The following is a 57,671-nucleotide window of genomic DNA, read 5'->3' on the forward strand; positions in this document are numbered from 1 at the left end:
CAACGCTGCAGGTGCATGTGGCAGATCTCGCGCATGCGCCGCTCCAGCGGGCTGTCACCCGGCAGGTGCTCGACGCTGTCCATGGCCTGGTGATAGCAGCTGTCCTGATAGCCGGCAAAGTCGCAGGTACGGTTGAACTCCGGGTTGATCAGCCCAGGCTGCAGCAGTTGCATGCGCGACAACCAAGGGAAGCGCGCTGCCGCCACGGCCTGCGGATCGCGGAACCAGGCATAGCCGCCAAATACCTCGTCTGCCGCCTCACCGGATATTGCCACCGTAGAGTGCGCGCGGATGGCCTTGAACAGCAGGTACAGCGAGGTATCCACGTCGCCGAAGGTTGCCGCGCTGTCATTGGCGCGGTACACCGCCAGACGCGCTGCGTCCGCTACCAGCTCGCGGTTGTCGATCAGGATGGTCTGGTGCTGGCTGCCGATGTACTGCGCGGCAGCCAGGGCGTAAGGTTGATCGCGCTCCGGGCGAAACGCGTCGCTCTGAAACTGTTCGGCCTGGCCGACGAAATCCACCGAGAACGAGTTCACCGCCCCGCCCTGCTCCGCCTGAAGCCGTTGTTGCGCCATGGCGGTGAGCAGGGTCGAGTCCAGGCCACCGGACAGCAGCGAGCAGACCGGCACATCGGCGTGCAGCTGCTCGCCCAGCGCGTTGTCGAGCAGCTCGCGGGTGCGCTCGACCGTGGTCGCCAGGTCGTCCTCGTGCGCTCGGCGTTGCAGTTGCCAATAGCGGCTGATTCTGACCTGCCCCTGGGGCCGCAAGGACAACCGATGCCCGGGCGGCAGTTCGCTGACCCCGCGCAACGCCGTGCGGGTGGTACCCCGGCTCAGGCTCAGGGCATCCACCAGGCCGACCGCGTCCAGGGCACTGGCGAAGTCGGGGTGCGCCAGCACCGCCTTGATCTCCGAGCCGAACAGCAGCCCCTGCTGGTGGCGGGCGTAGTACAGCGGCTTGACCCCCAGGCGATCACGTACCAGCAGGAAATGGCCATCGCGCCCGTCGAACACGGCAAAGGCGAACATGCCATTGAGGTAGTCGCAGCACTGCTCGCCCCACTCCAGGTAAGCGTGCAGCACCACTTCGGTGTCGCTGCGCGTCTGAAAGGTGTGCCCGGCCTGGCGCAGGCGCTCGCGCAGGGCATTGTGGTTATAGACCTCGCCGGTATACACCAGCGCCACTTCCTCACCACTGGCGAAGCGGTAGGTCATCGGCTGCACGCCACCGCTCAGGTCGATGATCGCCAGGCGCCGGTGGCCCAGCAAGGCATGCCGGTGCTGCCAGCTGCCGCTGGCATCTGGCCCGCGCAGGGCCAGGGTGTCGGTCATGGCGCCGAGCATCTGGCGCTGTTGACTCAGGTCGCGGGTGTAGTCCACCCAGCCGGTAATTCCGCACATGGCTCGCTCCTTACACCTGAAGACGGCGGGTAGGCAGCAGGCCGATCAACGCCTGCAGCCGTTTGGCGATGTCCAGCAACTGCTGCTCGCTGTCGCGTCGGCCCATGATCTGGATGGCCAACGGCGCCTTGCCGTCGGCACTGAGGGCAACCGGCACGGTGATGGCTGGCAGGCCGCTGAAACTGGCCAGTGGGGTGAAGCCGATCTTCTGCGGGTAATCGTGATCGTGGGGTGACGGAATGGTCGAGTCACCCGGTTGCGGGTTGCGCCGGTCGAATGGCCGGTTCGGGTCCATCGGAAAGACCACGAAGTCCACCTGGGCGCTGTCGAACCAGGCATCGATGCCCGCGCGCACGGCGTCCATGCGCCCATGAATGCGCTGATAATCGCTGTCGCTCACCCCTTCACCGACCTTGAGCGCACTGAGGGTCGACCAGTGCAGTTCGCTGTCGAAGCGGCGTGCCCAGGCGGCCGAGGCCAGCCAGGCGTCACGCGCACACAGCTGCCAGGCATCGCCACGGCAGGCCCACAGTTCCGGCATGGCGACGTCGCGCGGCGTCATGCCCAGGTCGGCAAAGGCGGTTCGGGCCTGGCCCAGCATGTCGAGCATGGGCGCGCTGGTCAGTGCCGGGTCCAGGGCGTGCGCCAACAGGCCAACTCGGTAGTGCGGCTTGAGCGGTTGCTGATCCCCCAGCAGCGGTGCCAGGCCCAGCCATGGCAGTAGCAAGTCGAGGTCGTCGGCACTGCGGGTGACCCAACCGAGGGCGTCCATGCGTGGCGACAGTGGGAGTACCCCGGCTAGGCTGGCGGCCTTCTGGGTCATGCGCAAGCCGACCATGCCGCAGTGCGATGCCGGCCAGCGCACCGAACCGAGTACATCGGTACCCAACGAAATATCGCACAGGCCCGCCGCCACGGAGACCGCAGACCCTGTACTGGACCCTGACGGATCGATGCTCGGGTAGTGCGGGTTGCGGCAGCCTGCGCCGAACGCAATGTTCAACTCGGTGGTCGCCACCTTGCTGGTCAGCACGATGCGCGAATCGAGGCAGGTCAGCGCCTTGGCGCTGCGCTGCGGGTAGTGACGGTAGCTGCGCAGCCCCAGACGGGTCGGCAGGCCGGCGACATCCACGGTGTCCTTGACCCCCAGCCGAAACCACGGTGCCTCGGCTGGGCGGGTGCTGGTCAGGCACCGATAGTGGCTGTCGGCATGGTCGCGCCAGGCGTCGTACTGCGCGGCCCAGTCAGCCGCCAGCGCGGGGCTGCGCTGCAGCAGTTCGAGGCGCTTGCGCAGGCTGAGGCCAAGGTATTCGGGTTGCTCGCGGCCACTGTCCAGCGGCGCACCGCAGTGGTTCAGGTAATGGGCGATGGTGTTCTGGGTATCAGCGTGGCTCATGGGTGTATTCCTTGACAGAAGTTGCGGCCGCCCACGGCTGGGGCTTGCCGGTGGCAGACAGAGGCAGATGGGCGACCCGGCGCACGGCGACCGGTCGCGGGTGGTGCGCTGGCCAGTGTGTGAACGCTTCACGCACTGCCCGCTCGGTCAACGTTGCCGAGCTGAACAGCACTTCAAACGCCTCGGCGCGCAGCGCATCGCGCACCGCCACGCAGGCCAGGGTCGGGCAGTGCAGTTGCTGGCTCAGCTCGCTGGCCACACGTGCCAGGTCGAGCCGTACCCCGTTGACCTTGATCAGGCTGCTGGCACGGCCCAGCCATTGAAAGCGTCGGGCGTCCAACGCCAGCACCAAGTCATCGCAACGGTGACGGCTGGCCGGTGCCGCAGCCCCCTGCTCCCGGGCGATACGCGGGCTGCTGACTTCCAGCGGGCTCGGCGCGCCGATCGGGCTGAGCAACGTGACGTCGCCCAACAGCGTCCAGGGTTGCTCCGCGTTGCTTTGCGCATCCAGCTCGCGAACGGCCATGGCGCCGGTTTCGGTGGCGCCCAGCAGTTCGATGAAGCGCACCTGCGGCCCGGCAAGGCGCTGGACGATGGCCAAGGCGTCGGGGGGCAGCAGCGAAGCGCTGTGCACCACCAGCACCGAGCGCCGTGCCGACAGGCGCGCCAACAGGGTGGGCAACAGCCGCCAGGTACTGGCAATGGCGAGGATCACACAAGGCCCGTCGCCATCGAGTTGCGGCAATACCTGCTGCTCCAGGGAGCAGGCTTGCAGCCGCGCGTTCAGCCATTGCGCGCCGACCTCGCCCAGGATCATGCCGTAGCTGTGCGTGCTCGGCGCAAATGACAGGACCTCGGTCGCGCCAGCCGCCCAGTGGCCGAGTATCAAGGCCGCCTCCTGGGTCATCTGCGCGTGGCTGCGCAGCCACTGGCGGGGCACACCGGTAGAGCCCGATGTGGTGAACAAATGGTCGCTGCTCATTCAGCGGCCTGCAGGGTCAATTGATCTTCAAGCTTCTGGGCGACGAACGTTTCCATCTTCTCCAAGGTTTCAAACCAGTAGCGGACATCGTCACTCAGGTAATCCACTTCGATTTCAAAACAGCCTTCAATGGCGGTAATGACTTCGACGGCCATCAGGCTGTCGAAACGCTCGCCAATGAAGTCGCGAAAACTATCCTGTTTCTCGATGGCAAGGACTTCGTCGCCCAGTAACTGCGCCAATGCCTGACGAATACGCTGTTCAATAGATAAGTTGCTCACGGGCCTGTTGTTCCTTGTGGGTTGCCGGCATTGATAAGTTCCGCTCCCGTGCTGTAGAACACCTGTTCCGGCAGGATCGGGTCGAACTGCAGATAGACAAAAGCATCCGGGTAGTGCGTGGCTAGGCAGCGGTGCAGGCCCTCAGCCAATACCGCGTGGGCTATTGCATCGCGCGCCACCGACAAGGTGATGCGCAGGTAGAACTGCAAGGCGGCGCCGTCACCGTCCACGGTAGGCAACGGCATGCCCGCGCCGAACACGCAGCCAGGCGTCAGCGGGTTGAAAAACACCATGCAGTGCGCAGGCTCGGCACCCAGCGCCTTGAGCTGGCGCGTGAAGGCCAGGGCCAGGCGCTTGCGTTCAATGGCCTGCAGCGGCGCGCAGGTAACAGTGATGGTCGGCATGCCTGCTCCTCACGACAGCTGCAAGTTGGGCAGGTGCAGACACTTGCCGTCGGCAAACGCCTGCAACAGGCGCCCCAGGCAGCCCGACAACGCGTCGTGCCCCTGCAGGTAGAGCGGCGACCAGGCATACCCCGGGCCGCTGCGCACCTTGTCGAGGAAGAAGCGCAGGTGCGCCAGGTCGACCGGCAACCCCAGCGCTGCGGCCAACGCCACGGCCTGGTAGGTGCTGAGCAGATCAGGGATGCGCTGCCCCTGGTTGGCGAAGCCGCCCCGGCGCACCTTGTGCGCGGCCAGCAGGTCGCTTGCCTGCGCGCGAACATCCCGGCCAACATGGCGCAGGCAGATCAATGCCTGCAGGCTGGCGCGCAAAGAGACCTGCCCACGCGGGTACGCGGCATGGCGGCCCTGCTGGCAGCAGCTGGCGACAAAGGCTTCGAGCTCGACAAGGTCGACACCGGCGTTGTTACCCAGTTGCTGCAGAATCGCCACCGCCGATGCAGTGGACACCAGGTCAGAACCACGCCCCTCCCAGAAACCGAAGCCACCGTCGGGGTTCTGCAGCGAGGCCAGCCAGTGTCCGACTGCCTTGCGTGCGTCGGGGCGGTCAGCGAAGGCACCGGCGGCCAGGCCCCAATTGGTGCAACGCACTTCGGCCCCACGCCCCGGCATGTACATGATCCCGGGCTCGTTCGGCATCTGGCAGCCCTCGATCCAGCGCAGCGCATCCGCCCGCTGTGCATCCGTCATCTGTCCACCGATCACTGCGGCCGCCGTGGTCAGCACATCAGCCGCAGCGTCGACCTGCCGATAGGTGTAACCACCCTGAGGCAACGCCAGGGTCGCGATGAAGCTTGCGATGGCATCTGCCAGGTGTGCGACCGGCTCACCCAGCGCCTTGAGCGAGCCCACCGCACAAAAGGCGGCCCAGACATCTTCGACGTCATAGCCCTGCCAGCGCACGAAGGCGCCGCTCGGGCCACGCAGCGCCTCGATCCAGGCGACGCACTCGCCGGGCCCCAGCGGCTGCGCCTGTAATGCTGCGAGGCTGGCCGTGGCGCGGTAGGTCGCCCACAGGCAAGGCCGTTCGGCGGCTTCGCTGAAGCGAAAGCCACCGTCGTCCATCTGTTGCGCCTGCAACCAGCCTATCAACCGCGGCACGTCCCAGGCCGGCGCTGGCAGCCCTTGCCGAGCCAGCGCGCGCGCAGCCATCACGCCATAGAAGCAGGCACGGGTATCGGCCAGGTTGCGCCGGGCAAAGTCCGCCGACCAGCTCAGGCCGCCATTGCTGCACTGCAGCCCTTCCAGCCAGGCATACAAGGCATCGGGGTCGGCCACGCGGCCATCGCAAACCTCGACCAAGGTGCGCACCGCATAGTGGGTGGCCCAGACGTCTGCGGTCTGCCCCGGGCACATGGCGTAGGCGTCACCGTCGAACAGGGTATGCAGCCATTCGGCGGTCTGGGTGCCTTGCTCGATGGCAATGCCCAAGTCTTTGAGCGTTTCGCAGCAATAGAACGTGGCCCAGGCGTCGGACGGCATGCCTTTGCTCCAGGCGAAGCCAGCGTCACGGTTGCGGCGGGACTGAATGTAGGTGTGCAGGCTGGCCGTATCGACGCTGTCGAGGCGCTCGACCCAGGCCAGGCTGCGCACGGCGGCGTAGGTGCACCACAGGTCAGGCTGGCCATTGCCCAGGCCGCGCCCTTGCGCAAAGCGTGGTGCGGTCATTGCTTGCCCCCCACGAAGCGCAGGTTGGTCTTCTTCCAGCTTTTTTGCGAGCCACCACTTTTGTTGATGGCCGACAGGTTGTTGACGAACAGCACGCGGCTCCAGCGCAGGCCCATCAGCTGTTGGGAGCGCTCCAGCAGTTGCGCTTGCAGTTGGCTTTCCTGCGCGTTGTCCCAGTGCACGTCGCGCTCCAGGATCAGGGCGGCGCTGTCGTTCTGGCGGTCGATCTCGATCACGTAGCCGGTGGCGTCACAGGTGCCGTAGACCACCTCTTCGACCGCGCGAATCTCAAGGCTGACACCCGCAATCATGATGCTGTCACTGTCGCGGCCATTGATCAGCAAGCTGGGGCTGAGCTGCCCGGGCTGCCACGGCGCGGTGATGGTCACGCTGTCGCCGGTGTCCAGCCGCAGCAACGGGCGGGCATACAGGTTCAGTGGGGTGACCACGAGGCGCCCGGTAAGGCCCTCGGCGGGCGTCACCAGCCTGCCGTCGGGCAACAGCAGTTCGAAGTAGTGGGTGGCTGTGGCCAGGCGCATCTGCTGGTCTTCGCCCACGGCGGCCAAGGTGCCGGTTTCGGTGCTGCCATAGCTGGCGTCGAACACCTCGCACTGCCAGCCACGGGCCAGACGTTCACGAAACGGCTGAGTGTTGACCTCGCCCAGCAGCATGATCGAGCGCACCGACTGGGCGAAGGTGTGCAACAGGTCCCGCTGCTTGAGGTAGCGGGTCAGCTGTACCAGCACGCCGGGGGCGATGAACAGCACCGTTGGCCGGTAGGTGTCGAAGGTGTTGCACACCCGCTCCCAGTCGGTGATGCCGGTGGTGAACGGATACAGCCGCACATGGGAAACATCCAGGTATTCGCAGACATTGGCGATCAGGTCGCCGACCGGGACGATGTCCGATGGCATCAGGTTGGCCACCCGTGCTCCCGGGCGCAGCACCGAGCGCCAGTGGGCGGCGACGCTGACAGCATTCCAGATGATGTCTTGTTTCAGGCGCGGGGTCGGGGTCGGCTCGCCCGTGGTGCCGGTAGTGGCGTAGTACTTGGCCGCATCGCCCAGGGCCACGGTACAGAACGCCAATGGTTGACGTTTAAGCAAGGCCTTGGCCGTCAGCGGTAATTGCTGAAACGCCGAAAAACGGTAGGGGCCTATCTCTGCGTAGTGGGCGCTGTGCTGTGCTCGCATCCAGGCTGCTTGCAACTTTCGCTCATAAAACCCGGCATCGGGGATATGCCCGACCTGCTGTTGAAGTTCGCGCTCGGCGTTCTTCAATACTTCGAAATCCTTATCGCCATGAACCAACATCGACTCGCCCTCTCAAATGTGCAGCGCAGAGAATTGGCGAGCGACAGGGGGTTAGTAAAATACTTATTTCTCGGCGACGGTGAGAGTTGCCAGGTATTAATCGGCCTAAATAGGGGCTTTTACGCTCGCTGTATGTAGTACTTTTCTGGCAAAAGCACCCGATTCGGCTTGTGTTTTGGGCGAGGTATCAGACTAAGATGTTTTTAATATTTCACATGCGTTTTGGGGGCTGCAGGAGCGCAGCGCCACAGCCGGGCGATATCACCCGCGCGCGCCTGCAGTAGCGTTGGCGCGTTGGCGCATGCCTGCTCCAGGCTCATCGGCCCGTTGACCAAGGCAAAAGCGGCGTCAATCCCATGGGCATACAGCTGCTGGTAGCCCTCCCCCAGCGTGCCGGCCAGTACAACCACCGGCACACCGTGGCGCTTGGCGACCCGGGCCACGCCCAACGGCGTCTTGCCACGCAGGGTCTGGGCGTCGAAGCGTCCTTCGCCGGTCACCACCAGGTCAGCACCCTGCACCAGCGCATCGAGCCCGGCCAGCTCCGCCACCACCTCCACCCCAGGGCGAAATTGCGCGCCCATGAACGCCTTGGCCGCGAACCCCATGCCGCCTGCGGCGCCACAGCCAGGGAAGTCGCGCACATCCTCACCGCGCAACCGCGCACAGTGATCGGCAAAATGCCCCAGCGCCTGGTCCAGCGCCTGCACCTGTTGCGGGCTTGCGCCTTTCTGCGGGCCGAAGATCGCCGAGGCGCCATTGGGCCCACACAGCGGGTTGTCAACGTCAGCAGCCACTTCGACCTGCACTTCGGCCAGCCGTGGGTCCAGGTCGCTGGCATCGATGTGCGCCAGCCTTGCCAGGGCCAGGCCCCCTTCTTCCAGCGCTTTGCCATCGGTATCCAGGAGGCGCAAGCCCAGGGCGCGCAACATGCCGCTGCCACCGTCATTGGTAGCGCTGCCGCCAATTGCCAGCACGATACGCCTGGCACCAGCGGCCAACGCGGCAGCGATCAGCTCGCCAGTACCCCAGGTGCTGCTGCGGCACGCATCACGCTGCTCGGTCGGCACCCATTGCAGGCCACTGGCCTGGGCCATCTCGATGATTGCGGTGCGGCTCGGCGCCAGCCACCCCCAACCGGCCTCGACGGTTTGCCCCAAAGGCCCACGCACGGCCAGGCGGCGAAGTTCGCCCTGGCTGGCGGCAAGAATGGCCTCCATGGTGCCTTCACCGCCATCGGCCATGGGGCATTCGACCAGCTCGGCATCCGGCCACACCTCGGCCAGGCCCAGGGCAATGGCGCGGGTGACACCGGCAGCGTCGAGGCTGTCCTTGAACGAGTCGGGGGCGATGACGATCTTCATGGGGATTCTCCTGTCCAGATGAGCGGCATGCTGACAGTTGCCTGGCAAGCTGGCCTCGGTCAAATGCACAAAACAGCAGAGGCGTTGTTTGGGCAAATGCCTTCGCCCCCCCCCCTCAACCGGCCGGCAGCAGTTGCAACCCCAGGTACAAACTGAGCATGCCTTCCATCCGCAGCGGGTCGACTTCGCCCAGCTCGGCGACCCGTTCCAGCCGGTAGCGCAGGCTGTTGCGGTGAATGCCCAAGGCATCGGCACAGGCCTGGCTCTGGCCATCATGGGCGCACCAGGCCCGCAAGGTCGCAATCAGCTGACCACTCGCGTCCTTGGCCCGGATGCGTTGCAGCGGTTCGAGCAGTTCATCCAGGGCATCGTCATTGCGATGGCGCCACAGCAATGCCGGTAACCGATAGCGCTCAAGGCTGAGCAGGCGTTCGGCGGGCAGCACCTCCTGCCCATAGGCCAGCAAGTCGCGCACCCGGCGATAGCCTCGGCGCAACTGCTCCAGGCTCTGCGCCACGCAACCAAGGGCCAGGCGCTCGACCTGCCAGCCGTGGCGCTGCAGGCGCTCGAGCAGCCGCGCTTCGTCCAGCACCAAGGCTGCCGGGCGGCACCACAATAGCGACTGGCGTGCGGGGCTGACGCACCAGCTGTCCGGGTAGCGGCTGGTCAGCCAGGCCGACAAGGCTTCGGCGGTTGGCCCCGACTCCAGCTCGAACAGGCAGGGCACCCTGGGCAGCTGGGGTTTCAGGCCCAACTGCCGGGCTTCGTCGAGCAACCTGGGTGAATCGCCGCTGCCACCCAGCAACAAGGCCAGCAAATCGTCACAACGCTGCCGCCGCCATTGCTGCTCGACCTGCAGATGGCGCTGGGCCAGGAGCATCTCGGCGGTCATGCGCACCAGCTCGCCATAGGTGCGCAACTGCTGTGGGTCGCCGGTCAGGCCCAGCACCCCCATCAGCCGCCCATCGAGCATCAGCGGCAGGTTCACCCCTGGCTGTACGCCCTTGAGGCACTTTGCCGCGTCCACATCCAGCTCGACGATGCGGCCGTTGGCCAGCACCAGTTGCGCGCCTTCGTGACGGGTGTTGATACGCTCCGGCTCGCCACTGCCAAGGATCAGCCCCTGGCTGTCCATGACATTGACGTTGCAGGGCAGGATGGCCATCGCCCGATCAACGATATCCTGCGCCAGGTCATGGTCGAGTTCGAACATTCAACGGTCCTTGGGGTGGTAGGCTTTGGTCGCGGGCACAGCAGCCTTGGCCAAGCGCTGTGCAAAAGCACAAAGACAGGCACGCCGCAGTCCCGCCAGACTCGTCAGGGCGAGCGCCGGAACAGGCGACGCGGTGACAACCATAACAACAGAGAACCCGATCATGGCACACAGCCCCGCCCCTGACCAAGGCACGGACACCACCCGTAACGCGCTGTACCGGCGCATCACCCTGCGGCTGATTCCGTTCATTTTCATCTGCTACCTGTTCAACTACCTGGACCGCGTCAACGTCGGCTTCGCTAAGCTGCAGATGCTCGACGCCCTGAACTTCAGCGAAACCGTTTACGGCCTCGGCGCCGGTATCTTTTTCATCGGCTACGTGCTCTGCGGCCTGCCGAGCAACCTGGCACTCAACCGCTTCGGCCCACGGCGCTGGATCGCGTTGATGATGATCGCCTGGGGCAGCCTCTCGACCTGCCTGCTGTTCGTCACCACACCCACCGAGTTCTACACGTTGCGCCTGCTGACTGGCGCCGCCGAAGCCGGCTTCTTCCCAGGCGTGGTGCTGTACCTCTCGCGCTGGTTCCCGGCCGCCCGCCGTGGCCGCATCATGGCCCTGTTCATGTCGGCGATCCCGGTGTCGGGGCTGCTGGGCGGGCCGTTCTCCGGCTGGATCCTCGAACATTTCGCCGCCGGCCAGCATGGCCTTGCCGGCTGGCAATGGATGTTCCTGATCCAGGGCGTGCCCACCGTCATCCTGGGTTTCCTGGCCATCCGCCTGCTCAGCGACGGCTACCAGAAAGCCACGTGGCTGAACCCGACCGAGCGCCAACTGATCGAGGCCGACCTTAAAGCCGATGCCGCCAGCAAGCCCGCCACCAGCGGTGACAGCGTGCTCGCAGTGCTGACCAACCCGCTGATCTGGACGTTCGGTTTCGTTTACTTCTGTATCCAGAGCGGTGTGTACGCGATCAACTTCTGGCTGCCGTCGATCATCAAGAGCATGGGCTTCGACAACCCCTTGCTGATTGGCTGGCTGAGCGCCATTCCGTACTTGCTGGCTGGGGTGTTCATGATCGTCTGCGGGCGCTCGGCCGACCTGCGCAACGAGCGCCGCTGGCACCTTGTAGTGCCAATGCTGATGGGCGCCATCGGCTTGCTGATCGCCGTGAACTTCGCCGGCAACCCGCCGATTGCCATCCTCGGCCTGTCGATCGCCACCATGGGCGCGCTCACCGGCCTGCCAATGTTCTGGCCAATGCCCACCGCGCTGCTCAGCGCCGGTGCGGCCGTGGCCGGGCTGGCGGTGATCAACTCGGTGGGGCAGATGGCGGGCTTCCTCAGCCCGTATCTGGTCGGTTTCATCAAGGACCAGACCGGGTCGACCGATGCCGCGCTGTATTCGTTGGCGGCATTGATCGTGGTGGGTAGCCTGGTGGCCTTGCGGGTAACGCGCGCTGGCGCGCTGGCCACGGTAAAGTCCACCTAAAACACCTGCAATGCGCCACAGCCCGTGTGGGAGCCGGCATACCCGCCCCCACACGGTGCTTCAGAATAATGCCCCGATCGTCGGCTCGGGTCAGCATCTCAACGGCACAGGCGTCAAATGGTTCCAAAGGCCCCCTTTGGAGAAGCCTCATGACCCAGCACACCGTGGCCCGCCTCGATCAGCTCGACCCCCACCGCCCTCTGCGTGTGCAGGCCGGCAACGAAGAACTCATCCTCATCCGCCAGGGCGACCTGGTGCAGGCCTACCAGGCCAACTGCCCCCATGCCGGCGCCCCGCTGGAAGAAGGCGTGATCTGCGCAGGCTTGCTGGTCTGCCCGTGGCACAAGGCGGCGTTTGCCGTGGACGAAGGCGCGGTGTGCGAACCGCCGGCACTGGCCGACCTGCGCCGCTACCGGGCGTGGGTCAAGGACGGTGAAGTCTGGGTCGATGACCAGCCGCTGCCAAAGGCCGAGCCACCACGCCACAGTGACGCGCGCTGCTTCGTCGTCATCGGTGCCGGGGCCGCAGGCTCGGCGGCGGTGGCCACGCTGCTGGCCCATGGCTTCGGCGGGCGTCTGGTCTGGCTTGACCATGAACGCCAGCCCGCCTACGACCGCACTGCGCTGAGCAAATTCGTCATCGCCGGGGAGATGCCGCCCGATGAAGTCCCGGCGCTGCTGGAGGCTGGCCAGTTGCGCGCGGGCCAGTTGGAGCGGTGCTTGGGCAAGGTGCGCACACTGGACGTGAAAAAGCGCCAAATCACCCTCAGCGACGGCCACCGCATCGACTATGACGCCGCCTTGCTGGCCACTGGCGGCAAACCGCAACGCCCCGATCTGCCCGGTGTCGACCTGGCAGGGGTCATGACCCTGCGCTCACGCGAAGATGCAGCACGCCTGCTGGATGCCGCCGAGCCGGGGCAGCCTGTGGTGATCGTCGGCGACGGGTTCATCGGCCTGGAGGCGGCCTCGGCCTTGCGCAAGTATGGCGCGCAGGTGCATGTGGTCAGCCGCCACGCGGTGCCCTTGAGCAAACAGTTAGGTGAGCGTATCGGGCGCAGCATACGCGCGCTGCATGAGCGCAAGGGCGTGGTGTTCCACGGCCCGACCGAGGTCGAGCGCTTCCTCGGTGAAGAACGGGTCGACGCCGTGCTGCTGGCCAATGGCGAGAAGCTGACGACGTCGTTGGTGTTGCTGGGTACCGGTGTCGCACCGGCCACTGCGTTCGTGCAGGGCGTGGAACTGGCCGAGGATCGTTCGTTGCGGGTCGACGCCGAACTGCATGCCGCCGACCGCCTATGGGCCGCCGGCGACATCGCCACCTTCCCCCTCGCTGGCCGCCCGGTGCGCATCGAACACTGGCGCCTGGCCCAGCAGCATGGCGTAATCGCCGCGGCCAACATGCTGGGCGAGCAGCGTCGTTACGCGGATGTGCCGTTTTTCTGGACCTATCAGCATGGGCGCACCTATGAAGTGCTGGGGCATGCCCGGGACTGGGACCGAATCGAGTTCGTCGGCGAGCCGGAGAAAGGTGACTTCATTGCCTTGCAGTGTGTCGCGGAGCAGGTTGAAGCGGTGGTGGCCAAGGGGTATTCGGATGCCATGGCGCAGCTGTCGCAGCGGATGAAGCGGCCGCTGGGTCTGGATGAGGCACTCAAGCTGATCGGCTGAAACACGCCTGCTTTTTTGCTTGGGTTCTTCGGGGGGGCGGATATCGAGCGCCGCGCGGGCGGCGCTCGATATCCGCCCCCCTGCAAAGCTAAAGACAAGCAACTCCCAAACCCAAAATCAGCTATGGTTTCCCCAACTCAAATAACAAGAACTTGGTAGAGCGCCCATGGCCAAACCCCGCGCCAGTGAACTGGCCGCCTTCGTCGACTGCCACTTTGCCGAACGTGGCCTGACGCCAGAACCGGTGGTCGCTGAATCCTGGTACCGCAGCATCAATCAGCACCACCTGGACCCCACCCTGCGCCACGTCGACAACATCCTCAGCGCCGCTGAAATCCGCCAGCACCAAGCCCAGCACGAGGCCTACCTGGCCATCGCCAGCCAGGGCGTCAGTGGCCTGGCCAAGCGCGTGGTGGACGCCGGTTTCGCCGTGCTGCTCAGTGACGCCGACGGCATCACGCTGGCTGCCCGCCTGCCCGCCGACCCACAGAGCTACACCCGTTCCGGGCTGATCGTCGGCGCGCGGTGGGACGAGTCGATTGCCGGCACCAACGGCATCGGCACCGCCTTGGCCTCTCAGCAGGCACTGACCATCCATCGTCAGGAGCACTTCCTTGCGGCCAATGCTCGGCTCAGTTGCTCGGTATCACCGATCTTCGATGCCCACAACCAACTGCTCGGCTGCCTCAACGCGACCTGCCTGTACAACGACGGCCCCAAGCAAGCCCAGCACCTGACCTTGCAGCTGGTGACCCTGTACGCCCGGTTGATCGAGAACAGCCATTTCCGCCAGCGCTACCGCGACCGCCTGACCTTGGCCATCAAACCACGCGACGACTTCTGCGACCTGGCCGCTGAGCAACTGCTGGCACTGGACGAAAGCGGCCGGGTGATCGGCGCCAATCGGGCAGCGTTCCTGGCGCATACCGGCAAGCTGTTGGGCGTGGCCATCGAGCAACTGCTGCCTGCCACCATCGACCAGTTGCTGGACCTGACGCGCGGCGGTGCACGTGGCACTCAACTGCGCGGTCATGAACAAGCGCACCTGCTGGATGTGGGCCTGCGCGTACCGGCCGGTTACCGCCAAGCGCCTTCTGCGCGGCCCGCGCCCACCCGCACTGCACACCCCACGCTTGAGCAACTGGCAGGCCAGGACACACAGCTGCAACAAGGCGTGAAACGCCTGCGCAAGGTGCTGGACCGAGACATCGCGATTCTTCTGAACGGCGAAACCGGCACCGGCAAAGAGGCATTCGCCCGTGCCTTGCACCAGGCTAGCCAGCGCCATGCCAAACCGTTTGTGGCGCTCAACTGTGCGGCGATACCCGAATCACTGATCGAAAGCGAACTGTTCGGCTACCGTGCCGGCAGCTTCACCGGGGCCAACCGCAAGGGCATGAAAGGCAAGCTGGAGCAGGCTAATGGCGGCACGCTGTTCCTCGACGAGATCGGCGACATGCCGGCGCACCTGCAAACGCGCCTGCTGCGGGTGCTTGCCGAGCGCGAGCTGGTGCCGCTGGGTGCCGAAGCGCCGGTAGCACTGGACCTCCAGGTGATTTCGGCAACTCACCAGGACCTGCAGGCAATGATCGGCGACAGGCGCTTTCGCGAAGACCTCTACTACCGGTTGTGCGGGATGCGCATGACGTTGCCGGCACTGCGTGAACGCAGTGACCGGCGCGCATTGATCGAAGGGTTGTTGGCAGGGCTGCCGGGAGGCGCTGGTATGCGCCTGAGCGATGAAGCGTGGCGCTGCTTGCTCGGGCACGCCTGGCCGGGGAACGTGCGGCAGTTGCTCAATGCGTTGCGTCAGGCCGTCGCGCTGGCCGAAGGTGGGCTGATCGAAGTGGCTGACCTGCCGGAGGTAGTGGCCGACCCTGCAGCGCCTGCGCGGCCAAAGGTGCTAGAGCAGCAAGTCGAGGCTGCCGAGGCGCGGCATTTGCTGGAGGTGTTGAAGCGAGAGCGCTGGAACATGAGCGCAGCGGCAGAGGCCGCGGGGGTTTCGCGGTCAACGCTGTATCGCAAGATGAAGCGGTACGGCATCGTCCAGCCCAACCAGTTGGGCTGACTGTAGCTGCCCCTTCGCGGGTGCAGCCGCGAAGAGGCCAGCAAGATCAGTGCAACCGGTTCTTGGCTAACTCGATATCGTCCATCAGCGCCTTGGCCAGGACACTCAGATAGTCAGCCGCGCCGAGCAACTTGTGGTCATCGTCCATATCGCCTTCACGCACCAGGTGCTTGATGTAGCCCAGCAGCACCGACACCTGCTCGTATGCAACATCAATCGGGATGCCAGGCTGCACACGCAGCAAGTTCAACGATGGGTTGCCCACATCAAGGAAGGTTGCCAGGCCAGCGGTGGTGAGGGGCTTGGGTTCGTCGGCCATGGGCTCACTCCTCGGCCTGTTGGCCATAGAGACGGTTGTGTACATGCTCTACCAGCGAACGGGCGATTTCGCTGGCATGCAAGGCGTTGCTCAGCATGTTCAGGCCAGGTTCGCCGACGTGGCCGCGGCAATGGTCGTCGATGGTTTCGATGACGCCGCGGAGCAACTCGCTGACGTGCGCGAGGGCATGGGGTGGGTACATGTCAGATTGGACGGTGAAGAATGGGGAGGTGATCGGTTTGCGGCGAGGTGGGTCAGGAACAATTTTTTTCATAGCTAATTCCCGGATTCAGATTTTCAGGAAACCGCCACCTTCTAGCTTTCTCACGGATAGTGGGTGGCAGCGGTACGCGGGGTGAGAAACCGAGCGAATCCAGGAAGACTCGGCCAGGCCAAAGCCTGCCCGCGCACAGCTGCCATAACGCTGCTGACGTCTGAATTCATGATCGGGTTCTCACACCCGGCCACCCGGTTAGGCGGCCCGAAAACGTTATCCCTGAGAGGTTTCCCCGACAACAGCGATACTTCAGCAGCCCGCGTAGGATAATTCCCAAGCAGGCCATTCCTGAAGTATTTAGTTTCAAGTTCAGAAATGTCGTACAGCCATGGCTTTGGCCAATGGCGGCCAAGCCTTTTTGGGGAGGTGTGGATGCCTGTAGATTGTTTTCGGGGCCACCAGGTGCCTGGCTTGGGTTTTTCAGGGGGGCGAAGATCGAGCGCCGCCCGGGCGGCGCTCGATCTTCGCCCCACCTCCAAACCCGAGACATGCACCTAGCCGCCCTGCTTCCCCAACATTCAGTGGGAGCGGGCTTGCCCCGCGAAGAGGCCAGCAGAGCCACCCTCTACCCTTGGATGTACACCACCTGCGTGCGCATGTACTCATACAAACCATGCTTGCCATCCGCCCCGCCGACCCCGGACTTGCGCGCCCCGGCGTGGAAGCCCTGCATGGCCTCGAAGTTCTCGCGGTTGATGTAGGTCTCGCCAAAGTCGATCTCGCGGCAGGCCTTCAGCGCTGCATTCAGGTCGCGGGTGTAAAGCGAAGACGTCAGCCCATACTCGCTGTCGTTGGCCAAGGCAATCGCCTCGTCCAGGCCATCGACCACCTGGATCGGCAACACCGGCCCGAAGATTTCCTTGCGCATGATCTCCATGTCCGACGCACAGCCCGCAAGCACAGTCGGCTGGTAATGGAACCCGGCCCCCAGGTCGGCCACCTGCCCGCCGGTCACCAGTTGGGCGCCCTGCCCGACCGCCGTTCGCACCATCTGCGCCACCTTGTCGAGCCCGGCCTGGTTGATCAGCGGCCCCATGTCCAGGTCGGCACGGCTCGACGGGTCGCCATAACGGGTGGCCGCCATGGCCTGGGCCACCTTGTCGACGAAGGCGTCGGCCACCTGGCGTTCCACGTACACCCGCTCGGCGCAGTTGCACACTTGGCCAGTATTGATCACCCGCGAGGCGACGATGGCGTTCACCGCCAGGTCCAGGTCGGCGTCCGCCAGCACGATCGCCGGGGCCTTGCCGCCCAGTTCAAGGTTGAGCTTGGTAATGTTCGGCGCCGCAGCAGCCATGATCCGTGCGCCGGTGGCGACGCTACCGGTAAAGCTCACAAGGTCGATGCCGGCATGGCTGGACAGCCCATGGCCGACGCTCGCCCCCTTGCCGCCGACTACGTTGAACACACCCGCCGGCAGGTCGGTCTCGGCCACCAACTTCGCGAACTCATAGCAATTGATCGGCGTTTCCTCACTGGGTTTGATCACGATGGTGTTCCCCGCCAACAACGCCGGGGCCATCTTGCGGGCGATCAAAAAGAACGGGAAGTTCCACGGCAAGATCCCAGCCACCACACCCAAGGGTTTGCGCATCAGGAAGATGTGCTCATTGGCGCGGTCGCTGGTCAGCACCTCGCCTTCCAGGCGTCGCGCCCATTCAGCCATGTAGTCGAGGTAGTCGGCCGTGAAGTTGACCTCGACCTGCGCCAGCCCCGGCACCTTGCCGCCTTCCAGGGTGATGATGCGCGCCAGGCGTTCGGCATTGGCGCGTACCTTTGTCGCGATCTGGCGCAGATACCCGGCGCGCTCGATGGCAGGCTTGGCCGCCCAGCCTTTTTGCGCTTGACGCGCTGCGGCAATGGCCCGCTCCACGTGCTCCACCGGCGACTCCGGGACACGCCCCAGCAGCTGTGCGTTGGCCGGGTTGTACACCTCAATCAGTTGCTCGCTGGGCATGAAGGCATTGTCGATGTAGTTCTGGTAGATCGTTGCAGTCATGGTCATTCACTCCTGTGGGTGGTTGTCGGCCAGTGGCGACTGGGCAGCCGGCTTGGCGCTGAACTGCTGCCAGGTACTGCCCTCGCGCTTGAGGTCATGGGCACGCTTGATGAGGTACTGGTGCACCTGTTCCACCTGCTCGGGCTTGAGGTTGTCGGCAAACGACGGCATGCCATCGGGCACGCGGCCGCCATAGAGGATGCCGAGGAACATCTGGTGTTTTTCCGCGCTGAGCTTGCGCAGGTCAGGCAGTACGCCGCCGCTGACGGCATGAATACCATGGCACTGCGAACAGTTGCCGTCGTACAGGGCAGCACCGGCGGCCACTGCGTTGGCATCAGCGGTCAGGGGTGGTGGTTCGGGCGCGTTGGCGGGCGGTGCCGGCTCACGCAACGTGGCATTACCGCCAAGCTTGTAGGTCAGCACCTGGGAGAAAGGCTGTACCCCGGCGCGCAGCGACAGTGCCCCGGCAAACGTCGAGAATGCCCCGCCCCAACCGGCCATGAAGGTGACGTACTGCTCGCCATCGACCGAGTAGCTGATCGGTGCCGCCATCACGCCACTGGCGGCCGGTGACTCCCAGAGTTTCTTGCCGGTGTCGGCGGCGTAGGCGATCACCCGGCCATCGGCGCTGCCTTCGAACACCAGGTTGCCGGCGGTGCTCAAGGTGCCACCGTTGAAGATAGTGATGTAGGGCACTTCCCAGGCTGGCGCCTGTTTAACCGGGTCCCAGGCGATCAGCTTGCCGGACCAGGTCTTGGCCATCTCCAGCAGGCCTTCGGCACCCTCGGGCATCATGCCGGTGCGTAGGCCGAGCTGGTACACGCTTTTGAACGGGTTGCGCTTGGGTGCGTCGGGAATGTGCTCGTAGTAGGCCGACATGATATGCGCCGGGATGTACACCAGCCCCGTGTTCGGGTTGTACGACATCGGGTGCCAATCATGAGCGCCCCAGAATGCCGGGGTCACCAACTTGCGCTTGCCGTCCTTCCAGTAGGCCGCCGCCTCGTCGTCGAGGATGGGCCGCCCGGTCTTCATGTCGATGCCCTTGGCCCAGTTCACCGGCACGATGTTCTTGGCCGACAGCAGCTCGCCAGTGGCGCGGTCCAGCACATAGAAAAAGCCATTCTTGGGTGCCTGCATCAGCACCTTGCGTTGCTTGCCGTCGATCGGTAGTTCGGCAAGGATCATGTGCTGGGTGGCGGTGAAGTCCCAGGCATCGCCCGGGGTGGTCTGGTAGTGCCAGGCGTATTCGCCCGTGTCGGCATTGACCGCGACGATCGACGACAGGAACAGGTTGTCGCCTTTGGCCTGGCTGCGCCATTTCGGGTCCCACATCGAGCCATTGCCGACGCCGATGTACAGCAGGTTCAACTCCGGGTCGTAGGCGAACGAGTCCCAGGCCGTGCCGCCACCGCCCCACTCGACGAAGGCATCGCCGTGCCAGGTCTTGCTGGCGATTTCCATGGCCTTGTCTTCCGGCGGCAGCTTGGGGTCACCTGGCACGGTGAAGAAGCGCCAGGCCTGCTTGCCGGTTTCGGCGTCATAGGCCGTTACATAGCCGCGCACGCCATACTCCGCCCCACCATTGCCGATGATGACCTTGCCGTTGACCACCCGCGGCGCGCCGGTGATGGTGTAGCTGCGTTTATGGTCGCTGCGGGTGTCCACCGACCAGACCCGCTTGCCGGTCTTGGCATCGATCGCCTCCAGGCGCCCGTCCAATACGCCGACGTAGACCTTGCCCTGCCACACCGCCACGCCTCGGTTTACCGCATCGCAGCAGGCCTCACCGGCACGGTTGCGATCCGACTGCGGGTCGTATTTCCAGAGCAGCTTGCCGTTGCGGGCATCCAGCGCGTACACCACCGAAAACGGCCCCGTGGTGTACATCACCCCATCTACCACAATGGGCGTGGCCTCCACCCCACGGTCCAGGTCGAGTTTGTAGCTCCAGGCCAGGCCTAGCTGATTGACGTTGTCCTGGTTGATGGCTTTGAGGGGGCTGAAGCGTTGCTCATCGTAGGTGCGGCCGTGGCTCATCCAGTTGCCGGGTTCCTGGTCGGCGGCGATGATGCGTTTGCCATCGACGTCGGCGGCATAGGCAGGTGCGCAGCAGGCCAAGGCTAGGGCCAGGCAGCCCAGGGCGTGCGGGAGGGGCCGGCGGTGCGGGCCTGTTCGGTTCATGGTGGCTTCTCCGTTCTTGTTATGGCGACGCCATGGCAGGCGCCTGCAACAGACAGAGCAACGGTTGTGCCAGCGTCGCCCAGCCCCGTCGAAACAGCCATGCCAGAGCGGTTCGAGCGCAAACGGCCTGCGCTTGTCTGCAGGCTGTGGCTGCAGCAGCCATGGCACAGCTGATGCGGCCGTGACACAGGTGTGTCAGCCCTTGCTGCAGGCTTTCAATGCCGCTTGGTTCTGTGTAAAACAGGCACATCAGCCCACTGCAAAGGACTCACCCGCATGATCTACCGTCCCCTCGGCCAAAGTGGCCTGCAGGTTTCCGCCCTTACCTTGGGCAGCATGATGTTCGGCGAGCAGACCAGCACCGAAGACGCCCTGCGGATCATCGAAAAAGCCTGGGATCAGGGCATCAACTTCATCGACACCGCCGATGTCTACAACGCTGGGCGCTCGGAAGAAATTGTCGGCGAAGCCGTGGCACGTCATCGCCAGGACTGGATCGTCGCCTCCAAGGTTGGTTTTGGCCCCGCCGACGGCCTGCCCAACCGCAGCGGGTTGTCGCGTAAACATGTGTTCAATGCCATCGATGCCACGTTGACGCGCATGGACCTGGACTACCTGGACATCTACTACCTGCACCGCGAGGACCACAAGGTGCCGCTGGAGGAGACCGTGCAGGCGATCGGCGACCTGCTGCGCCAGGGCAAGATCCGTTACTGGGGCGTGTCCAACTTCCGCGGCTGGCGTATTGCCGATATCTGCAACCTGGCCGAGCGCCTGGGCGTGGCCAAGCCGGTAGTGAGCCAGCCGCTGTACAACATCGTCAACCGCCAGGCAGAACCCGAGCAATTGACCGCAGCGGCCTACCATGGCCTGGGCGTGGTACCGTTCAGCCCCTTGGCCCGCGGCGTGCTAAGCGGCAAGTACGCACCTGGCTCGGTACCGGATGCCGGCAGCCGTGCCGGGCGCCAGGACAAGCGCATCATGGAAGTGGAGTGGCGCCAGGAGTCACTGGCCATCGCTCGCCAGATCCAGGCATACGTCGAGGCCAAGGGCGTGGGTATCGTGGAATTTGCGATTGCCTGGGTGCTCAACAACCAACAGGTCAGTTCGGCGATTGTCGGGCCCCGCACCGAAGCGCAATGGGACACCTATGCCGGGGCACTGGAGGTGAAGATCACGGCAGAGGATGAAGCGTTCATCGATTCGCTGGTGACGCCGGGGCATGCATCTACCCCAGGTTTCAATGATGTGGCGCACTTTGTCAGCGGACGACTGGCGCGCGGTTGAAGGCAGATCGGCAAGGGGCTATGAAGCCCCCTGGCCAGCCATCGAGCAGTTAATCTAGTTCAAGGGTGGCTCATCTTCGATGACGATGTTCACCGCATAGAACAGCCCATCTTCCCGCTGCTCGATTTCATAACTTACGTGCTGACCCTCGCGGATGATTGGGGCACCTTGGCCGCCGTCCCCCATCAGAAACACCACCTCGCCAACCCCCGGTGCTACAAACTGGGGATCAACCTGTGCTAACGACATTGCGGTCAGCGACTGCGCTTTTTTGGGCATGAGCAGCACCTCCTGTTGTGTTTGACTGGTCACTGTTATCAGTAGCCTGGAGCAAACTATTCACGGATCACTGTAAATAATCGCCCATCGGCAAGCAGACGGCTACTAGCACTATTACCAGGTAATCCCTGTTGATCGGGCGACCACGGCTACTGTCCAGCCAAAACGAAAAAAGCCCCATATCTTTCGATACGGAGCTTTTTTTACACGTTACACAATTGCCTGGCTTCACATCGTTCGATCAAGTACCTCGGTCAACCCGCAAGGTTGCGGGTGCCTGTTCGAACGTTGAGCCGGCTGGTACGTGTCTTACTCAGGACGCACTTGGGCGGCCTGCATGCCTTTTTGCCCTTTTTCGGCAACGAAGCTGACAGTCTGGCCTTCTTTCAGCGACTTGAAGCCGTCCGATTCAATGGCTTTGAAATGAACGAAGAGATCGTCGCCACCGCCCTGTGGGGTGATGAAGCCGAAGCCTTTTTCATCGTTGAACCATTTAACTGTACCGGTTTGTCTGTTGGACATGCTCTGAGCCCTCGATGGCTGTTTTGATGCGTTTTCCGTGAAATTTACAACGAGGGCCATGTCAAACAACAAGCCCCTGCAAGCCACATATTGAGCGCTTTGTCGGCGAGAAGCTACTAACAATTTTACCAGTATCGAAAATAGCTGAATCCTGTACCCGAATTCACCGGCAAAATGCCCCTGTACCCCTTCAAATAAGCGCATTGATCACCAGCAAATGCACCGGGTAGAACAGGTACCCCCAGCGCCCCACCGCTGGCACGCGCCACTCATCACGACGTAATAGCAAACAGCCGAACGGCACCGCCAGGGCAGCGGCGGCCAAAGTCAGCAGGGTGAACGGCGCGAGCGGATGTTCGCGCAACCAGCCGTTGGTCAGGTTGCCCGCCATTGCCAGCAGGCACGGCAGCAGCCACGTCAGCGCGCCCAGGCGGCGGGCCATGAGCCAGGCGGCCGGCAACAGCACGCCGGCCAGGCCGTACATCAGGCGTTCACTGAACAGGGCCGCAGCCGCCAGGGCTACCAGGCCAAGTACCCGTGCTGCCACCTGATGCTGCTGCACGCCCAAAGCTACCAGGAGCCCAAGGGCCAGCGTCGGCATCACACTGAACGTTTGCGAACCGCTGTCCAGCCAACGGTAGGGCCATTCGGACACTACTGAAAACACCAGCATCGCGCCCAGATAGCGCAGGTTGACGCCGGTTGACAGCGCCCCCCCGTGCCGGCGCCCGACATTGACGGCGATAGCCAGGCAAAACAGCGGGAAGGCCAACCTGCCAAGGATGAACAAACCTTCGGCACGCGGCCATATGAAGCGCAGGTGGTCGGCGACCATGGTCACGATCGCCACCCACTTGACCAGGTCCAGCCCTGCCGAGCGCATCCCCTAGTGCTCGCGCTGTGCCGCCGTCGGCGCCAGGTAGCGGGAGGTCCAGGCAGCCAGCGGCAGCGGCGGTTGCTGGTCGACGATGCGCCGCCAGATCAAGGCCAGGTCATGGCTGTTGAACATCGACGCTACCCCTGCCCCCTGCCATGCCGTGGGGGTATCGGCAACCCAGTGCCCCTGGCTGTCGCGGTGGGCCATGTTGAAACGGAAGGTGTAGTTGCCTGGAATCCCCATGCGCAGGTCGGTCACCACCAGCGCGCCGTCGACCTCGTCGTAACGCAGCCAGTCACCGGTGAACCAGCGCAGGCGTTGATGCAGTGGCGCAACGGCAAGCGCCGAAGCCAGTTCAAGGTTGCGGGGCAGGCGCTGCATTTCCGGCGGATGTTGATCGAGCCAACTGCTGACACCTTCGTAGTACGCCCCGTCCGGGGTCTTGGCCAGCACGCGCCAGATCAGGCTGTTGAAGGCGATAGGCACGGCGCGTACGTCACTGGCCGGGATGCCTTGGTGGTCCAGGGCTGCCTGAAAACGCTGCTCCGCCTGCATGCGCCCGGCCAGGCCAAAGCCCAGGTAGGCGGTACTGAAGACCAGTGCCAGGGTCATCAGCCTCACGGCCTTGCCCGTCACCCCCTTGGCAAGGGTGTAGACCACTGCGGCCAGCAGCGGCACGGTATAGACCGGGTCGATGATGAATACCGCCGCCCAGCTTTGCGGGGTAACCAACAGCGGCCAGAACAGTTGCGTGCCATACACGGTAAAGGCATCGAGCACCGGGTGGGTGACCAGCACCAGCCAGAACGCCAGGAACAGCCGCGGCAAGGTGTAGCCTTTGCCCGGCCAGTACCTGTTGACACACCAGGCCAGCAACAGCGCCAGCCCGGTGAGGACGAACAGGGAATGGGAGAAACCCCGGTGGTAGGTCATCTGCGAGACCGGGTCGGCGTAGCGGATGATCACGTCCAGGTCAGGCAGGGTGCCCAGCGCGGCGCCATACAGCAGCGAACGGCGGCCCTGGATGCGGCCGAGCACAGTGCCCTGCAGGGCGGCGCCGAGTACGGCTTGGGTCAATGAGTCCAAGGGGGAGTTCCTGTGTGGATGACCCAGGAAAACTACCCCTCTCCAGCCCTGCGGTGCAAATGCGGTTCAGTGACAAAAGGTGGCAACAGCCGGGCGATGGGTATTCACAGCAACTGCCAGGTGTACACCAGGATCAGGCGGTTCTCATCGATATCACTGCGGTAGTTGGAGCGGGCCATGGCATTGCGCAGCCGGATCCCCAACCCTTTCAGCAGCCCGCTCTGCACCGCGTAGCCGATATCCAGGTCCCGCTCGCGGTCACGGCCCTCATAGCCCAGCCCGGTATCGACATTGTTGCCGGTGATATAACGCACCCCTGCCGTCAACCCGGGTACGCCCATGGCGGCGAAATTGTAGTCGTAGCGCAGCTGATAGGAGCGCTCGTCGGTATACGCGAACTCGTAGGTGGGGACCTCGTTACCCAACGGTGAGATGTTGGCGAATACCCGGGGGAACGGGCTGTCGCCGTAGATGCCCTGGTACCCCACATGCACGCTGTGCCCACCCTGCCGGGCGGTGAACAGCGAGAAGAAGGCCTGGTTGTCGATGGTGCCGAGCAGTGCGTCGCCGTCTTCGCGGGCGGTGAAGTACCCCAGGTTGGCACTCAGCACCCAGTCCCCCACGGGTTTGCTGTGCTTGAAGCCGACAAAACCTTGTTCGTAGATGTCTTCCAGTTGCCCGTACCACAGGCTGACACTGCTCTGGTTCGCATTGAACGCGTAGTCGCCGCCGACATAGTTGAACGCATCGCTTTGTGCCTGGCGCATCGGCACATGGCCGAGCATGGCGTTCATCTTGCCGTCGCCGCCTTCGTTGCGCAGGTGCGTGGACCGCAAATGCCCGCCCTGCAGGCTCAGGCCTTGCAGCTCGGACGTGCTTAGGCTCACCCCCTGGTAAGTCGGAGGTAACAGGCGGATATCGCTGAAGGTCAGCACCGGCAAGTTGGGTTGCAGCTCGCCAACACGCAGCTCGGTCTTCGACACCCTGGCCTTGAACGTCGGTGCCAGGCGGCTGTAGTCGTCTGCGGCGCGGCCATCGCCATGCACCGGCAGCAGGCCGGTATTGACCCGGTCAGGGCTGCTGTCGAGCTTGATGCCCAACAGGCCCAGGGCATCCACGCCAAAGCCGACCGTGCCGGGGGTGTACCCCGACTTGAAGTCGAGAATGAAGCCCTGGGCCCACTCCTCGGCCTTGGACTGCTGATTGGCCCCGACGATGTCCGAAAAGTCACGGCTGAAGTAGTAATTACGGGCGCTGAGGCTGGCTTTCGAATCCTCGAAGAAGCCGCCATCAGCGGCCAGCGCAGGTTGGCTGAGCAAGGTCAGGCCGATGGCAACGCAAGGGGTGTGGTTCATTCCGAAGCTCTCTTGATCTTGTTGTTATGGGTAAAGCGCTGGGAACACGGGGCTCATGGGGTACGGCGCAATACCTCGCTCGCTTGCGGCCGACGCAGCCTGAGCAGCGCATGCGCCAACAGGCCGAACAACAGCCCCCAGAACGCCGCCGACAGGCCAAGGAAAGACACCCCCGAGGCGGTGACCAGGAAGGTGAACAGGCCGGCATCGCGCTCCGTAGGCTCGGCCAGGCTGCGCGCCAGGGCTTCGCTGATCGCCCCGTACAGGGCAAGCCCGGCAAGGGCCGCGATCAATGCCGCAGGGAAGGCAGCAAACAGCGACATCAACGTGGCACCGGCAACCCCCAACAGCAGGTACAACACGCTGCCGGCGACGGCCGCGACATACCGCCGGCGCGGGTTTTCATGGGCCTCATGGCCGGTGCACAGGCTGGCGGTGACGGCTGCCAGGTTCAGGCCGTGGCAACCGAAAGGTGCCAGCAAGGCGCCGCCGATGGCGCTGGCACCGATCAAAGGGCTGGCCGGTGTGGCGTACCCGGCGTTACGCAGCACCGCCATCCCTGGCATGAACTGCCCGGTCAGGGCCACCAGCACCAGTGGCAGCGCCAGGCTGAACACCGCCGCCAGGCTGAACTGCGGGGTAACCCACTGTGGCGAGGCCAGTTGCAGCACCAGGGCCTCACTGCGGAACGCGCCGCTGGCCACGGTGACGACGGCCCCTATGCACAATACGGCGGCCACCGCATAACGCGGCTGAACCCTGCGCATCAGCACATAGGTAACGAACATCGCCAGTACCAGCAGCGGTTGCACGGGCAAGGCGCGGAACACCTCGGTGCCGAAACTGAACAGGATGCCCGCCTGCATGCCAGCAGCGATGGACCCGGGCAGGCGTGTGATGATGCGGTCGAAGGCCCCGCTGATGCCGATCAGCAGCAGGATCAGGTTCGCCACCAGGTAGGCCCCCACGGCCTGCTCCAGCCCTAGTGCCGGCAAGGCAGTCACCAACAGGGCCGAACCCGGGATCGACCAGGCGATCACCACCGGCACCCGATAGCGCAGGCTCAGCAATGCGCCGAGCACACCGCTGCCCATGGAAACGGCCCACACCCAGGACGACAGCTGGCCGTGAGGCATGTGCGCGGCCTCGGCGGCGTGGAAGATGATCACCAGCGGGCCGGCGTAGGAAATCATCGTCGCCAGGCAACCGGCGACGATGGCGGACAGCGAGCTGTCCTTGAACAGGGTTTTCATGGCACCTCTCGCAAGGCTTGGGGCGGGTGTGTGGATCAGGCCTCTTGCAAGGCCTGTGGTCTTGCTAGGCCTGCGCAGCCGTAGCCAGGCCATGCCGCCGGCCACTGACCAGGTGCACGGCCATGGCCAGCGCAGCAATTGCGCCAGGGATGGCGAACGCGATGAAATTGAGTTGCAACGGCAGGTTGATGCCCATCAGTGCGCCCCCCAGCAGCGGGCCGACGATGGCCCCGTTGCGGCCGATCCCCGAGGCCCAGCCAAGGCCGGTGGAGCGTACCGACAGGCCGTACATCTGCGCCGCGCCGGCGTACAGCAGTATTTGCGTGCCGATGGTGGTGGCGCCGGCGATGAAGATCAGCAGGTACAGCACCGGCATCGGGCTGTTCACGCCCAGCAAGCTGATCGACAGTGCCGCAGCGATGAAGAAGCCGACCTTGACCTTCACCAGGTTGTAGCGGTCGCCCAACCAGCCCCCCAGAATAGCCCCGGCCATGCCGCCAAAGTTCAGCACCAGCAGGAACGACAGGCTCGAACCCAGGCTGTAACCTGCGTTAGCCATCAGTTTTGGCAGCCACGAGCTGAGTGCGTAGACCATCAGCAGGCAGCAGAAAAACGCCAGCCACAGGGCCAGGGTGCGCACGGCAAGGCCGTTGCGAAACAGCTCCACGACAGCGTTGCCGCCGCCCTTGCGGTCCGTTGCCTGCAGCGTGTCGCCAGGCTGTATGTCGCAAGCGGGGTCGAGCTTCTTGAGCAGTGCGCGGGCTTCATCGGTGCGCCCTTGGCGTACCAGAAAACCAATGGATTCTGGCAGGTAGTAGAGAATCACCGGCAACAGCAACAGGGGTACGGCTGCGGCGAAGAACATCGACTCCCAACCGAAACGCGGCAACATGAAGATACCGACGCCTGCCGAAAGCATGCCGCCCATCGAGTAGCCACTGAACATGATCGCCACCAGCGTGCTGCGCAGGCGTTTTGGCGCATATTCGTTCATCAGTGCCACGGCGTTGGGCATCAACCCACCGCAGCCCAGGCCGGCGATAAAGCGGTAGATGCCAAACTCGCTGGGGCTGCTGGCGAAGCCGTTGAGGATGGTTGCCGTGGAAAACAGGGCAAAGCACAGGGCGATGCCCTTCTTGCGCCCGATCCGGTCGGCCAGGCTGCCGAATACCAGGGCGCCGAACATCATCCCGAACAACGCGTAGCTGCCCAAGGCGCCGGCCTGCAGTGGCGTCAGCCCCCACTCCTTCATGATCACCGGCAACACCACGCCGTAGATGAACAAGTCATAACCGTCGAAGATCAGCAACAGGCCGCACCAGGCCATGACCATCCAGTGGAAGGGTGTGAAGCGCGCGTTATCGATGATCGGGTGTACGTCAAGGGTTCGCATGGCAGCTGTCTCTATTGTTTTTGTTGTTGAAGAAAACCTTTGCCTTAGGGGGTGGCTCAGCCGAGGTCGCCGCCCCCTACCGGCAGGGTCACACCGGTGATGTAGGAGGCCTCGTCGGAGGCCAGGAAGAGGATTGCGCCAACCTGCTCGTCGATGCTGCCGTAGCGGTGCATCAGGCTGCTGTCGAGGGTCTGGTCGACGATTTGCTGGTACCAGGCCTTTTCCTGCTCGCTCTGCTCGGCGCTGTTGCGTGGCACCCGCCGCGGCGGCGCCTCGGTGCCGCCAGGGGCGGTGGCATTGACGCGGATACCGCGGCCGGCGGTTTCGAAGGCCAGGCAGGCGGTCAGTGCGTTCACGCCGCCTTTGGCCGCGCCGTAGGGCACGCGGTTGACGCCACGGGTGGCGATGGACGAAACGTTGACGATGGCCCCTGCCCCCCGTTCCAGCATGTAGGGCAAGGCGGCGTGGCAGCACCATAAGGTCGGGAACAGTGAGCGGCGCACTTCGGCCTCGATCTGTTCCACTTCATAGTGTTCGAAGGGCTTGGCCCAAATGGTCCCGCCGACGTTGTTGACCAGGATGTCGAGGCGCCCGAAGGCCTCGACTGCAGCGGCCATGACCCGGGCACAATCGCTGTGCTGCTCGAGGTCGGCGGTGAGGGTCAGCATGCCCTCCCCGGCCAGTTCGTGCACCAGCTCGGAACGGTCCACCGCCACCACTTGCGCGCCTTCGGCCTTCAGCCGCCAGCACACCCCTCGGCCAATGCCCTGGGCAGCACCGGTGACCAGGGCGACTTTATCGTGAAATCTTGTCGTCATCTGAAACGCTCCATATTGATGCTGTCTGTGTGGGAGCGGCAGCCCCCACGAACGCTCAGGCCGCAGCCGCCGCGAACTTCTCGTAGTAGAAGTTCACCGGCGTAATCCCCTGCTCACGCACGTACTGGCTGACCGCCTCGACCATCGGCGGCGGCCCGCACAGGTACACATCCACATCGCCGTCGTTGAGGTGGCGCGGCTCGATGTGCTGGGTGACGTAACCCTTCTGCGGATGCTGGCTGTCAGGGTTGGCCACGCAGGCACTGAAGGTGAAGTTGGGGATGCGCGCCGCCAAGGCCTGCAGGCGGTCCAGTTCGACCAGGTCGAAGTCGTTGGTCACCCCGTAGATCAAGTGCAGCGGGTGTTCGCTGCCCTGCTCGGCGATCTTCTCCAGCATGGCGGTGAAGGGTGCCAGCCCGGTTCCACCGGCCAGCAACAGCAGCGGCCGCTGGATCGGCCGCAGGTAGAAGCTGCCCAGCGGCCCTGCCAGGCTCATGCTGTCGCCGGCCTTGGCCAGGCTGGTGAGGAAACTGCTCATCAGCCCGCCGGGTACGTTACGGATCAGGAAGCTGACTTCGCCGTCCTTTTGCAGCGAGCTGAACGAGTAGGCGCGGCTCTGCTCGCTGCCCGGCACCTTGAGGTTGACGTACTGCCCCGGCAGAAACGCCAGCCGGCTCAACGCCTCGCCTTTGATAGACAGGGCAATGGTGCTCGCCGACAACTGGCGCACATCGCTGATGGCGGCCTCGAAGCTGGCCTGCTCGGTCTTGCACAGTTGCGAAGACGCCGGGATGCGTAGCACGCAGTCGGCTTCGGCGCGCATCTGGCAGGTCAGCACGTAGCCTTCGGCGATTTCGTCCTCGTTCAGGGCGTCTTCGATGAAGTTGTCGCCCAGGTCGTAACGCCCGGCTTCGGCCTTGCACTTGCAGGTGCCGCAGGCGCCGTCGCGGCAGTCCAGCGGGATGTTGATGCCCTGGCGATAGGCAGCGTCGGCCACGGTTTCATGGCCATCGGCCTCGATGAAGCGGGTCACCCCGTCTTCGAAATTCAGTGCGATCTGGAAGCTCATGTAGCACCTCGCGGGCGAGCGTCGCCACGGCGCGCCAAGCGGCACACCGAGCGGCTCGCGTTACCTCGGATCAGATGTGGTAGATGTCGATGACCTGGCGCACGTAGTCGTTCTTCAGCACCACCTTCTTGGCCTGGATCAGCGGTTGCTCGCCGCGCAGGTCAAGGGTGTAGAAGCTGCTGCCGAAGTAGCTGTCGGTGGTCTTGTAGCGAAAGCTCAGGGTGTGCCAGTTGAAGCGCACCTGGCAGTAGCCCTCGCCTTGCTCGACGATCTCGATGTTGCTGATGTTGTGCGAGGTGCGGGTATCCGGCACGGTCGCACTGGAGCGCTCGGTCTTGATGCGGAACACCCGGTCCTCGAGGCCGCCACGGTTGCCGTACCAGATCAGCGATATCTCGCTTTGCGGGTCGGTGGTGAGGCGGTCGTCATCGTCCCAGGCCGGCATCCAGAAGCTGGCATCGGCGGCATACAGCTCCAGCCACTGGTCCCACTGGGCATCGTCCAGGAAGCGCGCTTCGCGGTAGAGGAAGTCGCGCACGGTTTCGTAGAGGCTCATTGCACGGCCTCCACGGGGATCAGTTGCTGGTCATCCTTGAGCGCCTGGATCATGGTGTCCTGCCAGTACTTGTGCTGCAGCACGAACAGGCCTTCGTCCTCGGTGCGCACACCCGACAGCAGCGGTTTGAGCTCGATTTCGCGGGCCGCCTCGTCGGCGCCTTCGACCCAGTGCGCAGCGCCGCGGGACATGTCGTTCCAGCCGGTACCGCCGCCGTAGCCGGTCTGGCACGAGCGGAACTCTTCCAGGTCGTCCGGGGTGGCCATGCCACTGACGTTGAAGAAGTCCTCGTACTGGCGGATGCGCTTGGCACGGGCATCGGTGCTTTCGCCTTTGGGCGCAATGCAGTAGATGGTGATTTCGGTCTTGTTCACCGAAATCGGCCGGGCAATGCGGATCTGCGAACTGAACTGGTCCATCAGGTACACATTGGGGTACAGGCACAGGTTGCGCGAGTTTTCGATCATCCAGTCGGCGCGTGCCTGGCCGAAGTCGGTGACCAGCTCATCACGGCGCTCGAATGCCGGGCGGTCCTCGGGGTTGGCCCAACGGGTCCACAGCAGCAGGTGGCCGTGGTCGAAGGAATAGAAGCCCCCGCCTTGCTTGGCCCAGGCACCGGCGCTCATGGTCTTGATCTCGTCACCCGACTCGCGCTGTTTGCGCTGGTTCTGGGTGGCGGCGTAGTTCCAGTGCACGGAGCTGACGTGGTAGCCGTCGGCGCCGTTCTCGGCAGTGAGCTTCCAGTTGCCTTCGTAGATGTACGAACTGGCGCCGCGCAGCACTTCCAGGCCTTCAGGCGACTGGTCGACGATCATGTCGATGATCTTGGCCGACTCGCCAAGGTGCTCCACCAGCGGTTTGACATCGGCCTTCAGGCTGCCGAACAGGAAGCCCCGGTACGACTCGAAACGCGCGACCTTGGTCAGGTCGTGGGAGCCATCGCAATTGAAGCTGTCGGGGTAGCCGGCGTTGCTCGGGTCTTTGACCTTGAGCAGTTTGCCGCTGTTGTTGAAGGTCCAGCCGTGGAACGGGCAGGTGTAGCTGGCGCGGTTGCCGCGTTTGTGCCGGCACAGCATGGCACCACGGTGGCTGCAGGCATTGAGGAAGGCGTTGAGCACCCCGTCCTTGTTGCGCGCGATGAAGATCGGCTGGCGCCCCATGGTCAGGGTGAGGAAGTCGTTCTTTTCGGGGATCTGGCTTTCATGGGCCAGGTAGATCCAGTTGCCCTCGAAGATGTGTTTCATCTCCAGGTCGAACAGCCGTGGGTCGGTGAACATCTCGCGCTTGCAGCGGTAGATGCCCTGTTCACGGTCGTCCTCGAGCATGGCATTGAGGTAGTCGAATCCCAGGGACATGGCCAGGGTCTCCATTGTTATTGTTCAGACCATGTCAGGTTAGGGATCAAGGCGTGGTGGCAATATCCTTTTCGTGCAGAGTGCTATCCGCTTTGTGCACATCAACCGCGGTTGCGCAGCGTTACCGAGGGCAATACCCCATAGCGCTGCCGGTAGGTTTCCGAAAAGCGTCCCAAGTGCAGGAAGCCATAGTCCATGGCAAGCTCGGTCACACTCCTCACGCTGCAACTGGCATCGCTCAGGCATGCATGCACCCGCTCCAGCTTGCGCAGCCGCACATAATGTTTGGGCGTGGTACCTAGGTGCCGATCAAACAGCGCATACAGCGACCGCAAGCTCATGCAGGCCTGCTCTGCGAGCACCTCGGCTGACAGTTCAAGCTTCAGGTTGCGCTCGATGTAATCCAGTATCCGCTCCAGGCTCGCCGCCGGCGTATTCAGGCTTTCGCGCCGAATGTTGGTGCTCATCAAGGTCAGCAGTTTGCTCGCGACAATCTGGCTGTAGTGCCCCTGCACGCGGGGCAACGGCTCATTCACCTCGGCTTCATGGCAGACCATGGCCAGCAAGTTGACGAACCCGTCCAGCTCCTCCAACCGGTAATGGTTGCGCAAGAACCGCACGCCGCCATCAGGCCGCTGCCAGCGGTGCTCGTCACAGATCGAATCGAGCAACCGGGTCGGCACCTTGAGGATGAATTTCTCGCAGTCTTCCGAGTAGGTCAGGTCAACCGGGTCGTCGGGGTTGATCAGCAGCAGCTCGCCGGGCACCAGGTGATGCTCGCGCTGGTGCCCGCGCCACAGGCAGTTGCCGTTGAGCAGCACCTGCAGGTGGTAGATGGTTTCCAGCGCTGGCGAGGTGACGCGCACGCTACCGCCGTAGCTGATGCGGCACAGGTCGAGTTCGGCGAACTTGCGGTGGCTGAGGCTGGCCTGGGGATGGGTGGTGCGGGACAAGCCGATGCAATGCTGGCCCACGTGCTGGTTCACATAGTCGGACACAGCATAGGGGTCGGCGTGATGAAACACGCTACTGCGCTCGCTCAGCAGGCGGCTTTCCATAGGCAAGGCACTCGGTTTCGTTATTGTTCTGGGCGCCGCTCCCTACGGGCTTGTGGCCAGTGGTTGCGGTCGATCACGGTCATTCTATCGGGCTGGGCGCAGGGAATTGGGGCAGGCGACAGCCGGTGAATGGCCACACTTAAGCAAAAAGGCGGGGGTTGGGCAATGCGACGATTGGAATGGGCGTGCGGATAGCGGACAAGGCGTCAATGCTTAATGTTCGATTACCGAACACTATTATGCGCTCTGCTGCACCGCCCAGCCTTGGCTGCGCGCCCGGAACTGGCGCGGGGCGATGGCGAACAGCTCCCTAAAGCGCCGGTAGAAATGCGGAAAACTCACAAACCCACTAGCCACCGCCACCTCGGTCAGTGACTTGCTGGTGTGTTGCAGCAGCTGGCGTGCATGGGTCAGGCGCAGCTCCAGGTAATAGCGCGGCGGTGTCGCCTGCACGTGGCGGCGGAACAAGCGCTCCAGATGACGACGCGACAACCCCGCATGCTCGGCGATTTCGTCGATGCCGATCGGGTCTTCGATATTGGCATGCATCAGCTCAAGGGCCAAACGTACACCCTTGGGCAGGCTCGGGTCGATTTCCGCTGCGCTGGCCGGCGCATCACTCATCACCCGCGCGCGGTCGCACGCCAGCATCTGCTCCACTGCCCGGCGCAATAGCGGGCCGCCGCTGTGTTCAAGCAACGCCAGCATCATGTCCAAGGCACTGCTGGCGCCCGCGCAGCTCAAACGCCGGCGGTCCAGGACATGGGCCTGGCGGCTGACCCGTACCTTGGGGAACAGCTCGCTCATCATCGCCCGGCCATCGGGGTGGAAGGCGCAGTCGTGATCATTGAGCAGGCCCGCCTCGGCCAGGAAGTAGGCGCCGTTCCACAAACCGCCGAGCTGGCAGCCATGCAGGTCGGCCTGGCGCAACTTGGCGCGCAGCAGCGGCGCGCTTTCCAGGCGCACCCGAAACCCACCGCACACCAACAGGCTGTCCAGGGCCAGCACATCCAGCTCAGCCAGTGGCGTGTTGACCGGCAAGGCGATGCCCAGGTCGCTCATGACCTGCGCCCCATCCCCTACCACCTGGATCTGAAACAGTGGCGTGGCGCTCATCAGGTTGGCGGTGACCAAGGTGTCCATGGCGGCGGTGAAGGCCATCATGGAGAAGTGCTCGCGCAGCACGAAGGCGACGCGTTGGCACGGCATCGACAGCGCGCTGCGGCCAGCCGCGTCCAGGTGGGCCAGGTTGGCGTTCTTGAGGGTGCTTTCGAAATGGCTCATGGTTTCAACTCTACTGCGAAAATCGCGGTGCCCTTCATCGCAGGTGAACCCGCGATGAAGCCAACACCGATGGACCAGGTTACTTGCTGGCCTGGGTCGCCGCTGCGCGCGACGCCTGCAGCCATTCATCGAACTGCTGGCGGTGCGCCGCCACCCACTCCTTGGCATGCCGGGTGATGTCGGCAGGCTTCTTCTCGCCCTGCTGCATCTTCAGGTTCTGCGCGCTCTCGTCAGCCGTGGTGATCTGCATCAGTGACAGGAACTTGGTGGCCGCCGGGTTCTCTTCGGCAAACTCCTTGTTCATCACAGCCTCGACCTTGTCGACCGCAAAGCCCAGGTTCTTGCCCTTGTACATCGTGTCGACCGCGTTGTTGCCATCGGGTAGATCGGTCTTCGGCACTTCCAGCCAGACCACATCCTTGTCCTCGACCAGCACGGTGGAAATCCACTGTGGCACCCAGGTGAAGTACAGGATCGGCTTGCCTTCCTTGTAGCGGGTGATGGTGTCGGCCATCAGCGCGAAGTACGAACCCTGGTCCACGTGCACGCTATCGCCCAGGTCGTAGGCCTTCATGTGGTGGGCGATGACCAGCTCGCAGCCCCAGCCGGGGTTGCAGCCGGTGAGGTTGGCCTTGCCATCGCCGTCGGTGTCGAACAACTTGGCGATCTCTGGCTTTTTAAGGTCGGTGATGGACTTGATGTGGTACTGCTCAGCGGTCTTCTTGTCGATCAGGTAGCCCTGCAGCACGCCTGGCATGATGTCGCCGGCCTTGACCATCACGTCATTGCCACCGGCCTGCTGGTAGAACTTGTCGTGCAGCTTGTCCCACAGGTGCACGGTGAAGTCGGCATCGCCGTTGGCCAGCGCCACCATCATCACGCCGTATTCGGTTTCCTTGGGTTCCTGGACCTTGTAGCCCAGTTCGCGCAGGCCCTCCATGGCCACCTCGCCACGGAAGCGCTCCTCGGCAATGGAGGGGAAGATCGGCGTCACCTTCACGCCTTCGCCCGGCTGGTCGGCCGAAGCGTTGGCGCACAGCGAGGCGATGATCAGAGCCAAGGCACTGGCGCCTTGCAGGATGCTGCGGGAAAACATGGATTCCAACATCGTCGCGTACCTTCTTGTGGTTTTTATAGCGTGTGCGGCAGTTCGAAATGGGGTTGTATCAGGCGGTCTTGCGCCGCCCTGCAGCTTGCCCTGCACCGCTCAGGCGCAGCACCACGCCCACCGGCCCGGTGTGGTACCAGCGCAGGCTCGGGTCGGCGCTGCTGCGCGCGCCCATGGCCTGGGTCAGGCGGTCGAGGAAGATCGCCAGCAGCACCAGCCCGACGCCACCGACCGTGGCCAGGCCCATGTCCAGCCGGCCGATGCCGCGCAGCACCATCTGGCCCAGGCCGCCGACCGAGATCATCGAGGCGATGACCACCATCGACAGCGACAGCATCAGGGTCTGGTTGAGCCCGGCCATGATGGTCGAGGTGGCCAGCGGCAGCTGCACCCGGGTCAGCATCTGCTGCGGCGTGCAGCCAAAGGCGCGGGCGGCTTCGATCTTGTCTTCCGGCACCTGGCGGATGCCCAGGTTGGTCAGGCGCACCAGCGGCGGCAGGGCAAACACGATGGTCACCAGCACGCCCGGCACGTTGCCGATGCCGAACAGCATCACTACCGGCACCAGGTAGACGAACGCCGGCAGCGTCTGCATGGCATCGAGCAGCGGGCGAATGATACTTTCCAGGCGGTTGCTGCGGGCGCAGACGATGCCCAGCGGAATACCGATCACCGCGCAGAAGAACACCGAGGTGAGCACCAGTGCCAGGGTGGTCATCGACTCCGACCAGACGCCAATCAAACCGAGCAGGGTCAGGGTGACAAAGCACAGCAGCGCCATGCGCTTGCCGGCCAGCTGCCAGCCGAGCAACGACGACAGCAGGATGCCAATGGTGGGTGGAATGCTCTGCAGGGTGAACTCGATGCCATTGAGCACCTGGTCGATCGGCCAGCGAATGGCGCGGAACACCTCGCGGAAGTTGTGCACAAGGAAGTTGAGGGTGGCGGTGACCCAGTCACCCAGGGGGATGGTGGCCGCCTGGAACGGGTCGAGCAGGCTGAATTCGGACATGGGACAACCTCGCGTAGGTTCAGTGGCGGCTCAGGGACTGCAACGGCGCGCTGTTTGCCAGGCTGGCGCACTGGCAGCGGCTATTGAAGGTCTTGAAGAACGCGCGCACATAGTCGTTGGCCGGCTGGTTGATCAGCGCTTGCGGCGTGCCGATCTGCACCACCCGTCCGCCCTCCATGATCGCGATGCGGTGGCCAATGCGGATAGCCTCCTCAATGTCGTGGGAAATGAAGATGATGGTGCGCTGCTGTTCGGCCTGCAGGCGCATCAGTTCGCCCTGCATCTCGCTGCGGATCAACGGGTCGAGGGCCGAGAACGCTTCGTCCATCAGCAGGATGGTCGGGTCGTTGGCCAGCGCCCGGGCCAGCCCCACCCGTTGTTGCATACCACCGGAAAGCTGGTGCGGGTAGCTGTGCTCGTGGCCGGCCAGGCCAACCTGGCTCAGCGCTTCGCGAGCACGGCTGTGGCGCTCGGCTTCGCCGACGCCGGCGATTTCCAGGCCAAAGGCCGTGTTCTGCAGCACGCTCATGTGCGGCATCAGGGCAAAGGACTGGAACACCATGCCCATTTCCTTGCGGCGCACATCAAGCAAGGCTTTATCGGACAGCCCGGTGATTTCACGGCCGTTGAGGTGGATGCTGCCAGAGGTGGGTTCGATCAGGCGGTTGAACAGCCGCACCATGGTCGACTTGCCCGAGCCTGACAGGCCCATGATGACGAAGATTTCGCCACGCTTGACGGAAAAGCTTGCATCGAACACGCCGACGACGTGGCCGGTCTTGCTGAAGATTTCGTTCTTGTCGGCGCCCTTGCGGAGCATCTCCATGGCCATGTTCGGGTTGGGGCCGAACACTTTGAAGATGTTGTTTACCGAAAGAATCTCATCGGCATGGCTCATACGACCCTCTTTATTATGCTTATAACCAATCTATCAACTTCGCACTTTCAATAAGGCGGGTAGATCAGTGCGAGTACGCTTGGCAGTCCGTTCAAAATCGAACGTGAGTCAAAACCGGCACGCAGAAAGTCCTGCTTCAAAAAGTTATTCGACATCGATGTCTCAATGTCGCGCCGGTATTTCACGTTATGCCTAGCTCCAGAGCGGGTCCAACGACATTTGCAGGGCGCTAACCATTACCTGAAGTTATCAATTGGGCGGCAGCCCCGGTGGCAGAGCGCTTGTGCATTTACCGCAGGGTGCGCAAAGGCTAGAGTGAGGGCCTTGGCTAGACGAAGGACCCCACCCCAGCACCATGGTCAGACACTCCGAACCCGATCAGACCCTGCTCAAGATGCCTTCGCTGCGCGCGGTCAAAGTGTTCGTCGCGGCCGCCAAATACCAGAACTTCACCCGTGCCGCGGAAGCGCTGTGCGTGACCCAGGCGGCGGTAAGCCGGCAGATCCGCGAGCTGGAGACCTACCTGGGTGCCGAACTGTTCACCCGGGTCGGCCGCGCGGTGGAGCTGACCGTGGCCGGGTCGATCTTCTTCGATGCGGTGCAGTTATCGTTCGTCAACATCTCCCAGGCGGCCGAGCGAATCCGCAGCAATACCAACACCAAGCACGTGGTCACCCTGTGCTGCTCACCGGCGTTTGCCGCCTTGTGGCTGGGGCCACGGATGCCGAAGTTCTTCGACGAGAACCCGGATATCGACATCAACCTGGTGACCACCCAGAACTTTTTGTCGATGGAGCCGGGAGTGCGGCCGGACATCTACATCACCAAGCTGGGCAAGATCCAGGCGGGCTATAGCTGCCACCCGCTCAACCATGACCTGATCTACCCGGTGTGCAGCCCGCACTACCTGGCCCAGCACCCGCAGCTGGCCACCCTGGAAGGCATTCGCGACGGCTCGCTGCTCAACCTCAGCCCTTATGGCCGCTCGCAGGTGGCCGAACACGTGGACTGGAACGTTTGGTTGGCGTTCCATGATGTCGACCTGAAAAGCCGCTCCAGCACGGCGCCGCATTTCTTCAATGCCAATGACTACAACCTGCTGGTGCAGCTTGCCTTGGGCAGCCAGGGCGTGGCGTTGGGCTGGCACCATCTGGTGGCCCCGCTCGTTGCCCAAGGGTTGCTGGTGCGGCCGGTGGCGCAGCAATTGGAGCTCAAGGACACCTTCCACTTCCTGGCCTTCAACGAAGACAAGGAACATGAGCCCAGCTGCCGACGCCTGCGCGATTGGCTGCTGTCAGCGTTCCAGCCGCTGTTGTAGAGCGGCCTTGCGTCGCGCAAGGGCGCAGCTACCGCTCGGCGTTTTTCCCGACATCCAACCCCATGCATCTGGTACAACCGCGCCATGCCTACCTTCTTCCTTACCCACCTGCGCCGCCGTTGGCTCACCTGGCTGTGCGCCACCCTGCTGGTCATCGGCCTCCCCACCGGCTGCGCCGTTCTGCAACACAAAGAGCGCGAGCTGGTGTTCCGCATCGAGCCGGGCCAGGCCAGCTGGTTCCGCGGCCTGCCCAGCGGGGTGCAGGAACTTGACCTGCGCCCGCACAGCTTCACCGAAAACCAGAGCCTGCACGCCTGGTGGTGGCCGGCTAAACGCGCCGATGCGCCTGCAATCCTTTACCTGCACGGCGTGCGCTGGAACCTTACCGGGCAATTGTTCCGCATCGAGCAGTTGCATGCCATGGGCTATTCGGTGCTGGCCGTGGATTACCGCGGCTTTGGCCAGAGCCGTGGCGGCCTGCCCTCCGAGGCGACGGTGTACGAAGATGCGCAGATCGCCTGGGCACGCTTCGCCCAGCTGCAACCTGATGCCAACAAGCGGTTGATCTTCGGCCACTCCCTGGGGGGCGCGGTCGCGGTCGAGCTGGCCACGGCGCTTGCACGGCAAGCACACAAGGACGGCAGCCCGCCCCCCGCCCGGGGTTTGATACTCGAATCCACCTTCACCTCCCTGGGCGACGTCGCTGCGGCTGTTGCCGATACCACCCTGCCCGTGCGTTGGCTGATGTCGCAAAAATTCGATTCGCTGGACAAGATCAAGGACGTAGGCCTGCCGTTGCTGCTGGTGCACGGGCTGGACGATCGCTTTGTACCCTCGCGGTTCAGCCGACAGCTGTTCAACGCAGCGCAAGAGCCGAAGACCTTGTTGCTGGTGCCGGGGGCTACCCACAACAACAGCATGAGCCTGGCAGGGCAACGGTATCGGCGGGCGATTCAGGCGTTGTTGTGAAGGCAGGGCATTCACTGCACCGGCAAAAAATTCATCAGCAACAGGCTTTGCGCATAGTTGAGCCCGATCCGCCGATAGCGCTCATCCAGCAGCTCTGCGAGCAAATCCAGGCGCGCGACGATCTTGCCGAACTCAACGGCGAAACTCAGGTTGCTGCCCTCCTCTGAAATCTCGTTGGAGAACAGCAACAGCACGCCATTGGCATCCTGGCGCTGGCTGAGCATCCAGGTGGCCTTCTCGATATTGCGCGCCGCGTTGTTGACGAACAGCGGGTCGATGGTGTCGGTCATGTAGAACTCGGAGCGCCCGCCATGGGCGGTGATCAACATGCTGCCGATGGCGTAGATGAACGCACCGACCCGATCGCCACGAAACTCCGGGCTCAGGGCGTAACTCAGGGCCGCAAGGTCGCGCCGATTGCCCAACTGCGCCAAGGGTTGGCGCTGCTCGATGGCGATGCGAATCTGCCGCTCAGCCGTGGCGGCATCGACGTAGCCGGACATCTTCCACTGGTTCGGGTTGCGCAGGTACAGCTTGTTCATCAGCAGGTACAGGCTTTGCAGGTTGTCGCGCATGGACAGCGTCGCCAGGCGGTCGACACTGGTCTGGAACAGCTCGCTGGGCTTGCCGTTGCCAAACTGGCTGACGATGTCACGGCCCTGCTCCTGGGTGCAGGCACACAGGCAGGTCAAGGCGCCTGCCAGCAGCAGGCCGGGGAGGGTTTTGAAAGGGCTTGCAACCATCGGCACCGGGTCGATATTCGGCGGCCGCACCGGGGATCAGCGCGGCCTGGCCAAGCATAGAGCGCACAAACCGGAAAAAGTGCGATGGTTGCGGTAACTGGGTATCAGGACTTGCCCCGCGAAGAGGCCGCCATCGACAACACAGCACTTACAGGGCGTGGCGCAGCATCTCCACCATCTGCGCGTGCAGTACCGGGTCACCACACGCCACCACACAGCCGCCATGCTGCGCCGAGCTGCCGTCCCAAGCCGTGATCAGCCCGCCCGCCCCTTCGATGATCGGCATCAATGCCTGCACGTCATACGGCTGCAGGCTGGCTTCGACGATTACATCGACAAAGCCCGAAGCCAGCATGCAGTACGCATAGCAGTCACCACCATAACGCATCAGCCTGGCCTTGCCGGCAACCGCCTCGAAGGCCGCCTTGCGTTCGGCGGTGTCGAACATGTCCGGCGTGGTGCACATCAGCGTGGCCGAGGCCAGGTCGGCGCAGGCGCGGGTCTTCAGCGGGGTGCCGCTGCTCCAGGCACCTTGCGGGGTGCCGACGAAGCGTTCGCCGGTGAAGGGCTGGTTCATCACGCCTACGACCGGGCGTACACCGTCGTTCAGGGCAATCAACGTGCCCCACAGCGGCAAGCCGGTGATGAAGGCGCGGGTGCCGTCGATCGGGTCGAGCACCCAGGTCAGCGGGCTGGTCCCCACCGCCACGCCCTGCTCTTCACCCAGAATGCCGTGTTCGGGGTAGCGGGCCTGGATCAGTTCGCGCATGGCGTCTTCGGCCGCCTTGTCGGCCACCGTCACCGGGTCGTACAAGCGCCCGCCCTTGTCCTCGACGTCCAGGCTGGCGCGAAAATACGGCTTGATCGCCAGCGCGGCGGCATCAGCCAGCTGCTCGGCAAAGGCGCGGTATTCGACGATCTGTTCAGCACTCAGGGACATGGGGCAGGCCTCTTGAAGATAGTGGGGCCAGCATCATACCCGACAAGCCGCGCCGCACCAGCCGCCCAGCACCATGGCCACTATTATGACATTATCGCCACTTCATTTAACCGTCACCCAATCGTTGTACTAGGATACCCATCACCTCCCGAATGCGGCCCAGGATGCGGGCCAGCAGGCAGACGGGGATTTGCACCACCGAACCTCATGGATGACACGATGAATTCGCACCTGCTCTACCCGCAAATTGGCAAAGTGATTGCCAGCACCGGCAGCCGCCAGTTCCCGCGCATGCTGCACGACCTGATCCAGGCCCACCTGACCATCGATGCCACGCACATACGCCTGTTGCCAATGGCACCGGCCGGCTATAACAGCCACGCCACCCTGATCGACGAGACGGTGTTTTCCTCGGACGAGCCGCCGGCCAGGGATTTCAGCGACCCTTCGCGCTTGCACATGATCCGCCGCAAAGGCGATTCGCGCTATGAGATCCATGTCCTGCGCGCCGACTCGACCTACGGGTTTTCGGCCTTCGAACGCAACCGCCTGGACGATATCTCGCCGCTGCTGTTGCCGATGCTGGAGAAACACATCAATGCCTTGCAACCCGCCCCAGAGCGCCCCCCTCAGGAGAGCCTGGAGCAGCGCTTTACCGACCGCCTGGGGCAATCGGGGCTGAAGTTGTCAGAACGTGAGTGCCAGGTGTGCCTTGGCCTGCTGGCCGGGCTTACCGCCCCGGAGCAGGCCGAGCGGTTGGCCTTGAAGGTGAATACCGTCGAGAGCTATTTGCGCCGGGCGGCGATCAAGCTGGGGATCAGCGGGCGGCATTCGTTGATGCGCTGGATGTATACCGCCGATTGATCATGTGTTGCCTGTCACGGCCTCTTCGCGGGGCAAGCCCGCTCCCACAGAGTAAGCACAGTCTCTGTAGGAGTGCAGTCTCTGTAGGAGTGCAGTCTCTGTAGGAGTGCAGTCTCTGTAGGAGTGCAGTCTCTGTGGGAGCGGGCTTGCCCCGCGAAGAGGCCGGACAAGGCAAAACTCAATCCCGCGCCAACGCCTCGATCGGATCAAGCCGCGCAGCATTACGTGCCGGCACAAACCCGAACAACACGCCAATCAAGGTCGAACAGGCAAACGCCATCACGATCGAGGCCGGCGAGAACACCATCTCCCACTGTTTGACGAACAACTCGAACAGATAGCCGATCCCGTACGACAAACCAATGCCAACCACCCCGCCAAACAGGCAGACCATCACCGCCTCTACCAGAAACTGCTGGCGGATATCCGACTGCCGCGCCCCCACCGCCATGCGAATACCGATTTCCCGGGTGCGTTCGGTCACCGACACCAGCATGATGTTCATCACCCCGATACCACCGACCACCAGCGAGATCACGGCAATCAGCGACAGCAGCAAGGTCAGCGAGCGGCTGGTCTTCTGCACCGTCTGCATGATGCTGTCGAGGTTGTTGGTAAAGAAGTCCTTGGTGCCGTGCCGTTGCAGCATCAGTTTGGTCACCTCCTCCTCCACCCGCTTGCTCGGCACGCCGTCCTTGATGCGCACGCTGATGCTGTCCAGATGGCGCTGGCCGAGTACGCGGCCAGCGGCGGTCTCGTAGGGCACCCAGATGTTCAGCTGGTTGCTGGCGACGAACAGGTTCTTGTTCTCGGCCGTGACGCCGATCACCGTGCACGGCAGGTTGCCTACCAGGATCACCTGTCCGAGCGGGTCGACATGGGGGCCGAACAGCCGCTTGCGGGTGTTGTGGTCGATCACCACCACCTGGGCCTGGCGCCGGGCGTCGTCGGCACTGAACACGATGCCTGCAGCCAGGGGTATGTTGCGCACCTGGAAGTAGTGTTCGCTGACGCCATTGAGCTGCACGTCGACGTCCAGGTTGCGGTAGCGCACCAAGGTGCTCTGGCCGATCACCGGGGTGGCACTGTCAACGTAGTACAGCGCGTTGAGCGCGGTCACGTCGGCCGGCACCAGGGTCTCGATGGTCTTGGCCCGGCTATCACCGAAGTTGCTGCCCGAATAAATATCGATGGTGTTACTGCCGATCGCCTGGATGTCCTTGAGCACATAGCCCTTGGCGCCCTCGCCGATGGCCGAGATGGACACCACCGAAGTGATACCGATGACGATCCCGAGCATGGTCAGCAAGGTGCGCATGCGGTGCGAGATCAAGGCGATCCAGGCCATCTTGAAGGCCTCGCGGAACATCCCCAGGCTGGCCACCAGGCGCCGGGCAGGTTCGGCGGCCCGTGGCGGCTCCGCGGCCGGGGTGGGCACGGCTGCCGTGCCAGTGCGCCGGTCGCTGACAATCTGCCCGTCGCTGACCTCGATGATCCGTTCGGCATGGGCGGCGACCTTGGGGTCGTGGGTTACCAGGATTACCGTGTGCCCGACCGCGTGCAGCTCCAGCAGGATGTTCATCACCTCTTTGCCACTGGCAGTGTCCAGCGCACCGGTCGGCTCATCGGCGAGGATCACCTGGCCGCCGTTCATCAGCGCCCGGCAGATACTTACCCGCTGCTGCTGCCCCCCGGAAAGCTGGCTGGGGCGGTGCCCCAGGTGCCCTACAAGGCCCAGACGCGTGAGCAACTCACGTGCCCGCGCGTGGCGCTGCGCTTGTGGGGTGCCGGCATACACCGCAGGGATCTCGACGTTGTGCAGGGCATCCAGGTGCGGCAGCAGGTGGTAGCGCTGGAAGATGAAACCGAAGTGGTCGCGGCGCAGCGCTGCCAGGGCGTCATCGCCCAGCGTGCGGGTCTCCTGCCCGCCAACCTGGTAGCTGCCGCTGCTGGCGTTGTCCAGGCAGCCGAGGATGTTCATCAAGGTCGACTTGCCCGAGCCTGATGCGCCGATGATCGCCACCAGCTCGCCACTGTGAATCTGCAGGTCGATGCCCTTGAGTGCCAGGAACTCGCGGTCGCCCGCCAGGAAGCTGCGGCTGACGCCCTGCAGGCGCAATAACGGTTCGCCGTTGCCGTTGGCCACGGCCAGGGGCGCGCTCAGCTCGACATTCATGTTCATGCTCACGCCCCTGCTTCGCCGGACACCGGATCACCAATCACCACCCGATCACCTTCGGCCAGGCCGTCCTTCACCTGTACCTTGACGTTGTTGTTGATCCCCGCTTGCACGTTGCGCACCTGGGCAAAGCCCTTGGCATCGAGCACCCGCACCGGGAAGCTGCCGTCGCCATTGCGTGCGCCCAGCGCTGCCACCGGCACGGTCAGCACCCCTTGGGCGGTGTCGAGGACGATATGCACCTGGGCCGTCATCGAGATGCGCAGGCGATGCTCGGGGTTCGGCACTTCGAACAACGCGTTGTAGAACACCGCACCATTGGGTTTGGCGGCGCTGCCATCGCTGTTGTCGGCGCTTTGCGCGTAGTTCTGCGGGGCAGGCTCGGTGCCGCGCAGCTTGGCGTAGTAGCGTTTGTCTTCGCCCAGGATAGTGAAGTACACCTGCTGGCCGGGGCTGATGTGGATCACGTCAGCTTCCGACACCTGCGCCTTCACGGTCATGGTGTCGAGGTCGGCCAGCTTGAGCAGCACCGGGGCCAGCTGGTTGGCGATCACGGTCTGCCCTTCCTGGGTGACGATGCCCACCACATGGCCGTTGATCGGCGCATTGATGCGGGTGTAACCCAGGTTGACCTTGGCGGTGTCGATTTCGACCCGGGCACTTTGGATCTGCGCATCGAGCGAGCGCACGGCGGCCTGCTGCACTTCGTACTCCGACTCGGCATTCTCGAAGTCCTGGCGCGACACCGACTCGTCGGCCTGCAGTTCGCGATAACGCTCATACACCCGCCGGGCCTGCTTGAGCTGGGCCAGGGTCGAACGCCGTTCGGCCTGCAGCTTGTCCTCGTCGACTTCGGCCTGGCGCAAGGTGTTGCGCAGCACCAGCGGGTCGATCTCGGCCAGCCACTGGCCCTCGCTGACCTTGTCGCCCAGCTTGACCTTCAGCGACCTCAGCTGGCCCGAAACCTGGGCACCGACGTCCACCTGCTTGATGCCCTCCAACGTGCCGGTGGCCAGCACGGCGTTCTCGATATCGCCACGCTCGACCGTGGCGGTGATGTACTGCGGCGGCTTGGCCGGGGCCTGGATGGCATACAGCGTGATGCCGGCCACCAGGGCCACGGCGATGCCGAGGCCGAATTTGCGGAATCTGGACTTTTCCATGAACACTCACTTTCTCTCGGGATTCGCATAACCCGACCCCAGCGGGGTCGGGGAGGCCGATCATTACGGGGTAACCTTGCCGTGCTGCAGCGCCTGCCCGTCGTGCCACCAGGCTGCCAGGCTGAACACGTCCGGCACCTTGAGGATGCTGAAGTGGTCACCCGGCCCCTGCCACAGCGCCAGCTTCGGCATCAGTTGCTGCCAGCCGGCCTGCATGGCGGCATGCTCGCGCGCATTGCCCAAGGCATCCAGGCCCGGGTCGTCCACCAATACCAGCCCGACCGCGCCGCTGTAGGCCAGCGTTGGCCGGTAGGCCGTGCGCAATGCCGTGGCGAAGGTGCGCACGGTGCCGTGCAGCGCAGCGGGCTGCGACCGTGCCGGCATCAAGCCGACCCGGACCATGGCCGCGTGCAGTTGGCTCAACTGTTGATCGTCGCTGGCGTCGGCAAATGCACCTGGGTCGATGCCCAGCGCTTTGCCAGTGGAAAGCTGCAGCGCGTCGATCAGCCGCTGCAACGCTTCGCCGAAGGTGTAGGGCTGGCCACAGGTGCCACCCTCGCCCGGGGCCTCGCTGTCGATCAGCGTCAATGAGCGCACCTGCCGCCCCTTGGCTTGCAACCTGGCGGCGATGGCATGTGCCACCCACCCCCCGAACGAATGCCCGACCAGGTTCAACGGCCCCTGCGGGTACAGCGCCTCGATCGCCAGCACATGGCAATCGGCGGCGGCTTCCACCGTGCTGTGCGGCACCGAGCAGCCATCCAGCCCGCGGGCCTGCAAGCCATACAGCGGCCAGTCCGGCCCCAGCGCTTCGGCCAGGCCAATGAAGCTGGTGACGCTGTCGCCGGCCCCCGGCACGCAGAACACCGGCGCGTGCCCAGCCTGACCGGTCTGGATCGCTACCAACGGCTGATAAGCCGCCACCTCGGCGTTAGGCACCGCGCCCAACGCCTGCCCGAGCACCTGCCCCAGCGCCGCCACATGGGGCGCCTGCATCACGCTGCGGTGGTCGCCCGGCACGCCCAGGGCGATCAGCGCCTGAGTCGGCAGCGTCTCGCCCCAGCCCAGGGCCGACAGGCTGTCGCTGCCCTGCTCGGCGCGCAGCAGGTGCACCGGTACACTCAGCGGCGCAGGGCGGTAATGCGCCAATGCTCGGCCGTGCGCCAGTTCGCGGGTGAAGTAGTGCTGCAGTTGCGCATCCGTCATGCTCGCCCACAGCCCATACAGCAGCTGATGTTCGCGGCAACTGGCCACCAGGGCGGTAAAATCCGTCTCCCCGGCTTCCAGGTGCTGCAACCGCGCCAGCTTGTCGGCGCCTGCCGGGCCCTGCGTGCGCCAGAACAGGCTGCAGTTGGCCAGCAACTGCCGCTCCAGTGCACGCGGCCCCTCCCAGCGCGCCTTGCCCTGGTCGGCCAGGCGCGGCACATAAGTGTCGATCAAGCCCAGGAACTCGACTGGCTCGTCCGCACCCAGCAACTGGTTGGCGATCTCGAAGGCCAGTACCCCACCGAACGACCAGCCGGCCAGGCGGTAAGGCCCCTGCGCCTGTACGCTGCGCATCTGCTCGATGTGGTAGCGGGCCAGGCACTCCAGGGTGCGCGGTTGTGGGCGGTCACCCGGTACGCCGGGCAGTCCGTAGATAGCGAAGTCACCGGGCAGGTGCTGGGCCAGCACCGGGAAGTAGAAGTCCAGGCCGGTGAATTCGTGAACCAGGAACAGCGGCGTCTGCGTACCGCTGGCCCGCACCGTGATCACACCACGCGGCGCGGCATCCCGGTTGCCCAGCCGCGCCGCCAGCAAGGCGACGCTGGGCTGCTGGAACACATCGTTGATGGCCACTTGCAAACCCGCCTTGGTGATCTTGTCGACCAGCCGGATCGCGGCCAGGGAATGGCCGCCGAGTTCGAAGAAGTTGTCGTGGCGCCCTACCCGCTCCACGCCCAGCAGTTCGGCCCAGATCGCGGCCAACAGGGTTTCGGTGTCGCCTTCGGGGGCTTGGTATTCGCGGTGTTGCAGGGCTTCGGCGTCTGGCAGCGGCAAGGCCTTGCGGTCGAGCTTGCCGTTGGGGCTTAGCGGCAGCGCCTCCAGGTGCATGAACAGCGCGGGCACCATGAACGTCGGCAGGTGCCCGAGCAACGACGAGCGCAGCGCCTCCACCGGATGGAATTGGCCCGTGTAGTACGCGAGCAGCTGCTGTTCGCGGGCGATCACCACGGCTTCCTTGATCCCCTCTATCCGCGTCAGGCCGGCCTGGATTTCACCCAGCTCGATGCGCAGGCCATGGATCTTCACCTGATCATCGTTGCGGCCCAGGTACTCGATATTACCATCGCTCAGGTGCCGCGCCAGGTCGCCGGTGCGGTACAGGCGTGCGCCGGGGCGAGTGCTGAACGGGTCGTCGATGAAGCGTTCGGCGGTCAGTTCGGCGCGGTTGAGGTAGCCACGGGCGACTTGCACGCCGCCGATGAACAGCTCGCCAGCGACGCCTTGCGGTACCGGCTGGCCCAGCGTATCGAGCACGTACAGCGTGGTGTTGGCGATGGGCTTGCCGATTGGGGTGTTGTCCGGCGCCGTCATGCAATGCCAGGCGCTGACGTCCACCGCCGCTTCTGTCGGGCCATACAGGTTATGCAGCTCGACCGTTGGCAACTGCGCGTGGAAACGCCGTACCAGGCTGCCCGGCAAGGCTTCACCGCTGCACAGCACGCGCTTGAGGGCATCTGCCGAAGCGTCGCCATGAGCAAGGAACACATCCAGCATCGATGGCACGAAGTGCAAGGTGGTGACGCCTTCGCTGCGGATCACCTGACGCAGGTACTCAGGGTCACGATGGCCACCGGGGCGAGCCATGACCAGGCGTGCGCCGGTTTGCAGCGGCCAGAGGAACTCCCACACCGACACGTCGAAGCTGAATGGGGTCTTTTGCAAGACCACATCGTCTGCGCCGAGGTTGTAGGCGTCCTGCATCCACAGCAGGCGGTTGACCACACCGGCGTGCTCGTTCATCACACCCTTCGGCAAGCCGGTGGAGCCAGAGGTGTAGATCACATAGGCCAGATGACGTGGGGTCAACGTAGGAACTACCGGGTTGCTGGAAGGCTGCGCGTTCCAGGTTGGCTGGTCCAGATCAATAAGCCGGACCGCCTCCGGTACGTGGCGCGTAGCGCTGTGCACCAGCACCGCCACTGGCGCGCTGTCGCTCAGCATGTGGCGCACGCGTTCGGTCGGGTAATCCGGGTCCACCGGCACATAGGCGCCGCCCGCCTTGAGGATGGCCAACAGGCCAACCACCATCGACAGCCCACGTTCGACGCAGATCGCCACCCGATCATCAGGCTTCACGCCCAACGCGATCAGGTGATGCGCTAGGCGGTTGGCCTGTTCATTCAACTCGCGGTAGCTGAGCGAACCTTCTTCAGCCCGCACTGCAACCGCATCCGGTGTGCGCACGACCTGCGCTTCAATCAGCCCATGCAGGGTCTGCTCAAGGTCGTAAGCCACCGCAGTATCGTTGAAGCCCTGCAGCAACCGCTTGCGCTCATCGGCATCGGGCAACCCGGTATGGGCAGGGATGGCCCGATCACTTTCAACGAAGGTCCACAGTAACTGTTCGAAATACCCCGCATAACGCTCGATGGTGGCCCGCTCGAACAGGGCTGTCGCGTAGACGATACCGCCGGCAAAGCCTTCGCCAGCCTCGCCCAGGCTCAGGCTCAGGTCGAACTTGGCAATGCATGCCGGCCCACCCACTGCGCTCACCGCCAGGTCCGCCAACTGCAGCGCCTGCCGCTCCGGGCTGGCCTCCCAGTCCAGGGTGGCCTGGTAGAGCGGCGTATGCGCCAGGCTGCGGCGTGGGCGCAGCAGCTCGACCACCTGCTCGAACGGCAGGTCCTGGTGCGCCTGCCCGGCCAGCACCACGGCCTTGACCCTGGCCAGCAACGTGGCGACATCCGGTGCATCCGAAGTCTGCACGCGCAACGCCATGGCGTTCACGAACATGCCGACCAGGCCATCCACTTCGGCTTGCCTGCGGTTGGCCACGGGCGAGCCGATCACCACTTCGTCCTGGCCGGCAAGCCGGCTCAACAGCACCGCCCAGGCCGCCATGAACAGCATGTAAGGCGTCACACCATGGCGCCGGCACAGCGCTTTCAGGTCGCGGCTCAAGCGCGGCTCCAGGCACACCGCGACGCTGCCACCGGCATACTGCTGGCGCTCGGGCCGTGGGTGGTCCCAGGGCAGGCTGATCAGCGCCGGTGCCCCGGCCAACTGGCCGACCCAGTAATCGGCCTGCTGGCGCAGCGCATCGCCGCTCAGCCAGCGCCGCTGCCACAGGGCATAGTCGATGTACTGCACAGGCAAGGCTGGCAACGGGTCGTCGCCACCGCTGCCGAAAGCCTGGTACAGCGCCCCCAACTCGCGTACCAACACGGCCAGCGACCAGCCGTCGGCCACCAGATGATGCAAGGTCAGCAACAGCACATGGTGGTCCGGGGCGAGCTGCAGCATGCGCGCCCGCACCGGCAAGTCCCTGGCCAGGGCGAAGGGTCGGCCGGCCTCCTCGCGAATCAGCGCCGCCAGCGCTAGCTCATCCAGCCCATTGCAGATTTCCCAACCAAGCTGGAAGCCATCGCTGCCGCTGGCCAGTACCACCTGCGGCTCGCCGTCCCGCTTCACAAAATGGCTGCGCAAACTCTCATGGCGCTCGACCAGGCGCCGCAAGGCCCGCTCCAGCGCCGCGCAGTCCAGGCGGCCCTGCAAGCGCAGGGCCAGCGGAATGTGATAGGCCGCACTGGCCTCCTCCATCTGCGCCAAAAACCACAGCCGCTGCTGGGCGAACGACAGCGGCAAGGCACCCTGGCGTGGGCCCGGCTGGATAGCCGGCAACGCATTGCCGTCATGGGCAAGGCGCGCCGCAACCGCCGCCAGGCTGTCATCGGCGAACAGATCACCCAGGGCCAGCTCAAGGCCCAGGCGTTGGCGAACCTGGGCCACCATGCGCATCGCCAGCAACGAATGGCCCCCCAGTTCGAAGAAGCGGTCCTGGCGCCCGACGCTCTGCAGTTGCAGCAGTTCGCCCCACAGCGTGGCCAACGCCTGCTCGCGCTCGCCTTCCGGCGCCTCGTAAGCCGTCAGCGCAAGGTCCTGGGGCCCCGGTGCCGGCAAGGCCTGGCGATCGACCTTGCCGTTGTTGTTCAGCGGCATCCGTGGCAGCGCGACAAAGGCGCTCGGCACCATGTATTCCGGCAAGCGGCCACGCAGGAACGCGCGCAGCTCTGTGGCCTGCAGCGCTGCCTCGAGCCGGGTGAACCAGGCCACCAGCCGCAGCGGCCCCTGTTCGCCAGGCACGGCCATCACCACCACCTCGCCAACCCCCGGTGCCAAGGCCAACTGCTGCTCGATTTCACCCAGCTCGATCCGGTAGCCGCGGATCTTGACCTGGTCGTCATTGCGCCCCAGGCACTCCAATTGGCCGTCAGGCTGCCAGCGCACCAGGTCGCCGGTGCGGTACAGCCTGGCACCGGGTTGCTGGCTGAACGGGTCATCGATGAAACGCTGCGCCGTGAGCTCCGGGCGATTCAGGTAGCCCAGGGCCACACCGTCACCGCCGATGTACAGCTCACCGACCACCCCCTGCGGCACGGGTTGCTGCCAGGCGTCCAGCACATACACCTGGGTGTTGCCGATAGGCCGGCCAATCGGCACCTGAGGCGCGTTCGGCGCCAGTTCATGCACTTCGAAAGTGACCGCGAAGGTGGTGGTTTCGGTCGGCCCGTAGCCATTGACCAGGCGCAACCCAGGCGCCTTCTGCAGCAGCGTACGGAAGGCTGCGGGCTCTGCACGCTCACCGCCGCTGATCAACACGCGCAGCAGCGCCAAGGCCTCGGGGATCAGTTGCACGTACTGGTTGAACAGCGCCGTGGTCAGGAACAGTACGGTGATGCCTTGGTCCACCAGCGCCGCCGCGAAACGCTGCGGATCGACCAGCGTGTGGTGATCGATCACCCGCACCTGCCCGCCGTTGAGCAGTGCGCCCCAGACCTCCAGGGTGCTGGCATCGAATGCCGGGTTGGAGGCGAAGGCGATACGGTCGCCCGCCGTCAATTCGGCAAAGCTGTCGTTCAGCACCAGCCGCGCGATGCCCCGGTGCGTGACGCAAACGCCCTTGGGTTTGCCGGTGGTGCCGGAGGTGTACATCACATAGGCCGTGCTCCCAGCGTCCTGGGCCAGCCCAGGGTTGTGGCCGGGCTGGTCGTCGAGTGACAGTTGGTCGAGGTTCACACGCCGCACCGCAAGATCGACTGGCGTAGCGGCAAGCGTCAGCACTGCGGCGGCCTGGCAGTCCTCGACCATGAACGCCTGGCGATCGGCGGGGGCATGGATGTCCAACGGTACATAGACCGCACCACACTTGAGCACTGCCAGTTGCGCCACCAGCAGTTGCAACGAGCGCGGCAACAACACCGCAACGCAGGCGCCCGGCGCCACACCGGTGCCCATCAGGTAATGCGCCAGGCGGTTGGCGCGTTCGTTAAGCGTGGCGTAGTCCACGGACTGGTCGCCATGCACCGCCGCCAGTGCCAGCGGGTGGCGGGCCACGCGCTGTTCGAACAGGCGCTGCACCGCACATTCGCGGGGGTAGTCGCGCTGGGTGGCATTGAAGCCATTCAGCAAGGCCTGGCGTTCTGCTTCGCCAACCAGCTGCACCTGCGCCAGTGGCTGTTGATCGTTATCGATCATGGCCCACATCAACGTCTCGAAGTAGCCCACATAGCGCCGCACGGTGGCTTCGTCGAACAGCGAAGTGGCGTAGTCGAGGCTGCCACGCAAGTTGTCGCCATGCTCGCCAAGGTTCAGCGTCAGGTCGAACTTGGCCACCTGGCCAGCCTGGGCCACGGCTTCCAGTTGCAGGCCCGGCAACTGCAAGGCGGCACCCACGGTGGCCTGCCAGTTCAGGGTGGCCTGGAACAACGGTGTATGGCCCAGGCTGCGCAGCGGGCGAACGATTTCCACCACCTGTTCGAACGGCAAGTCCTGGTGCGCCTGGGCGTCCAGTACACGCGCGCGCACCTGCTCTAGCAGGGCGTGCGCTGTCGGTGCTGTTGCAGTGTCGATGCGCACGGCCAGGGTATTGACGAACAAGCCCACCAAGGGCTCCAGCTCGGCTCGGCCGCGGCCCGCTACAGGGCAACCGATCACCACCTCAGCTTGGCCGGACAACCGCGACAGCACGCCAGCCCAGGCGCTGAGCACGGCCATGTACAGCGTCACCCCATGACGCTGGGCCAGGGTGCGCAGGCCCGCCGCCAGGCGTGGCTCCAGCTGCAGTGGCAGGCTTGCCCCGGCAAAGTCCTGGCGCTCGGGGCGTGGGCGGTCGCTGGGTAGCTTGAGCAGGCTGGGCGCGCCGTCCAGGGCCTGGCGCCAGTAATCGGCCTGGCGCTGCAACTGGGCGCCGGATAGCCAGCGGCGCTGCCAAACGGCGTAATCGCCATACTGAATGGCCAACGCCGGCAGTGGTTCATCCCTGCCTTGGCAGATGGCGGTGTACAGCGCGCTCAACTCGTGGGTGAGCACACCCAGCGACCAGCCGTCGGCGACGATGTGGTGCACGGTCAAGGCCAGCACATGATGCTCGGCGCCCAGGCGCAGCAGACACGCCCGCAGCAACGGCCCGTGGGCCAGGTCGAACGGCGCACTGGCCGCTTCATGCAAGCGGGCTGGCAGGGCATCGGCACCAATGTCTTCGCGCTGGAACCACTCGCCACCCGCTGTGGCGGCAAACACCACCTCGGCACTGGCATCACGCGGCACGAAGCGGCTGCGCAAGGTTTCGTGGCGCTCGATGATCCGCAGCAATGCAGTCTCGAGGGCATCCGCGTCCAGTGGCCCGCGCAGGCCCAGGGCCATCGGCACGTTGTAAGCCTGGTTGCCGCCGTCCATCTGCGCCAGAAACCACAACCGCTGCTGGGCAAACGACATTGGCAGCGGCGCATCGCGCGGCACCGGGCATATCGCCGGCAGCTCGCTGCGCACGGCCTTGGCCAGCACGTCGGCCACCGCAGCCAGCTCCGGGTTGGCGAACAGTTCGCTCAGGCTCAGCTCGACGCCCAGGCGCATGCGCACTTGGGAGACCATGCGCATGGCCAGCAAGGAATGGCCGCCAAGGCTGAAGAAATGGTCGCGACGGCCGACGCGTTCGACCTGCAGCAGCTCGGCCCACACGTGCGCCAGGGCCTGCTCCAGCTCGCCCTCGGGGGCCTCGTAACCCTGCTCGAACAATGCCGAGCGGTCAGGCTGCGGCAATGCCCGGCGGTCGAGTTTGCCATTGGCAGTCAGCGGCAACGCCTGCAGCGCGACGAACGCCACCGGCACCATGTATTCGGGCAAGTGCGCCTGCAACTGGGCACGCAGGCCTTCGGGGGTGAGCGGCTTGACGTCGGCCAGGGCGGTGAAGTAAGCCACCAGCCGTGGCTGGCCGGGCTGGTCCTCGCGGGCCAGCACCACCGCCTCATCGATGCCGGCCAAGGCGCTCAGGCGGCTTTCGATTTCGCCCAGTTCGATGCGTACGCCGCGGATCTTGACCTGGTCGTCGTTGCGCCCCAGGTAGTCCAGGGTGCCGTCGGGCAACCAGCGCACCAGGTCGCCCGTGCGGTACATACGCCCGCCGGCCGTGGCGACGAAGGGGTCGTCAAGGAAGCGCTCGGCGGTCAATGCCGGGCGGTTCAGGTAGCCCCGGGCGACCCCGGCACCGCCAATGTAAAGCTCCCCTGGCACGCCCAGCGCGACAGGTTGCTGATGGGCGTCGAGGACATACAGGCGCGCGTTGTCGACCGGCCGGCCGATGTGCAGCGCCGCGCCGGGCTCCAACACGCCAGAGCTGGCCACCACGGTGGTTTCAGTGGGGCCGTAATTGTTGACCACGGCAAAGCGCTGGGTGCGGTTGAACTGGCGCAGGCGGTCGCCGCCGATCAACAGAGTGCGCAAAGTCGGGTGTTCGAGCTGGTGATTGAAGGCGTATTCGGCGACCGGCGTGGGCAGGAAACTGACGTCCAGCGGCTGTGCCTGCCACCAGGCGAGCATGGCGTCGAGGTCTTCGTTGCCCTGGGATGCTGGCGCCAGGTGCAACGTGGCCCCGGCACACAACGCCGGCCAGACTTCCCAGGCCATGGCATCGAAACCAAAGCCGGCCAGGCTCGACGTGTGCCGGCCAGGGCACAGGTCAAAGGCGCGGCAATGCCAGTCGACCAGGTTGTTGACAGTGCGGTGCTCGACCATCACCCCCTTGGGCTGACCGGTCGAGCCCGAGGTGTAGATCACATAGGCCAGGTTGCTTGCATCCAGGCCGGGCACAAGGGGGTTGCAGTCGCAGGCGGGCCAGCCCGGCTGGTCCAGCAGCAGCACCGGCACCTCGACGGGCCCCAGGCGCGCCTGCAATGCCTGTTGCGTCAGTACCACCACCGGGCCGCTGTCGCTGAGCAGGTAGTGCACGCGCTCATCCGGGTGGGCCGGGTCTACCGGCACGTAGCCCGCCCCTGCCTTGAGCACAGCCAACAAGCCAACCAGCGTCTCCAGGCTGCGCCGGGCGACCACGGCGACACGGTCATCGGGCCGCACCCCCAGGCTGATCAGGTGCTGCGCAAGGGCATTGGCCTGGCGGTTGAGCGCGGCGTAAGTCAGGCACGCGCCGGCGCAGGTGGCGGCAACGTGGTCAGGGTACTGCTCGGCCAGTTGTGCGATGCGCTGGTGCAGCGCCAGCTGCCGTTCGTAGCTGGCCGGGTAATCGTTGAACGTTTCCAGCAGTTCCTGGCGCTCGCTGTCAGGCAGCATGGCAAGCGCCGTGACCGCTGCCTGAGGGGCCTGCAACAGGCCTTCAAGGACCTGCTGCAAATAGCCGCAGACGCGCTGCGCCGGGACCTCGGCACTGGCCAGCAAGGTCAGGCGAAAGCCCTCGCCCAGGTCATCGACGCTCAGGGTCAACGGGTAGTTGGTGGCCTCGGCGGACTCGACGATGTCGATGCCCGCCAGGGCTGCGCGGCGAGGCTGGGCAGTGTCCACCGCGCTGTGACGGTAGTTGAGCAAGGCATTGAACAGCGGCGCCGGCGCTGCCACACCGCTGCAACGCTGGGCCAGCGCCAGAGGCGCGTGTTCGTGGCGCATCAATGCACTCAGCCGCTGGTGGGTGGCGCGAATGGCCGTTGCCAGGTCCTCGCTGCCCAGGTCCACACGTACTGGCAGGGTGTTGATGAAAATCCCCAACGTCCGGTCAGTGGCTTCGGCCCCTTGCAGGCGCCCCATCAGTACCGTGCCGAACACCACCTGCTCACGGCCGGTCAGCCCCCCCAGCACACGCCCCCAGGCCAGGTGGAACACGCTGGCGACGCTCACCCCCAGGCTGCGCGCCAGGGTGCGCAGTTGCTGGCACAGGGCGAGCGGCAGGTCGAGCGAGTGCTCGTTGTGCACTTCGCCAACGCCTTGCACATCCTGGATGCCATACGCCAGAGTCGATTCATCAATGCCCTCCAGCATGTCGCGGAAGAACGCCTCGTGCTCGGCCTCGCTGATCCCCAGCACGGCCTGCGCCACGTAGTTGCGAAACGGCACCGGCGTGCCCAGGCGCTCGCCCTCGCCCGCCAGAAACGCGATCAGTTCGTGGCGCACCACCTCCAGGGCACTGTGGTCCATGGCGATGTGATGAAACTGCAGGGTGGCACTCAATGCGCCATCGGCCTCTGGGGCCTCACGCAGCAGGCGGATCAGCGGCGCCTGGGTCAAGTCGAGCATGCCGCGCTGGGGGTCGCTGGCGGGCAGTGTCGCCACTTGCAGGTCGGCACGGCGCCACACCACCTGTACCGGTGTTTCCAGCCCTTCCCAGTGTACCGAAGTGCGCAGGATATCGTGGCGGGCGATCACCCCACGCAGGGCCTCGGCGAACGCCTGCAGGCGTGCTTCGCTGGCGAACACGAAACGCGCCTGCATCACGTAAGGGTCGCTGTCGGTGGCGCTGGCATGGTGGAACAACATGCCCTGCTGCAAGGGTGCCAGCGGGTAGATGTCCTGCACATTGGCCGCGCCGCCGGGGATGCAGGCAACGATGCCATCGAGGGTGTCCTGGTCGAGGTCGATCAGGTTGAGCATTTGCGGGGTGATGCGTGTGCAGCCAGGCGCGATCAGGTTTGCCGGCACCTGCACCGCGCCCTGTCTCACGGCCACGTACTCGCCGCGCTCGATCATCGCCACCAGCGCCGGCTTGTGCTCGCGCAGTTGCGCCACCAGTGTGGCGTCGGTCAAGGCCTGGCGGTTGCCCTGGACGGCCAGCTGGCCGTCCTTCAGCGCCAGCTGCACGTTTTTGGCCGTCAGTGTTGCCAGTAGTTGGTTGATGCTCACAGGACGATCTCCATTCTGTCTGTGATGGCTGCGTAGCCTGCCAATGTCGGTTGGTCGAACAGGGCGCGCACATCGGCTTCCAGGCCTTGGTCGCGCAGGCGGGAGGTCAGGGTCACTGCCAGCAGTGAGTGGCCGCCCAGTTCGAAGAAATTGTCGTGGCGACCTACCCGCTCCACGCCCAGCAGTTCGGCCCAGATCGTGGCCAGCAGGGTCTCGGTGTCGCCTTCGGGGGCTTGGTATTCGCGGTGTTGCAGGGCTTCGGCGTCCGGCAGCGGCAAGGCCTTGCGGTCGAGCTTGCCGTTGGGGCTTAGCGGCAGGGCCTCCAAGTGCATGAACAGCGCGGGCACCATGAACGCTGGCAGATGAGCCAGCAGTGCACTGCGCAGGGCTTCCACGGCCTGCTGCTCGCCGGTGTAGTACGCCACCAGACGCTGGTCGCGGGCGATTACAACCGCTTCCTTCACACCCTCGATGGCGGTCAGGCCGGCCTGGATTTCACCCAGCTCGATGCGCAAGCCATGGATTTTCACCTGGTCGTCGTTGCGGCCCAGGTACTCGATATTGCCATCGCTCAGGTGCCGCGCCAGGTCGCCGGTGCGGTACAGGCGTGCGCCGGGGCGAGTGCTGAACGGGTCGTCGATGAAGCGTTCGGCGGTCAGTTCGGCGCGGTTGAGGTAGCCACGGGCGACTTGCACGCCGCCGATGAACAGCTCGCCAGCGACGCCTTGCGGTAGCGGCTGGCCCAGCGTATCGAGCACGTACAGCGTGGTGTTGGCGATGGGCTTGCCGATTGGGGTGTTGTCTGGC

At 64.5% G+C, this 57,671-nt stretch carries 42 protein-coding genes (2 of these 42 running past the window's edge); 7 read left to right on the plus strand and 35 right to left on the minus strand.

Annotation, left to right across the window (positions count from 1 at the left end; translation table 11 throughout):
• From asnB to CKW22_RS19135, 9 genes are all read right to left on the minus strand, one after another.
• Positions 1 to 1,403, minus strand: the 5' portion of a protein-coding gene (asnB, locus tag CKW22_RS19095; RefSeq protein WP_095064769.1) for an asparagine synthase (glutamine-hydrolyzing). It extends 433 nt beyond the left edge of the window; the window shows 1,403 of its 1,836 coding nt (coding positions 1-1,403); the start codon lies at positions 1,401 to 1,403; the stop codon falls past the left edge of the window.
• A 10-nt stretch (positions 1,404 to 1,413) separates the two neighbouring features.
• Complete coding sequence (locus CKW22_RS19100) at positions 1,414 to 2,799, minus strand: amidase (protein WP_095064771.1); 1,386 nt, start codon at positions 2,797 to 2,799, stop codon at positions 1,414 to 1,416.
• The gene (locus CKW22_RS19105; RefSeq protein WP_033697764.1) at positions 2,786 to 3,781 is read right to left on the minus strand and encodes an AMP-binding protein; all 996 of its coding nucleotides are present in this window, start codon (positions 3,779 to 3,781) and stop codon (positions 2,786 to 2,788) included. The genes CKW22_RS19100 and CKW22_RS19105 overlap by 14 nt, the downstream gene beginning before the upstream one ends.
• Positions 3,778 to 4,062, minus strand: a complete 285-nt coding sequence (locus tag CKW22_RS19110) for an acyl carrier protein (protein WP_033697761.1) — start codon at positions 4,060 to 4,062, stop codon at positions 3,778 to 3,780. The genes CKW22_RS19105 and CKW22_RS19110 overlap by 4 nt, the downstream gene beginning before the upstream one ends.
• Entirely contained in the window at positions 4,059 to 4,466 is a 408-nt protein-coding gene (locus tag CKW22_RS19115; RefSeq protein ID WP_033697759.1) for a hypothetical protein, read from the minus strand. Before CKW22_RS19115 ends, CKW22_RS19110 begins: the two co-directional genes overlap by 4 nt.
• A gap of 9 nt (positions 4,467 to 4,475) precedes the next feature.
• Positions 4,476 to 6,191, minus strand: coding sequence for a prenyltransferase/squalene oxidase repeat-containing protein (locus CKW22_RS19120; RefSeq protein WP_095064773.1), 1,716 nt, complete (start codon positions 6,189 to 6,191; stop codon positions 4,476 to 4,478).
• Positions 6,188 to 7,504, minus strand: a complete 1,317-nt coding sequence (locus CKW22_RS19125; protein ID WP_033697755.1) for an AMP-binding protein — start codon at positions 7,502 to 7,504, stop codon at positions 6,188 to 6,190. The genes CKW22_RS19120 and CKW22_RS19125 overlap by 4 nt, the downstream gene beginning before the upstream one ends.
• Positions 7,505 to 7,707: 203 nt before the next feature.
• Positions 7,708 to 8,868: a glycerate kinase gene (locus tag CKW22_RS19130; RefSeq protein ID WP_095064775.1), complete on the minus strand. Its 1,161-nt coding sequence runs from the start codon at positions 8,866 to 8,868 to the stop codon at positions 7,708 to 7,710.
• A gap of 115 nt (positions 8,869 to 8,983) precedes the next feature.
• On the minus strand, positions 8,984 to 10,081 hold the full coding sequence (locus tag CKW22_RS19135; RefSeq protein WP_033697751.1) for a sugar diacid recognition domain-containing protein: 1,098 nt from the start codon (positions 10,079 to 10,081) through the stop codon (positions 8,984 to 8,986).
• Positions 10,082 to 10,244: 163 nt separating this feature from the next.
• Between CKW22_RS19135 and CKW22_RS19140 the strand changes: the two genes are divergently transcribed.
• From CKW22_RS19140 to CKW22_RS19150, 3 genes are all read left to right on the plus strand, one after another.
• On the plus strand, positions 10,245 to 11,573 hold the full coding sequence (locus CKW22_RS19140; protein ID WP_033697748.1) for an MFS transporter: 1,329 nt from the start codon (positions 10,245 to 10,247) through the stop codon (positions 11,571 to 11,573).
• A gap of 149 nt (positions 11,574 to 11,722) precedes the next feature.
• Positions 11,723 to 13,243, plus strand: coding sequence for an FAD-dependent oxidoreductase (locus CKW22_RS19145; RefSeq protein ID WP_033697746.1), 1,521 nt, complete (start codon positions 11,723 to 11,725; stop codon positions 13,241 to 13,243).
• Between the two features lie 166 nt (positions 13,244 to 13,409).
• Entirely contained in the window at positions 13,410 to 15,311 is a 1,902-nt protein-coding gene (locus tag CKW22_RS19150) for a sigma-54-dependent Fis family transcriptional regulator (protein WP_047583593.1), read from the plus strand.
• A gap of 46 nt (positions 15,312 to 15,357) precedes the next feature.
• Here the strand turns inward: CKW22_RS19150 and CKW22_RS19155 are convergent, their stop codons facing one another.
• The 4 genes from CKW22_RS19155 to CKW22_RS19170 all read right to left on the minus strand — a co-directional run bounded on the left by CKW22_RS19155 (position 15,358) and on the right by CKW22_RS19170 (position 20,093).
• On the minus strand, positions 15,358 to 15,630 hold the full coding sequence (locus CKW22_RS19155; protein WP_033697742.1) for a DUF3077 domain-containing protein: 273 nt from the start codon (positions 15,628 to 15,630) through the stop codon (positions 15,358 to 15,360).
• A gap of 4 nt (positions 15,631 to 15,634) precedes the next feature.
• Complete coding sequence (locus CKW22_RS19160; protein WP_033697739.1) at positions 15,635 to 15,904, minus strand: hypothetical protein; 270 nt, start codon at positions 15,902 to 15,904, stop codon at positions 15,635 to 15,637.
• A 568-nt stretch (positions 15,905 to 16,472) separates the two neighbouring features.
• Complete coding sequence (gene aldA / locus CKW22_RS19165; RefSeq protein ID WP_095064800.1) at positions 16,473 to 17,906, minus strand: aldehyde dehydrogenase; 1,434 nt, start codon at positions 17,904 to 17,906, stop codon at positions 16,473 to 16,475.
• Positions 17,907 to 17,912: 6 nt separating this feature from the next.
• Complete coding sequence (locus tag CKW22_RS19170; RefSeq protein WP_033697735.1) at positions 17,913 to 20,093, minus strand: PQQ-dependent dehydrogenase, methanol/ethanol family; 2,181 nt, start codon at positions 20,091 to 20,093, stop codon at positions 17,913 to 17,915.
• Between the two features lie 276 nt (positions 20,094 to 20,369).
• On the opposite strand from CKW22_RS19170, the gene CKW22_RS19175 reads away from it, so the two are divergent.
• Positions 20,370 to 21,380 carry an aldo/keto reductase gene (locus CKW22_RS19175; RefSeq protein WP_095064777.1) on the plus strand — a complete coding sequence of 337 codons (1,011 nt, stop codon included), beginning with the start codon at positions 20,370 to 20,372 and terminating at the stop codon, positions 21,378 to 21,380.
• A 54-nt stretch (positions 21,381 to 21,434) separates the two neighbouring features.
• Here CKW22_RS19175 and CKW22_RS19180 read toward each other — a convergent pair whose 3' ends face one another.
• The 16 genes from CKW22_RS19180 to CKW22_RS19255 form a co-directional block, all read right to left on the minus strand.
• Complete coding sequence (locus tag CKW22_RS19180; protein WP_033697731.1) at positions 21,435 to 21,659, minus strand: hypothetical protein; 225 nt, start codon at positions 21,657 to 21,659, stop codon at positions 21,435 to 21,437.
• 309 nt (positions 21,660 to 21,968) lie between these two features.
• A complete protein-coding gene (locus CKW22_RS19185) occupies positions 21,969 to 22,181 on the minus strand; it encodes a cold-shock protein (RefSeq protein ID WP_003179963.1) in 213 nt (70 codons plus the stop codon).
• Positions 22,182 to 22,371: 190 nt separating this feature from the next.
• On the minus strand, positions 22,372 to 23,064 hold the full coding sequence (locus CKW22_RS19190) for a TraX family protein (RefSeq protein ID WP_033697730.1): 693 nt from the start codon (positions 23,062 to 23,064) through the stop codon (positions 22,372 to 22,374).
• Between the two features lie 3 nt (positions 23,065 to 23,067).
• Positions 23,068 to 24,144: a metal-dependent hydrolase gene (locus tag CKW22_RS19195; RefSeq protein ID WP_095064779.1), complete on the minus strand. Its 1,077-nt coding sequence runs from the start codon at positions 24,142 to 24,144 to the stop codon at positions 23,068 to 23,070.
• A 104-nt stretch (positions 24,145 to 24,248) separates the two neighbouring features.
• Positions 24,249 to 25,499 carry an OprD family porin gene (locus CKW22_RS19200; RefSeq protein ID WP_095064781.1) on the minus strand — a complete coding sequence of 417 codons (1,251 nt, stop codon included), beginning with the start codon at positions 25,497 to 25,499 and terminating at the stop codon, positions 24,249 to 24,251.
• Positions 25,500 to 25,552: 53 nt separating this feature from the next.
• A complete protein-coding gene (locus CKW22_RS19205) occupies positions 25,553 to 26,752 on the minus strand; it encodes a benzoate/H(+) symporter BenE family transporter (RefSeq protein WP_033697725.1) in 1,200 nt (399 codons plus the stop codon).
• Between the two features lie 64 nt (positions 26,753 to 26,816).
• Positions 26,817 to 28,145 (minus strand): aromatic acid/H+ symport family MFS transporter, encoded by a 1,329-nt coding sequence (locus tag CKW22_RS19210; RefSeq protein WP_033697724.1) that lies wholly within the window; start codon positions 28,143 to 28,145, stop codon positions 26,817 to 26,819.
• Positions 28,146 to 28,201: 56 nt separating this feature from the next.
• Positions 28,202 to 28,963: a 1,6-dihydroxycyclohexa-2,4-diene-1-carboxylate dehydrogenase gene (locus CKW22_RS19215; protein ID WP_033697722.1), complete on the minus strand. Its 762-nt coding sequence runs from the start codon at positions 28,961 to 28,963 to the stop codon at positions 28,202 to 28,204.
• Between the two features lie 55 nt (positions 28,964 to 29,018).
• Positions 29,019 to 30,032, minus strand: coding sequence for a benzoate 1,2-dioxygenase electron transfer component BenC (benC, locus tag CKW22_RS19220; protein ID WP_033697720.1), 1,014 nt, complete (start codon positions 30,030 to 30,032; stop codon positions 29,019 to 29,021).
• Positions 30,033 to 30,102: 70 nt separating this feature from the next.
• The gene (gene benB / locus CKW22_RS19225; protein WP_033697718.1) at positions 30,103 to 30,588 is read right to left on the minus strand and encodes a benzoate 1,2-dioxygenase small subunit; all 486 of its coding nucleotides are present in this window, start codon (positions 30,586 to 30,588) and stop codon (positions 30,103 to 30,105) included.
• Positions 30,585 to 31,943, minus strand: a complete 1,359-nt coding sequence (gene benA / locus CKW22_RS19230; RefSeq protein ID WP_033697717.1) for a benzoate 1,2-dioxygenase large subunit — start codon at positions 31,941 to 31,943, stop codon at positions 30,585 to 30,587. Before benA ends, benB begins: the two co-directional genes overlap by 4 nt.
• A 101-nt stretch (positions 31,944 to 32,044) precedes the next feature.
• Positions 32,045 to 33,001 carry an AraC family transcriptional regulator gene (locus CKW22_RS19235; protein ID WP_033697715.1) on the minus strand — a complete coding sequence of 319 codons (957 nt, stop codon included), beginning with the start codon at positions 32,999 to 33,001 and terminating at the stop codon, positions 32,045 to 32,047.
• A 237-nt stretch (positions 33,002 to 33,238) separates the two neighbouring features.
• Complete coding sequence (locus tag CKW22_RS19240) at positions 33,239 to 34,285, minus strand: GlxA family transcriptional regulator (protein WP_033697714.1); 1,047 nt, start codon at positions 34,283 to 34,285, stop codon at positions 33,239 to 33,241.
• 79 nt (positions 34,286 to 34,364) lie between these two features.
• Positions 34,365 to 35,393, minus strand: coding sequence for a glycine betaine/L-proline ABC transporter substrate-binding protein ProX (proX, locus tag CKW22_RS19245; protein ID WP_033697712.1), 1,029 nt, complete (start codon positions 35,391 to 35,393; stop codon positions 34,365 to 34,367).
• Positions 35,394 to 35,451: 58 nt separating this feature from the next.
• Complete coding sequence (gene proW, locus CKW22_RS19250) at positions 35,452 to 36,405, minus strand: glycine betaine/L-proline ABC transporter permease ProW (protein ID WP_095064783.1); 954 nt, start codon at positions 36,403 to 36,405, stop codon at positions 35,452 to 35,454.
• A 19-nt stretch (positions 36,406 to 36,424) separates the two neighbouring features.
• On the minus strand, positions 36,425 to 37,303 hold the full coding sequence (locus CKW22_RS19255; RefSeq protein WP_271910504.1) for a glycine betaine/L-proline ABC transporter ATP-binding protein: 879 nt from the start codon (positions 37,301 to 37,303) through the stop codon (positions 36,425 to 36,427).
• 355 nt (positions 37,304 to 37,658) lie between these two features.
• Between CKW22_RS19255 and CKW22_RS19260 the strand changes: the two genes are divergently transcribed.
• Together CKW22_RS19260 and CKW22_RS19265 are read left to right on the plus strand one after the other, a co-directional pair.
• Complete coding sequence (locus CKW22_RS19260; RefSeq protein WP_047583596.1) at positions 37,659 to 38,621, plus strand: LysR family transcriptional regulator; 963 nt, start codon at positions 37,659 to 37,661, stop codon at positions 38,619 to 38,621.
• Between the two features lie 84 nt (positions 38,622 to 38,705).
• A complete protein-coding gene (locus CKW22_RS19265; RefSeq protein ID WP_095064785.1) occupies positions 38,706 to 39,590 on the plus strand; it encodes an alpha/beta hydrolase in 885 nt (294 codons plus the stop codon).
• Positions 39,591 to 39,601: 11 nt separating this feature from the next.
• Here CKW22_RS19265 and CKW22_RS19270 read toward each other — a convergent pair whose 3' ends face one another.
• Positions 39,602 to 40,333, minus strand: a complete 732-nt coding sequence (locus CKW22_RS19270; protein ID WP_033697706.1) for a hypothetical protein — start codon at positions 40,331 to 40,333, stop codon at positions 39,602 to 39,604.
• Positions 40,334 to 40,481: 148 nt separating this feature from the next.
• Complete coding sequence (hisN, locus tag CKW22_RS19275) at positions 40,482 to 41,273, minus strand: histidinol-phosphatase (RefSeq protein ID WP_033697704.1); 792 nt, start codon at positions 41,271 to 41,273, stop codon at positions 40,482 to 40,484.
• Between the two features lie 219 nt (positions 41,274 to 41,492).
• On the opposite strand from hisN, the gene CKW22_RS19280 reads away from it, so the two are divergent.
• A complete protein-coding gene (locus CKW22_RS19280; RefSeq protein WP_095064787.1) occupies positions 41,493 to 42,137 on the plus strand; it encodes a helix-turn-helix transcriptional regulator in 645 nt (214 codons plus the stop codon).
• A gap of 178 nt (positions 42,138 to 42,315) precedes the next feature.
• Here the strand turns inward: CKW22_RS19280 and CKW22_RS19285 are convergent, their stop codons facing one another.
• The 4 genes from CKW22_RS19285 to CKW22_RS19300 all read right to left on the minus strand — a co-directional run.
• Positions 42,316 to 44,319, minus strand: a complete 2,004-nt coding sequence (locus tag CKW22_RS19285; RefSeq protein WP_095064789.1) for a MacB family efflux pump subunit — start codon at positions 44,317 to 44,319, stop codon at positions 42,316 to 42,318.
• Between the two features lie 2 nt (positions 44,320 to 44,321).
• Positions 44,322 to 45,479, minus strand: coding sequence for a macrolide transporter subunit MacA (gene macA, locus CKW22_RS19290; protein ID WP_033697701.1), 1,158 nt, complete (start codon positions 45,477 to 45,479; stop codon positions 44,322 to 44,324).
• Between the two features lie 63 nt (positions 45,480 to 45,542).
• Positions 45,543 to 56,864 carry a non-ribosomal peptide synthetase gene (locus CKW22_RS19295; protein ID WP_095064791.1) on the minus strand — a complete coding sequence of 3,774 codons (11,322 nt, stop codon included), beginning with the start codon at positions 56,862 to 56,864 and terminating at the stop codon, positions 45,543 to 45,545.
• Positions 56,861 to 57,671, minus strand: part of the annotated coding region (locus CKW22_RS19300) for an AMP-binding protein (protein ID WP_143500763.1) (this coding region is incomplete at its 5' end). 301 nt of the annotated region lie beyond the right edge of the window; 811 of its 1,112 annotated nt are in view. The genes CKW22_RS19295 and CKW22_RS19300, both read right to left, overlap by 4 nt.

Source organism: Pseudomonas sp. Irchel s3f19, assembly GCF_900187555.1.
GTDB lineage: Bacteria > Pseudomonadota > Gammaproteobacteria > Pseudomonadales > Pseudomonadaceae > Aquipseudomonas > Aquipseudomonas capeferrum.

What these genes read in the sequence shown, in the direction of transcription:
- macA (WP_033697701.1), bottom strand. Translation starts at nt 45,479, where the DNA reads ATGGAAAAGTCCAGATTCCGCAAATTCGGCCTCGGCATCGCCGTGGCC.
- CKW22_RS19210 (WP_033697724.1), bottom strand. Translation starts at nt 28,145, where the DNA reads ATGCGAACCCTTGACGTACACCCGATCATCGATAACGCGCGCTTCACA.
- CKW22_RS19105 (WP_033697764.1), bottom strand. Translation starts at nt 3,781, where the DNA reads ATGAGCAGCGACCATTTGTTCACCACATCGGGCTCTACCGGTGTGCCC.
- CKW22_RS19125 (WP_033697755.1), bottom strand. Translation starts at nt 7,504, where the DNA reads ATGTTGGTTCATGGCGATAAGGATTTCGAAGTATTGAAGAACGCCGAG.
- CKW22_RS19270 (WP_033697706.1), bottom strand. Translation starts at nt 40,333, where the DNA reads ATGGTTGCAAGCCCTTTCAAAACCCTCCCCGGCCTGCTGCTGGCAGGC.
- CKW22_RS19155 (WP_033697742.1), bottom strand. Translation starts at nt 15,630, where the DNA reads ATGGCCGACGAACCCAAGCCCCTCACCACCGCTGGCCTGGCAACCTTC.
- hisN (WP_033697704.1), bottom strand. Translation starts at nt 41,273, where the DNA reads ATGTCCCTGAGTGCTGAACAGATCGTCGAATACCGCGCCTTTGCCGAG.
- benA (WP_033697717.1), bottom strand. Translation starts at nt 31,943, where the DNA reads ATGTCCCTGGGATTCGACTACCTCAATGCCATGCTCGAGGACGACCGT.
- CKW22_RS19205 (WP_033697725.1), bottom strand. Translation starts at nt 26,752, where the DNA reads ATGAAAACCCTGTTCAAGGACAGCTCGCTGTCCGCCATCGTCGCCGGT.
- CKW22_RS19120 (WP_095064773.1), bottom strand. Translation starts at nt 6,191, where the DNA reads ATGACCGCACCACGCTTTGCGCAAGGGCGCGGCCTGGGCAATGGCCAG.
- CKW22_RS19200 (WP_095064781.1), bottom strand. Translation starts at nt 25,499, where the DNA reads ATGAACCACACCCCTTGCGTTGCCATCGGCCTGACCTTGCTCAGCCAA.
- CKW22_RS19265 (WP_095064785.1), top strand. Translation starts at nt 38,706, where the DNA reads ATGCCTACCTTCTTCCTTACCCACCTGCGCCGCCGTTGGCTCACCTGG.
- CKW22_RS19160 (WP_033697739.1), bottom strand. Translation starts at nt 15,904, where the DNA reads ATGAAAAAAATTGTTCCTGACCCACCTCGCCGCAAACCGATCACCTCC.
- CKW22_RS19115 (WP_033697759.1), bottom strand. Translation starts at nt 4,466, where the DNA reads ATGCCGACCATCACTGTTACCTGCGCGCCGCTGCAGGCCATTGAACGC.
- CKW22_RS19255 (WP_271910504.1), bottom strand. Translation starts at nt 37,303, where the DNA reads ATGAGCCATGCCGATGAGATTCTTTCGGTAAACAACATCTTCAAAGTG.
- proX (WP_033697712.1), bottom strand. Translation starts at nt 35,393, where the DNA reads ATGTTGGAATCCATGTTTTCCCGCAGCATCCTGCAAGGCGCCAGTGCC.
- benC (WP_033697720.1), bottom strand. Translation starts at nt 30,032, where the DNA reads ATGAGCTTCCAGATCGCACTGAATTTCGAAGACGGGGTGACCCGCTTC.
- CKW22_RS19185 (WP_003179963.1), bottom strand. Translation starts at nt 22,181, where the DNA reads ATGTCCAACAGACAAACCGGTACAGTTAAATGGTTCAACGATGAAAAA.
- CKW22_RS19190 (WP_033697730.1), bottom strand. Translation starts at nt 23,064, where the DNA reads ATGCGCTCGGCAGGGCTGGACCTGGTCAAGTGGGTGGCGATCGTGACC.
- aldA (WP_095064800.1), bottom strand. Translation starts at nt 17,906, where the DNA reads ATGACTGCAACGATCTACCAGAACTACATCGACAATGCCTTCATGCCC.
- CKW22_RS19215 (WP_033697722.1), bottom strand. Translation starts at nt 28,963, where the DNA reads ATGACGACAAGATTTCACGATAAAGTCGCCCTGGTCACCGGTGCTGCC.
- benB (WP_033697718.1), bottom strand. Translation starts at nt 30,588, where the DNA reads ATGAGCCTCTACGAAACCGTGCGCGACTTCCTCTACCGCGAAGCGCGC.
- CKW22_RS19135 (WP_033697751.1), bottom strand. Translation starts at nt 10,081, where the DNA reads ATGTTCGAACTCGACCATGACCTGGCGCAGGATATCGTTGATCGGGCG.
- CKW22_RS19145 (WP_033697746.1), top strand. Translation starts at nt 11,723, where the DNA reads ATGACCCAGCACACCGTGGCCCGCCTCGATCAGCTCGACCCCCACCGC.
- CKW22_RS19235 (WP_033697715.1), bottom strand. Translation starts at nt 33,001, where the DNA reads ATGGAAAGCCGCCTGCTGAGCGAGCGCAGTAGCGTGTTTCATCACGCC.
- CKW22_RS19180 (WP_033697731.1), bottom strand. Translation starts at nt 21,659, where the DNA reads ATGCCCAAAAAAGCGCAGTCGCTGACCGCAATGTCGTTAGCACAGGTT.
- proW (WP_095064783.1), bottom strand. Translation starts at nt 36,405, where the DNA reads ATGTCCGAATTCAGCCTGCTCGACCCGTTCCAGGCGGCCACCATCCCC.
- CKW22_RS19285 (WP_095064789.1), bottom strand. Translation starts at nt 44,319, where the DNA reads ATGAACATGAATGTCGAGCTGAGCGCGCCCCTGGCCGTGGCCAACGGC.
- CKW22_RS19130 (WP_095064775.1), bottom strand. Translation starts at nt 8,868, where the DNA reads ATGAAGATCGTCATCGCCCCCGACTCGTTCAAGGACAGCCTCGACGCT.
- CKW22_RS19140 (WP_033697748.1), top strand. Translation starts at nt 10,245, where the DNA reads ATGGCACACAGCCCCGCCCCTGACCAAGGCACGGACACCACCCGTAAC.
- CKW22_RS19150 (WP_047583593.1), top strand. Translation starts at nt 13,410, where the DNA reads ATGGCCAAACCCCGCGCCAGTGAACTGGCCGCCTTCGTCGACTGCCAC.
- CKW22_RS19170 (WP_033697735.1), bottom strand. Translation starts at nt 20,093, where the DNA reads ATGAACCGAACAGGCCCGCACCGCCGGCCCCTCCCGCACGCCCTGGGC.
- CKW22_RS19175 (WP_095064777.1), top strand. Translation starts at nt 20,370, where the DNA reads ATGATCTACCGTCCCCTCGGCCAAAGTGGCCTGCAGGTTTCCGCCCTT.
- CKW22_RS19240 (WP_033697714.1), bottom strand. Translation starts at nt 34,285, where the DNA reads ATGAGCCATTTCGAAAGCACCCTCAAGAACGCCAACCTGGCCCACCTG.
- CKW22_RS19260 (WP_047583596.1), top strand. Translation starts at nt 37,659, where the DNA reads ATGGTCAGACACTCCGAACCCGATCAGACCCTGCTCAAGATGCCTTCG.
- CKW22_RS19100 (WP_095064771.1), bottom strand. Translation starts at nt 2,799, where the DNA reads ATGAGCCACGCTGATACCCAGAACACCATCGCCCATTACCTGAACCAC.
- CKW22_RS19280 (WP_095064787.1), top strand. Translation starts at nt 41,493, where the DNA reads ATGAATTCGCACCTGCTCTACCCGCAAATTGGCAAAGTGATTGCCAGC.